The 57,671-nt window shown below is 39.7% G+C and carries 54 protein-coding genes, 4 pseudogenes and 2 riboswitches (2 of these 60 running past the window's edge); of the genes and pseudogenes, 37 read left to right on the forward strand and 21 right to left on the reverse strand.

What is annotated here, in order from left to right; genetic code table 11:
- Positions 1-113, forward strand: partial view of an STAS domain-containing protein gene (locus BQ5796_RS07340; protein ID WP_071459639.1) — the 3' end only. Its footprint begins 709 nt before the window's first position; only the last 113 of its 822 coding nucleotides appear in the window; the start codon falls outside the window, past its left edge; its stop codon occupies positions 111-113.
- Between the two features lie 172 nt (positions 114-285).
- On the opposite strand, the gene BQ5796_RS07345 is transcribed toward BQ5796_RS07340, so the two are convergent.
- Entirely contained in the window at positions 286-732 is a 447-nt protein-coding gene (locus BQ5796_RS07345; RefSeq protein ID WP_071459640.1) for a hypothetical protein, read from the reverse strand.
- Between the two features lie 120 nt (positions 733-852).
- Positions 853-963, forward strand: a riboswitch (TPP riboswitch).
- A gap of 92 nt (positions 964-1,055) precedes the next feature.
- Here BQ5796_RS07345 and thiM point away from each other — a divergent pair.
- From thiM to thiE, 3 genes are read left to right on the forward strand one after another with little or no spacing between them, the layout of a single operon-like run.
- Complete coding sequence (gene thiM / locus BQ5796_RS07350; RefSeq protein ID WP_071459641.1) at positions 1,056-1,874, forward strand: hydroxyethylthiazole kinase; 819 nt, start codon at positions 1,056-1,058, stop codon at positions 1,872-1,874.
- On the forward strand, positions 1,871-2,692 hold the full coding sequence (thiD, locus tag BQ5796_RS07355) for a bifunctional hydroxymethylpyrimidine kinase/phosphomethylpyrimidine kinase (RefSeq protein WP_071459642.1): 822 nt from the start codon (positions 1,871-1,873) through the stop codon (positions 2,690-2,692). Before thiM ends, thiD begins: the two co-directional genes overlap by 4 nt.
- A complete protein-coding gene (gene thiE / locus BQ5796_RS07360) occupies positions 2,682-3,326 on the forward strand; it encodes a thiamine phosphate synthase (protein ID WP_071459643.1) in 645 nt (214 codons plus the stop codon). Before thiD ends, thiE begins: the two co-directional genes overlap by 11 nt.
- 162 nt (positions 3,327-3,488) lie before the next feature.
- Here thiE and BQ5796_RS07365 read toward each other — a convergent pair whose 3' ends face one another.
- Positions 3,489-4,706, reverse strand: coding sequence for an MFS transporter (locus BQ5796_RS07365; RefSeq protein ID WP_071459644.1), 1,218 nt, complete (start codon positions 4,704-4,706; stop codon positions 3,489-3,491).
- A 323-nt stretch (positions 4,707-5,029) separates the two neighbouring features.
- Here BQ5796_RS07365 and BQ5796_RS07370 point away from each other — a divergent pair, with 323 nt between their 5' ends.
- Both BQ5796_RS07370 and BQ5796_RS07375 read left to right on the forward strand, forming a co-directional pair.
- Complete coding sequence (locus tag BQ5796_RS07370; RefSeq protein ID WP_071459645.1) at positions 5,030-5,509, forward strand: hypothetical protein; 480 nt, start codon at positions 5,030-5,032, stop codon at positions 5,507-5,509.
- A gap of 128 nt (positions 5,510-5,637) precedes the next feature.
- The gene (locus BQ5796_RS07375) at positions 5,638-5,838 is read left to right on the forward strand and encodes a cold-shock protein (protein ID WP_071459646.1); all 201 of its coding nucleotides are present in this window, start codon (positions 5,638-5,640) and stop codon (positions 5,836-5,838) included.
- 71 nt (positions 5,839-5,909) lie between these two features.
- On the opposite strand, the gene BQ5796_RS07380 is transcribed toward BQ5796_RS07375, so the two are convergent.
- Entirely contained in the window at positions 5,910-6,104 is a 195-nt protein-coding gene (locus BQ5796_RS07380) for a YwbE family protein (protein WP_071459647.1), read from the reverse strand.
- A 177-nt stretch (positions 6,105-6,281) separates the two neighbouring features.
- On the opposite strand from BQ5796_RS07380, the gene ppc reads away from it, so the two are divergent.
- Complete coding sequence (ppc, locus tag BQ5796_RS07385) at positions 6,282-9,032, forward strand: phosphoenolpyruvate carboxylase (protein ID WP_071459648.1); 2,751 nt, start codon at positions 6,282-6,284, stop codon at positions 9,030-9,032.
- Between the two features lie 152 nt (positions 9,033-9,184).
- Here ppc and BQ5796_RS07390 read toward each other — a convergent pair whose 3' ends face one another.
- Positions 9,185-9,859 carry a DUF421 domain-containing protein gene (locus BQ5796_RS07390; RefSeq protein WP_071459649.1) on the reverse strand — a complete coding sequence of 225 codons (675 nt, stop codon included), beginning with the start codon at positions 9,857-9,859 and terminating at the stop codon, positions 9,185-9,187.
- Positions 9,860-10,030: 171 nt separating this feature from the next.
- On the opposite strand from BQ5796_RS07390, the gene BQ5796_RS07395 reads away from it, so the two are divergent.
- Together BQ5796_RS07395 and BQ5796_RS18670 are read left to right on the forward strand one after the other, a co-directional pair.
- The gene (locus BQ5796_RS07395; RefSeq protein ID WP_071459650.1) at positions 10,031-10,396 is read left to right on the forward strand and encodes a response regulator transcription factor; all 366 of its coding nucleotides are present in this window, start codon (positions 10,031-10,033) and stop codon (positions 10,394-10,396) included.
- 111 nt (positions 10,397-10,507) lie between these two features.
- Positions 10,508-10,633, forward strand: coding sequence for a hypothetical protein (locus BQ5796_RS18670; protein WP_282956854.1), 126 nt, complete (start codon positions 10,508-10,510; stop codon positions 10,631-10,633).
- Between the two features lie 470 nt (positions 10,634-11,103).
- Here the strand turns inward: BQ5796_RS18670 and BQ5796_RS07405 are convergent.
- The 5 genes and pseudogenes from BQ5796_RS07405 to BQ5796_RS07425 form a co-directional block, all read right to left on the reverse strand.
- A pseudogene (locus tag BQ5796_RS07405) lies at positions 11,104-11,310 on the reverse strand (undecaprenyl-diphosphate phosphatase); the annotation flags it as partial.
- Between the two features lie 86 nt (positions 11,311-11,396).
- Positions 11,397-13,340: an ABC transporter permease gene (locus BQ5796_RS07410; protein ID WP_071459653.1), complete on the reverse strand. Its 1,944-nt coding sequence runs from the start codon at positions 13,338-13,340 to the stop codon at positions 11,397-11,399.
- Positions 13,330-14,091: an ABC transporter ATP-binding protein gene (locus tag BQ5796_RS07415; RefSeq protein WP_071461196.1), complete on the reverse strand. Its 762-nt coding sequence runs from the start codon at positions 14,089-14,091 to the stop codon at positions 13,330-13,332. The genes BQ5796_RS07410 and BQ5796_RS07415 overlap by 11 nt, the downstream gene beginning before the upstream one ends.
- Before the next feature lie 101 nt (positions 14,092-14,192).
- On the reverse strand, positions 14,193-15,197 hold the full coding sequence (locus BQ5796_RS07420; protein ID WP_071459654.1) for a sensor histidine kinase: 1,005 nt from the start codon (positions 15,195-15,197) through the stop codon (positions 14,193-14,195).
- A complete protein-coding gene (locus BQ5796_RS07425; RefSeq protein ID WP_071459655.1) occupies positions 15,190-15,885 on the reverse strand; it encodes a response regulator transcription factor in 696 nt (231 codons plus the stop codon). Before BQ5796_RS07425 ends, BQ5796_RS07420 begins: the two co-directional genes overlap by 8 nt.
- A gap of 141 nt (positions 15,886-16,026) precedes the next feature.
- Here BQ5796_RS07425 and BQ5796_RS07430 point away from each other — a divergent pair, with 141 nt between their 5' ends.
- The 4 genes from BQ5796_RS07430 (at position 16,027) to BQ5796_RS07445 (ending at position 20,159) form a co-directional block, all read left to right on the forward strand.
- Complete coding sequence (locus tag BQ5796_RS07430) at positions 16,027-16,308, forward strand: hypothetical protein (RefSeq protein WP_071459656.1); 282 nt, start codon at positions 16,027-16,029, stop codon at positions 16,306-16,308.
- 189 nt (positions 16,309-16,497) lie between these two features.
- Complete coding sequence (gene zupT, locus BQ5796_RS07435; RefSeq protein ID WP_071459657.1) at positions 16,498-17,298, forward strand: zinc transporter ZupT; 801 nt, start codon at positions 16,498-16,500, stop codon at positions 17,296-17,298.
- A 409-nt stretch (positions 17,299-17,707) separates the two neighbouring features.
- Positions 17,708-18,658, forward strand: a complete 951-nt coding sequence (locus tag BQ5796_RS07440; RefSeq protein WP_071459658.1) for a M20/M25/M40 family metallo-hydrolase — start codon at positions 17,708-17,710, stop codon at positions 18,656-18,658.
- Positions 18,659-18,782: 124 nt separating this feature from the next.
- Entirely contained in the window at positions 18,783-20,159 is a 1,377-nt protein-coding gene (locus BQ5796_RS07445; protein WP_071459659.1) for an MATE family efflux transporter, read from the forward strand.
- A gap of 175 nt (positions 20,160-20,334) precedes the next feature.
- Here the strand turns inward: BQ5796_RS07445 and BQ5796_RS07450 are convergent, their stop codons facing one another.
- Both BQ5796_RS07450 and BQ5796_RS07455 read right to left on the reverse strand, forming a co-directional pair.
- On the reverse strand, positions 20,335-20,772 hold the full coding sequence (locus tag BQ5796_RS07450) for a hypothetical protein (RefSeq protein WP_071459660.1): 438 nt from the start codon (positions 20,770-20,772) through the stop codon (positions 20,335-20,337).
- 10 nt (positions 20,773-20,782) lie between these two features.
- The gene (locus BQ5796_RS07455) at positions 20,783-21,133 is read right to left on the reverse strand and encodes an ASCH domain-containing protein (protein WP_071459661.1); all 351 of its coding nucleotides are present in this window, start codon (positions 21,131-21,133) and stop codon (positions 20,783-20,785) included.
- Between the two features lie 211 nt (positions 21,134-21,344).
- On the opposite strand from BQ5796_RS07455, the gene BQ5796_RS07460 reads away from it, so the two are divergent.
- Positions 21,345-22,382 carry an STAS domain-containing protein gene (locus BQ5796_RS07460; RefSeq protein WP_071459662.1) on the forward strand — a complete coding sequence of 346 codons (1,038 nt, stop codon included), beginning with the start codon at positions 21,345-21,347 and terminating at the stop codon, positions 22,380-22,382.
- A 153-nt stretch (positions 22,383-22,535) separates the two neighbouring features.
- On the opposite strand, the gene BQ5796_RS07465 is transcribed toward BQ5796_RS07460, so the two are convergent.
- On the reverse strand, positions 22,536-23,822 hold the full coding sequence (locus tag BQ5796_RS07465; protein WP_071459663.1) for an MFS transporter: 1,287 nt from the start codon (positions 23,820-23,822) through the stop codon (positions 22,536-22,538).
- Positions 23,823-23,849: 27 nt separating this feature from the next.
- On the reverse strand, positions 23,850-25,151 hold the full coding sequence (locus BQ5796_RS07470) for an alkaline phosphatase family protein (RefSeq protein WP_071459664.1): 1,302 nt from the start codon (positions 25,149-25,151) through the stop codon (positions 23,850-23,852).
- 344 nt (positions 25,152-25,495) lie between these two features.
- Between BQ5796_RS07470 and BQ5796_RS07475 the strand changes: the two genes are divergently transcribed.
- Genes BQ5796_RS07475 through BQ5796_RS07490 form a run of 4 tightly spaced genes read left to right on the forward strand, consistent with a single transcriptional unit; the run spans position 25,496 to position 33,601 of the window.
- Positions 25,496-26,995, forward strand: coding sequence for a TIGR02677 family protein (locus BQ5796_RS07475; RefSeq protein WP_071459665.1), 1,500 nt, complete (start codon positions 25,496-25,498; stop codon positions 26,993-26,995).
- Positions 26,995-28,152 carry a TIGR02678 family protein gene (locus BQ5796_RS07480; protein ID WP_071459666.1) on the forward strand — a complete coding sequence of 386 codons (1,158 nt, stop codon included), beginning with the start codon at positions 26,995-26,997 and terminating at the stop codon, positions 28,150-28,152. Before BQ5796_RS07475 ends, BQ5796_RS07480 begins: the two co-directional genes overlap by 1 nt.
- The gene (locus tag BQ5796_RS07485; RefSeq protein ID WP_071459667.1) at positions 28,149-32,282 is read left to right on the forward strand and encodes a TIGR02680 family protein; all 4,134 of its coding nucleotides are present in this window, start codon (positions 28,149-28,151) and stop codon (positions 32,280-32,282) included. Before BQ5796_RS07480 ends, BQ5796_RS07485 begins: the two co-directional genes overlap by 4 nt.
- 11 nt (positions 32,283-32,293) lie before the next feature.
- Positions 32,294-33,601: a TIGR02679 family protein gene (locus BQ5796_RS07490; RefSeq protein WP_071459668.1), complete on the forward strand. Its 1,308-nt coding sequence runs from the start codon at positions 32,294-32,296 to the stop codon at positions 33,599-33,601.
- 42 nt (positions 33,602-33,643) lie between these two features.
- Here the strand turns inward: BQ5796_RS07490 and modA are convergent, their stop codons facing one another.
- Entirely contained in the window at positions 33,644-34,408 is a 765-nt protein-coding gene (modA, locus tag BQ5796_RS07495) for a molybdate ABC transporter substrate-binding protein (protein ID WP_071461197.1), read from the reverse strand.
- A 190-nt stretch (positions 34,409-34,598) separates the two neighbouring features.
- Positions 34,599-34,641, forward strand: a riboswitch (PreQ1 riboswitch).
- A 58-nt stretch (positions 34,642-34,699) separates the two neighbouring features.
- On the opposite strand from modA, the gene queC reads away from it, so the two are divergent.
- The 9 genes from queC to BQ5796_RS07540 all read left to right on the forward strand — a co-directional run bounded on the left by queC (position 34,700) and on the right by BQ5796_RS07540 (position 41,758).
- On the forward strand, positions 34,700-35,368 hold the full coding sequence (queC, locus tag BQ5796_RS07500) for a 7-cyano-7-deazaguanine synthase QueC (protein WP_071461198.1): 669 nt from the start codon (positions 34,700-34,702) through the stop codon (positions 35,366-35,368).
- The gene (queD, locus tag BQ5796_RS07505; RefSeq protein ID WP_071459669.1) at positions 35,361-35,843 is read left to right on the forward strand and encodes a 6-carboxytetrahydropterin synthase QueD; all 483 of its coding nucleotides are present in this window, start codon (positions 35,361-35,363) and stop codon (positions 35,841-35,843) included. Before queC ends, queD begins: the two co-directional genes overlap by 8 nt.
- Positions 35,836-36,555 carry a 7-carboxy-7-deazaguanine synthase QueE gene (queE, locus tag BQ5796_RS07510; protein ID WP_071459670.1) on the forward strand — a complete coding sequence of 240 codons (720 nt, stop codon included), beginning with the start codon at positions 35,836-35,838 and terminating at the stop codon, positions 36,553-36,555. Before queD ends, queE begins: the two co-directional genes overlap by 8 nt.
- Positions 36,556-36,654: 99 nt before the next feature.
- The gene (bioB, locus tag BQ5796_RS07515; RefSeq protein ID WP_071459671.1) at positions 36,655-37,650 is read left to right on the forward strand and encodes a biotin synthase BioB; all 996 of its coding nucleotides are present in this window, start codon (positions 36,655-36,657) and stop codon (positions 37,648-37,650) included.
- A 282-nt stretch (positions 37,651-37,932) separates the two neighbouring features.
- Positions 37,933-39,213 (forward strand): right-handed parallel beta-helix repeat-containing protein, encoded by a 1,281-nt coding sequence (locus BQ5796_RS07520; RefSeq protein ID WP_071459672.1) that lies wholly within the window; start codon positions 37,933-37,935, stop codon positions 39,211-39,213.
- A complete protein-coding gene (locus BQ5796_RS07525) occupies positions 39,210-39,797 on the forward strand; it encodes a nitrous oxide reductase accessory protein NosL (RefSeq protein WP_071459673.1) in 588 nt (195 codons plus the stop codon). The genes BQ5796_RS07520 and BQ5796_RS07525 overlap by 4 nt, the downstream gene beginning before the upstream one ends.
- Before the next feature lie 65 nt (positions 39,798-39,862).
- Positions 39,863-40,675, forward strand: a complete 813-nt coding sequence (locus tag BQ5796_RS07530) for an ABC transporter permease (protein WP_071459674.1) — start codon at positions 39,863-39,865, stop codon at positions 40,673-40,675.
- Positions 40,672-41,364, forward strand: a complete 693-nt coding sequence (locus BQ5796_RS07535) for an ABC transporter ATP-binding protein (RefSeq protein ID WP_428839292.1) — start codon at positions 40,672-40,674, stop codon at positions 41,362-41,364. Before BQ5796_RS07530 ends, BQ5796_RS07535 begins: the two co-directional genes overlap by 4 nt.
- Complete coding sequence (locus BQ5796_RS07540; RefSeq protein ID WP_071459676.1) at positions 41,357-41,758, forward strand: GNAT family N-acetyltransferase; 402 nt, start codon at positions 41,357-41,359, stop codon at positions 41,756-41,758. Before BQ5796_RS07535 ends, BQ5796_RS07540 begins: the two co-directional genes overlap by 8 nt.
- A 30-nt stretch (positions 41,759-41,788) precedes the next feature.
- Here BQ5796_RS07540 and BQ5796_RS07545 read toward each other — a convergent pair whose 3' ends face one another.
- Positions 41,789-42,427 (reverse strand): hypothetical protein, encoded by a 639-nt coding sequence (locus tag BQ5796_RS07545; protein WP_071459677.1) that lies wholly within the window; start codon positions 42,425-42,427, stop codon positions 41,789-41,791.
- A 434-nt stretch (positions 42,428-42,861) separates the two neighbouring features.
- Here BQ5796_RS07545 and BQ5796_RS07555 point away from each other — a divergent pair, with 434 nt between their 5' ends.
- From BQ5796_RS07555 to BQ5796_RS07565, 3 genes are all read left to right on the forward strand, one after another.
- A complete protein-coding gene (locus tag BQ5796_RS07555) occupies positions 42,862-43,125 on the forward strand; it encodes a hypothetical protein (RefSeq protein ID WP_071459679.1) in 264 nt (87 codons plus the stop codon).
- Positions 43,122-44,006 carry a diacylglycerol/lipid kinase family protein gene (locus BQ5796_RS07560; RefSeq protein WP_071459680.1) on the forward strand — a complete coding sequence of 295 codons (885 nt, stop codon included), beginning with the start codon at positions 43,122-43,124 and terminating at the stop codon, positions 44,004-44,006. Before BQ5796_RS07555 ends, BQ5796_RS07560 begins: the two co-directional genes overlap by 4 nt.
- 156 nt (positions 44,007-44,162) lie before the next feature.
- Positions 44,163-45,839 (forward strand): M4 family metallopeptidase, encoded by a 1,677-nt coding sequence (locus tag BQ5796_RS07565; protein WP_071459681.1) that lies wholly within the window; start codon positions 44,163-44,165, stop codon positions 45,837-45,839.
- Positions 45,840-46,126: 287 nt separating this feature from the next.
- Here BQ5796_RS07565 and BQ5796_RS07570 read toward each other — a convergent pair.
- Positions 46,127-46,725, reverse strand: a pseudogene (locus BQ5796_RS07570) (type 1 glutamine amidotransferase family protein).
- Positions 46,726-48,042: an IS21 family transposase gene (istA, locus tag BQ5796_RS07575; RefSeq protein WP_428839293.1), complete on the reverse strand. Its 1,317-nt coding sequence runs from the start codon at positions 48,040-48,042 to the stop codon at positions 46,726-46,728.
- A gap of 756 nt (positions 48,043-48,798) precedes the next feature.
- Between istA (BQ5796_RS07575) and BQ5796_RS17950 the strand changes: the two are divergent.
- Positions 48,799-49,065 (forward strand): annotated as a pseudogene (locus BQ5796_RS17950) (transposase); the annotation flags it as partial.
- Here the strand turns inward: BQ5796_RS17950 and istA (BQ5796_RS07585) are convergent.
- From istA (BQ5796_RS07585) to BQ5796_RS17810, 3 genes and pseudogenes are all read right to left on the reverse strand, one after another.
- Positions 48,992-49,792 carry an IS21 family transposase gene (gene istA / locus BQ5796_RS07585; RefSeq protein WP_234969319.1) on the reverse strand — a complete coding sequence of 267 codons (801 nt, stop codon included), beginning with the start codon at positions 49,790-49,792 and terminating at the stop codon, positions 48,992-48,994. The pseudogene BQ5796_RS17950 and the gene istA (BQ5796_RS07585) overlap by 74 nt on opposite strands.
- 4 nt (positions 49,793-49,796) lie before the next feature.
- Positions 49,797-50,917, reverse strand: a protein-coding gene (locus tag BQ5796_RS07590) for an IS3 family transposase (protein WP_141769930.1) whose coding sequence is annotated in 2 segments (ribosomal slippage) — positions 49,797-50,668 and positions 50,668-50,917 — 1,122 coding nt in all. Because the reading frame shifts where the segments join, the coding sequence is not laid out codon by codon here.
- 167 nt (positions 50,918-51,084) lie between these two features.
- Positions 51,085-51,402: pseudogene (locus BQ5796_RS17810) on the reverse strand (IS1595 family transposase); the annotation flags it as partial.
- Positions 51,403-51,531: 129 nt separating this feature from the next.
- Between BQ5796_RS17810 and fni the strand changes: the two are divergent.
- From fni to BQ5796_RS18410, 3 genes are all read left to right on the forward strand, one after another.
- On the forward strand, positions 51,532-52,566 hold the full coding sequence (gene fni / locus BQ5796_RS07600; RefSeq protein ID WP_071459684.1) for a type 2 isopentenyl-diphosphate Delta-isomerase: 1,035 nt from the start codon (positions 51,532-51,534) through the stop codon (positions 52,564-52,566).
- A 191-nt stretch (positions 52,567-52,757) separates the two neighbouring features.
- Complete coding sequence (locus tag BQ5796_RS07605; RefSeq protein ID WP_071459685.1) at positions 52,758-53,438, forward strand: lysozyme family protein; 681 nt, start codon at positions 52,758-52,760, stop codon at positions 53,436-53,438.
- Between the two features lie 173 nt (positions 53,439-53,611).
- A complete protein-coding gene (locus BQ5796_RS18410) occupies positions 53,612-53,890 on the forward strand; it encodes a Sir2 family NAD-dependent protein deacetylase (RefSeq protein ID WP_282956874.1) in 279 nt (92 codons plus the stop codon).
- A 416-nt stretch (positions 53,891-54,306) separates the two neighbouring features.
- Here BQ5796_RS18410 and BQ5796_RS07615 read toward each other — a convergent pair whose 3' ends face one another.
- Entirely contained in the window at positions 54,307-55,269 is a 963-nt protein-coding gene (locus tag BQ5796_RS07615) for a S8 family peptidase (protein ID WP_071459687.1), read from the reverse strand.
- 312 nt (positions 55,270-55,581) lie between these two features.
- Between BQ5796_RS07615 and BQ5796_RS07620 the strand changes: the two genes are divergently transcribed.
- From BQ5796_RS07620 to BQ5796_RS07625, 3 genes are all read left to right on the forward strand, one after another.
- Entirely contained in the window at positions 55,582-56,427 is an 846-nt protein-coding gene (locus BQ5796_RS07620; RefSeq protein WP_071459688.1) for an STAS domain-containing protein, read from the forward strand.
- Between the two features lie 109 nt (positions 56,428-56,536).
- Positions 56,537-56,683, forward strand: coding sequence for a hypothetical protein (locus BQ5796_RS18095; protein WP_159430987.1), 147 nt, complete (start codon positions 56,537-56,539; stop codon positions 56,681-56,683).
- A gap of 278 nt (positions 56,684-56,961) precedes the next feature.
- Positions 56,962-57,671: the 5' portion of a sodium-dependent transporter gene (locus tag BQ5796_RS07625; protein WP_071459689.1), read on the forward strand. The gene runs 634 nt beyond the window's last position; the window shows 710 of its 1,344 coding nt (coding positions 1-710); the start codon lies at positions 56,962-56,964; the stop codon falls past the right edge of the window.

The following is a 57,671-nucleotide window of genomic DNA, read 5'->3' on the forward strand; positions in this document are numbered from 1 at the left end:
CAGGCATCCGTCCTGAGATGGCAATCTCCGCTATCGATGCAGGAATCAAGTTTTCCGGAATGAAAACATTTGCGAATGTAAGACAAGCAGTAGATAGTTATTCACAACGGTAACGAGCCCTCTTTTTGAGTGCCTTCTCTTTTAAGCATTTCTCATCAAAGAGATGAACTAAAGAAAGTCCAAAATAGCAATTACTTAGAACCATAAGGACTGTAGACATACCCGATGAAAACTGGTTATGGCTGCAGTCTTTATTATTTGCTTCCCGAGAGCAGGGGGTACTTTCTAGCCAATATGATGGTGGCTCTCCGCTGAAATGATAGTCGTTTTTTTGTAGCCTGATGCCAGAATGCCGTGAAGGCGGGAAGGAGTGGTATCTGCTTTTACAACATATTTACCTTCCAGTGCAATTGCTTTTACGTCGGATATGTGAACCATTTTTACGTCTTTGCCAATCCGGGTGGCAGATGGGGAGGAGTGCGTGACATTGATATTTTTAGGCGTGATAAAATCAGCATGATGATTACCGCCAAATACTTTAATATCATTTCCAGCATGCTTGAAGGCTCTAATGGAAATATTTTTAAGTAGTACATTTCTTGCTTTATACTGAAGTGCAATAATTGGATTCCCCTTATAATCATATTCAGGATCACCAATGAGAAGAAATTTCTCCTCTGTATAGCGTATGATTAGTTCTTTGTTTTTTTTGTGGATTATGTTTGAAATCAAGTTTTGACATTCCTTTGTCCCTCCCTAATATTATCAATTCCCTCTATAAATCTTGAATAATCCAGCTGGTACATTATACTTTACAGAATGCTGTTTGCGGGATATGATGGAAAAAAACTTTACCACTACTAGGGGTGCCTCCGATCGAGGCTGAGAGGAAAACAAAAGGTTTTCTAACCCTTTGGACCTGATCTGGATCATACCAGCGTAGGAAAGTAGCTGCATTTTCGCTATTATGCCGGGTCCAGTATGGATTCCGGCTTTATTATTTTATCAAAAACGCTATGATCTGTCGGTGGGAAAGTGGAATGGAGAGGAAAAGGATGGATAAGGAAAAATGGCCATTAGTTATTGGGAAAATTAGAACAATGAAACCGCTTGTGTACAATATCACCAATAACGTTGTATCTAATTTCACTGCTAATGGTTTACTCGCGATAGGTGCTTCTCCTGTAATGGCAATAGCGCCACAAGAAGCTGCATGTATGGCTTCAAAAGCAAATGCTTTGGTATTAAACATTGGTACATTGGATGAAAGGCTAATTGAAGCAATGCTCCTTGCTGGGAAATCCGCCAATGAACATGGAATCCCGGTTGTGCTTGATCCTGTCGGTATTGGTGCTACTTCCTACAGAACAGAAACTGTCCGAATGCTCTTAAGAGAATTGAAAGTTGATATTATTAGAGGAAATGCTGCAGAAATAGGTACGATTGCAGGAAATATTTATAAAATGAAAGGAGTAGACTCAACCATTGATACTGAAGGGTTCCTTGAAGTCGCAACGGAGGTAGCTTCTAAGTATGAATCAGTAGTTGTTGTGACGGGAAAGAGGGATATTATTGCTGATTCTGTTGGAGATAAAATCTTCATTAGCAATGGACACGCCATGATGACAAAGGTAACTGGCACCGGCTGCCTTTTATCGGCCGTTATTGGTGCAGCTGCTTCAGTGGAGAAAGACTATGCTAGTGCCGCAACCGCTGCGCTTACGTACTACAATATCGCTGGGGAAAAAGCTGCACGGAAAGCAGGGAAGCATGGAACAGGAAGTTTCCAAGTTGAGTTTATTAATGAACTTTCGAACTTATCTCATATACATTGGATTCATGAAGCGATGGCAGAGGAAGTGATTCAGTCGTGAAGGTTGCTAAAGCATTGACTATTGCTGGTTCTGACAGTGGCGGAGGTGCAGGGATTCAGGCAGATCTCAAAACTTTTCAAGAAATGAAAGTATTTGGGACCTCTGTTTTAACAGCAGTAACTGCCCAAAATACTTTAGGAGTGAAAGATATCCAGCCAATTACCCCAGAAATGGTTATATCACAGATAGATTGTGTTGGGGAAGACATCGGAACAGACAGTGTCAAAACGGGGATGCTCTTTAGCGCAGAAATCATTGAAGCAGTCTCCAACAGAATGAATCATTATGGCTGGCGTCCAGTAGTGGATCCGGTCATGATAGCAAAGGGAGGTGCGCCATTACTGCAAAAGGAGGCAATTAGGGCGCTAAAGGAATATTTACTTCCGCTCGCACTTGTCATCACACCAAATGTTCCGGAAGCAGAAGCTCTTACGGGTATTCGAATTTCTGCAGAAAAGGATAAACGAAAAGCTGCTATGCTGCTTCATTCTCTTGGGTCAGAAATTGTTGTAATCAAAGGTGGCCATGATCCTGTTGCAAGTCATTACGCAGAGGATTTATTTTTTGATGGAAACGAATTTCATTCTTTTAAAAGCAAAAGGATGTTTACAAAAAATACACATGGCACCGGATGTACATTTTCGGCTGCAATTACAGCTGGAATTGCAAATGGCTTAACTCCATACGAAGCGGTGAAAACTGCTAAGATGTTTATCCAGTGTGCAATTGAAAATCAACTGGAAATAGGAAATGGACACGGCCCTACGAATCACTTTGCCTACAACAGGACAGGGGGAAGTTTAAGGGATGAAACTTAATTTGCGTGAACACCTTCGTCTCTACTTCATTATGGGAAGTAACAATACGGAAATGGAACCAGAGAAGGTTTTAAAGCAAGCAATCGATGGCGGAATTACTATGTTCCAGTTCCGGGAAAAAGGGGATGGAAGCCTTGTTGGGAACGAGAAAAAAAAATTGGCTAAGCTGCTGATGCATATTTGCCGTGAGAATAGGATTCCGTTCATTGTTAATGATGATATCGAACTTGCTTTGGAATTGGATGCTGATGGGATCCATATTGGCCAAGATGACTTCCCAGCAAATGAAGCAAGGAGAATGCTTGGCAATAAAATACTAGGAGTATCGGTTCACACATTAGACGAAGCAAATCAGGCTATTGAAGCAGGCACAGATTATTTTGGTGTTGGACCGATATATGGTACGTCTACCAAAACGGATGCTTTGCCGCCTGCTGGAGTAGGATTCATAAAGGAGTTAAGATCACAAGGGATTGATCTTCCAATCGTAGGGATTGGAGGGATTGATTCGAACAATGCTGCGGCAGTAATCGAGGCGGGAGCCGATGGCGTCTCTATTATTTCAGCCATATCAACGAAAAAAAATCCGGAGGAAGCAGCCCAACGGATTTTAAATGAAATGAACTCTAATTAAAGATAACACTATAAGGGACTCTTCATACGGAAGTGTCCCTTATAGTGTTTGATACATACAGATAAATGTGTCATGTAATGAATCAATGCGAGTTTGCTCTTATTAAGAAATGATGGTGAGCCAATCAAGGACCCCATTATTATTTAATAACGCTCCATGTAATCAAAATGGAGAGCTTTGGACGTCTCTCGTTTTTTTCTCTTCCAGTGAATTTGTGAATCGAAAAAGAAGAAAACTTAAGATAAACATTACTATTACGGGCAACTGTACAGCCATACTAACGGTTTTTTCTCCAAACAGTCCTAACAAGAATGTTATGCTGATAAGCATGATACTAATAATGACAGCGAAAAAGTTTGAAAAACGCGCCATTAAAGTCGCTGGAATTGATTCTTGGTATAATGTCATGATCCCAGAATTGGCAACCGCTTGAGCAACTCCGAGAACGGTAAAGGACGTTAGTGCCGTTTGAAAATTAGGGCTGTAAGCATACCCTGCAAAACCAATAGTGGAAAAAAGCATTCCAACTCCAACCATTGTTTTGGCCGAGATCCATTTAGAGAGGATGGAAGCGAGTAGAGAACCAGCGAAGTAGCCGATTCCGCAAAAACTTACGAGCAAACTGTACTGTGTTGCGTTTAGCCCTAAGACTTCTTTTGAATAAACCCATTCAAGGGAATCTAACGCCATCCCCATTACAATCAATGTTTGGAAGGTTATATATACTTTTACAAAATCATTTTTTTCTTTTGTCAACCCTACGACTGACTTTCGGTCTGCATTCCAAGTTTTCCAAAAAGGGATTCTCGATGTTGCAACAGAATTTTCCTCTTTAAACGGGAGGAAAATGAGCAGAATCGCAGAAAGGATGAAGGAAGCTCCATTGATTAAGACAACGCCCGTTGGAGAGAAGATGGGCAGCAATAATCCTGCAACGGCTGGCCCAATTACCAATCCCCCTGATTGCGCAGCTTGAAAGATGCCGTTAAACGCACCCCTCTGCTGTGCAGGAAGGAATTTCGCGATATAAGCCTGTGAGGCAGGAGTAAAAAAGGAGCTGCAAACATGCACAAAAAAGATGATGAGAAGTATAAAGCCGATGTTTTGCTGGAAAGCTAGGACGAACATCAATAGTCCACGGATAATATCCGTTACAATCATAATGGTTTTCTTAGGAAACCGATCAATGAAGCCACCAGTCCAGGGTTTAATGACAATACCAGCGATTGGACCAAGAATCCAAAGGGTTGCCACGCTGATCGCTGAACCTGTCAGTTTATAAATAAATACATTGATGGCAATGAGATACATGAAATCTCCTGCAGATGAAATGCCGACGCCAAGCAGCAATGGTATGAATCGCTTTTCTATAAATTTCAATCAAAGATTCCTCCCCAGGGATCATGTATGTACAGGACATAATTATTGTTTTTTAAATGAAATAGTTCATCCAATTTTTAGTATAGTCTAAAAATTTAATTTTTCAATATTATTTTAAAAAAGGTTGCAAACCCGTGCATTAGTCTTATTTTTCAGGTTGCAGAAATAGTCAGGAAGCATCATAATTAAGGATGCTGAGATGGAATAACCTGTTTTTTCTTCTGTTTGGTGATTTTTTTCGACATATTTCTTCAATATACCCCCAAAAAAAGAAGGATAGGACGAATCTTATTTTGTAGCAGTAATATATACGGAGGCAACATATGAGTTATGATCATGTAGGGCAAAAAGAAAAAGGGTATAGCGCTGGTTTTTTTGGTGCATTGAAAGGAAAGGGAATCAAGCAGTCAATTAAAGATTCCTTTCAGCAAAAAAGAGAGAATTATTTGGAGAAAAAGGCTGATTTCACAGATTTCATACTTAAAAAAATGCATACATACAAAAAGGTGGATGGCCTTTTCTTGTGGGAAGTTGACCGAAAACTCAACAGCCTTGCGAAAAAAGGATTCAAGCAAAAAGACTTAGTAAATGGAATTATTACAATCGTGCTTTCACGGAAAGAGACAAACCAGCTTGCAACTGATGAGGAAAAAGCAAGGATAGAAACTACTATCCAAGAGCTGGAAGGTTTGGAAAATTTAAAGCTTCTGCAGTTTTATCGTTATCAACTAGCGTATTGTGAAAAGAAGTTTTATGATGGTCAAGTTACACGGTGGATTGAATTGAAAGTTACGAACTTATAGAGAACACGCCGATTATATGCGTGTTTTTTTGTTTGAATTATTTCATTCTGAATATTGCATTGGATATATGGGTATAATACTTCTGCAAGACAAATTGCAATTTTAATTAATGCTAGGAGGCAACAAAATTGGAACGTGGTAGAGTTAAATGGTTTAACAGCGAAAAAGGATTTGGATTTATTGAGCGTGAAGGCGGGGAAGACGTATTTGTTCATTTCTCAGCCATTCAAGGAGAGGGTTACAAGAGCTTAGATGAGGGCCAAGAAGTAACCTTTGATGTTGAGCAAGGTGACCGCGGCCCACAGGCTGTTAATGTGAATAAAGCATAATTACATTCGCAAAAAAGCAGTAGCAGACCCATATTGATTGGGTCTGTTCTTTTAGTTTGATTCCATTCTTCCTACCCCTTAATATGCTTTACTCTGCCAACCCTTCCATCTGAAAGTCTAACTTTTATTCCATGCGGATGCGATGCAGAATTGGTGAGAATATCCTTGACAATACCGGCAGTTAATTTGCCTGTCTTTTGGTCTTCTTTAAGGACAATATCCACTTGCGTACCAGTATGAATGTTACTGCGAATCCTTCCATCCATCATTTTACCTTCTTTCTCAATTGTTTATTTTACCAATGATATCACTTTTCTGATTAATAAAGCGCTTTATTGAAAAAATAATTCCCACTGTTCGGTTAATCCTATGTATGACAGGGAAGTTGTGTTATATTATTATTTAAATTTCTTGTAGCTCTTATGAGTAAGGAAGGTGTAATCATGGCAACAGAAATGCAGTCTTATGACAGCAGGCTTCCATTGCGTCGCGATGTGAAGATGCTTGGACAAATACTAGGCGATATTCTCGTCTATCATGGGGGAAAAGAACTCCTTGAAAAAGTAGAACATATCAGGGGAATGTGTAAGAATATTAGAACCGAGTTTGACCGGGAAACATTCGAAGAATTAAAACAGGAGATATGCAGCCTTGACCCAGAAATGAGGAAACAAGTTATCAGAGCGTTTTCTGTTTATTTCCATCTTATTAACGCGGCAGAGCAAAATCATAGGATAAGGCGGCGAAGGGAGTATTTACTGGAATCTGACTCGAAAGTGCAGCCTTTTTCTATTGAAAGTGCCATTCTTTCCTTGAAAGAAAATGAGGTAACTCCAGAGGGGATTAGAAGAGTCCTGGATAGCTTAAGTTTGGAACTCGTCATTACGGCCCATCCGACAGAAGCGACGAAGCGCTCCATTCTGGAAATACAGAAGCGGATATCCAACATATTGAAGGGGAAGGATAACCCTCTGCTTTCTAAAAAGGAAAAGGATAAACTTGATGAAAGTTTGTTTAATGAAGTGATGGTACTTTGGCAGACAAATGAATTAAGAGATCGCAAGCCAACAGTTATTGACGAAGTAAGAAACGGACTTTACTATTTCGATCAAACGTTGTTTAACGTGCTGCCAGATATCCATGAGGAAGTTGCTGATAGTCTTAGTAAGCATTTTCCTGAAGAAGATTGGGAAGTACCGAATTTCCTTTACTTTGGTTCATGGATTGGCGGAGACCGTGATGGCAATCCAAACGTAACCCCTGAAATCACTTGGGAAACGCTTGAAAAGCAGCGCCGCCTTGTGGTGAAAAAATATAAGGCAGCTCTGATTGACCTTATGAAACGTTTTAGCCATTCCAGCGCGAGAGTTAAAGTGAGTGAAGAATTGCTTAGCACCCTTGAAAGTGAAGAAAGAGCATACCTCGCAGAAGGCAAAACATGGCCAATTGCAGAGGAAGCTTATCGCCGGAAAATCGCAATTATTTTGGCAAGGGTGAAAGAAGTTGGGAAATCCCCTCTTGGTTACAGAACAGCCGAGGAATTGCTACAAGATCTCCTAGTCATTCAAAGAAGTGCTGTTAACCATCACCCGGCAAACCATGAGCTAAAGACATTAAAAAAATTAATACGTCAGGTTGAACTTTTTGGATTCCATTTAGCAACACTTGATATTAGAAACCATAGTGGGGAACATGAAGCTGCCGTTGCTGAAATTTTCAAAAAAGTGCGCATATCTGATGATTATGCAGCACTTAAAGAAGAAGAAAAGTTAAAAATCCTTCAAGACGTATTAGCAGATCCAAGACCCCTTTTAGTATCACACGAGGAGTATACACAAGAAACCAGACAGATGATCGATGTTTTCCATCTCATCAAGAATGCGCACGGAGAGTTCGGCAAGCGATCTATCGCAGTTTACCTCGTTAGTATGACCCAATCTCCAAGCGATCTCTTAGAGGTTCTTCTGTTGGCAAAAGAAGCAGGAATTTATCGTGTTCACGGTGACGGAAGCATCGATTCTGATCTCCATGTGGCACCGCTTTTGGAAACGATCGATGACCTTACCGCAGGCCCTGCCATCATGGAGACTTTATTTGTAATGCCGGTGTACCGGAGACATCTAGAAAAGCGGGGAATGCAGCAGGAAATCATGCTCGGATATTCGGACGGAAGCAAGGATGGCGGTACGATGACCGCTAACTGGAAGCTGTATAAAGCACAGCTGGAAATCCACCAAATGGCAAAAACTCATGGAGTCGCTCTGAAGTTTTTCCATGGACGAGGTGGTTCACTTGGCCGTGGAGGGGGTCCGCTTAATCGAAGCCTTCTTTCTCAGCCTGCTGAAACACTTGGAGATGGAGTGAAAATAACAGAGCAAGGGGAAGTTCTATCAGCGCGCTACCTTGTTGAAGAGATTGCCTATCGAAGCCTTGAACAGGCAACTTCTACACTTATCACTTCAGCCGCGAAAATGACTAAAGGAAAAATTCGCGAAGAGCGTTGGGTAAGTGCCATCGAGAATATTTCAGCAGCATCCTTGAAAAAATACCAGTCACTTGTTTTTGAAGATCCCGATTTCCTGACATATTTCCATGAAGCGACACCGCTAGGAGAAGTGGCAGAACTGAAAATCGGTTCCCGCCCTGCCAGTAGGAAAAACAGCAGATCATTTGAAAATCTTCGGGCCATCCCTTGGGTATTTGCTTGGACACAAAGCCGTCAACTGCTTCCTGCTTGGTATGCTGCTGGGACGGGGCTGCAACACTATGTTGAACAAAGCAGCGAAGGATTGTCGTTGCTGCAAGAGATGTATGAAAACTGGACGTTCTTCCGTTCTACCATCGATAACCTGCAAATGGCCTTGATGAAAGCAGACATCACTACTGCTAAGGAATATACCACCCTTGTAGAAAACAAAGAAATGGCAAATAGAATTTTTGGTAATATCCACGAAGAATATAAGCGGACAAAGGAGATTGTTTTGAAAATTAGCGGCGATATAGAACTGCTTGATCATTCTCCAAATATCCAGGACTCCGTACACTTACGTAATCCTTATGTTGATCCGCTTAATTTCATCCAAATAGCACTGCTTAAAGAATTGCGAAAGACGGAGGATCCAGACGAAGAAATGTTCACACAAGTATTGCTTACCATCAGCGGTGTTGCAGCGGGTCTGCGGAATACCGGCTGAGAAAAGATAACGCTTGACTGGCCTGCCGTCCTAGCCGGCAGGTTTTATTTGTCCAAAAAAATTCTTTGGGGAAAATATTAACGAGGAGATCTACTCGCTGTTAGGGTGTGCAAGGATACGAGATTGGGAACTACTTCGTATCCCTGCCTTTTTTATTGATAGCATTTCACATAAAAACCATTCTGCAAGGACCATTCTGCATAATAGATCTCATGGATGTTTTCATAGCCCATTTCTGCGAGTGAAGCTTCTAGCCAATCTACATTCTTCCCCATTGATTTGAGCGCTTTTTCTAATACTTTTCCTTCGTCTACCAACATATAAGAAGGGCTTATTTTTGGAGTGTCTATGCCCAGTTGGTTAGGGGTGACAGGAGAGGAGGCCGGCGAAGCCATTACGCTTAAGTGTCCGCTCGGCTCTAAAAAGGCATATTTGACTTCTTGGACGGAAAAAACGCCATTTTGCCGTAGCATGGACCGTAGCTGTTCCATCTCCATTTTTTCTTTTTTCAGTACATCAAGATTAATTTCCCCATCAGCAATAAGGGTTTCAGGTTCTCCTTTTATGAGAGGTCGTGTCTTGTCAAATCTCTGAACAGTATATTCGACGATGAAAATTAGAAAAGCCCACAACGCAAAGGTATATAAGAGGTGACCAATTGTCACTTTGTGGTCAAAAATCGCTTCCTCTAAGATTCCACCAAGAATGATTGCGTAAACGAAATCAAACGGGGTAACTTGTGCCAGTTCTTTTTTACCCATAAGACGAATGACAAAAAGCAAGGAAACTAAGCCAAGAACAAGTTTAAGTGCAATTGATAAGTACATGTCATATCCTCCACCATACATACTAGACTATTAAGCTATTAAACCTTTCCCTAAAAAAGATTAAGATAACCTGCCTGTCAGAAAACACTATCGCGATAGGAGAAAACAGTTGAGAAATTAATGCTTTCTCGGTAACATGGAAGCAGTGCGAATGTAAAACGGGGGATTAGTGTGCAAAAGAGAATACTGATTGCGGAAGATGAATCTGTGATGAGAAGATTGTTGAAAATGTATTTAACGAGGGAAGGGTACCTTGTCGACGAGGCGGTGAATGGAACAGAGACTCTCCGTAAGGCTCTCTCGCTGGACTATGATCTTATTCTGCTTGATATATTTATGCCGGAGAAGAACGGGTTAAGCGTCCTAGAGGAATTGAGGGTTGAAAGGCGTACACCTGTCTTTTTGTTGTCTGCTATTGGAGGAGAAGAAGAGCAGCGTGAAGGAATCAAAATGGGAGCGGATGATTATATAATCAAACCTTTTAGTCCAGCTGAATTGATGACAAGGGTGAAATCCTACTTCGACAAACAGAACTGAAGTAACCGCTTTCACAAGAACCCAAAAAGCTGGTGGAGATGCTCCGCCAGCTTTTGTTTCGTTTTATAAATTGAATTTTTTTAATGAAATGGAAAACCATTGGAGTAAAGGATGTCTGTTTTTATCAACGACTTTAAGGTCTTTCATGGAAAGTTTATCCGCGTTGTCCGCGATCCATTTTTTCAGTTCCTCTTTATCTCTGCAATGGGTATGGTAGGTCTCACCGCGTTTGCCTAATGCATTGATGATATACCTACAAGAATAATTCTTCATAATGCCCACCTTTTTATCATAATCACTTACATAGACAACATTATAACAAGGTAAAACTTAAAGTCTAGCCCTTTTATGGAAATATTATTCGACGAAAACTGCAACATGTTGAATTTTCTGGAACCTGTCCTGGTTTTCATGTATATTTGATTTATCTTTACAGGAGAGTTACTATAATAGAAAAATAATCAGCGGAGGACAAAAGGGCAATGAAGGCGGCAGAAGAAAAGGGCATAGAGGTAGTGAGTGTTTCTTTGTTCTATTATTTCCCTTAGATCGGGCAGGTGATTCCTGTTCAAAAAGAGGATTCGATTATACAGAACTTATGATGAGCTCTCACGTATTTCGCCAAGCGGATTCTCACCTGTTCCGCTGAAATTTTCGCCCAAACATCCCTCATCAAAAGGACAAATCTGCTGGATGGGGAACATTCAGAAGATCATGACGACGGCCAAAATTGATCCAAGCTGAATGACGATTTTAAAAGTGTTTGCAATATATTTGCTTCCAAGGAATTCTTGCGATTTTAGCCACACGTCATCCACCATGATCATATGTCCTGTTGATGATACGGGGGCAAATTCTGTCAGTCCTTCTACCATGCCAAGAAGGAGGGCCTTTAAAATAATTAGGAAATCCATTAAGCTAACTTCCTCTTTTTTCTTCTTACTATGTAAATACTTGTTATTAATTACAAGATTGAATCCGGCCATTTGGCCGGATTTTTTTAAAGTGATTCCTTAATTAGTTTTTTATAGTAAAGGACAGAAAGCGCCCCAAATATTGAGTATAGTACCGTATAAACTGCCATAACGATCAGCATCGGTGCCCATAGTTCTGAACCGAAGAAGAACCAGCCGGACTGCACGGCAAAATATCCGTGCATTAATCCAAGAAGAAGGGGGATGCCAAAGCTGAAAGCTTGTTTAAGTCTAATCCCTTTTAATAGGTCACTTTGCGTATACCCAAGCTTACGAAGAATCGTATACGTTGGTTTTTCCTCTTCTCCTTCGTCCATTTGTTTGAAGTAAAGGATGCAGCCGGAAGTTATCAGGAATGTCAATCCTAAGAAGCCAACGATAAACATGCCAAGTCCCATGGTCTTTTTCTGGTCTTTTACCATCTCGACACGAGAAATATTCATACCATGTTTATCAAGTTTCAACTTTTTATAAATAGCTCCTGCCTTTTCCAACTCATCTTCATTATTAATCGTATATCCGATATGCAGACTCGATGCTTTTTGAATGGACGGTTCTAGGTCGGCCTGCAATTTTTTAAATACCTTATCGTCTACAATAGCGATTGGTTGACCGCCACCTGTAAAGAGGAAGGAGACAATATACTCCTTTTCCTGGTCAATCATATCTAGATTCAAGTCTTGTTTGTTCCCCATCAACCTTACTTTCCCGGAATCCTTTAAAGGCATGAATTTTTGAAGCGCATCGGTATAGCCTGTAAAAATAGTTTCATTTTCTTTTACATTCAAGCCTTTTACGGATGCTTCACTGACAACTGGTATTGGAGTTTTGTCAGGATTCATATTCATCTCCAGCCTTTTCTGCATCAAATCAGAAATGTCTGCATTCACCTGAATGACTGGTATCTCTTCTTTCTTATACGAGATTATGTTTGCTTTTAACTCTTGTTCAAAACGCTTTCCATCCTGCTTCGTTGTGAGGGCAAAATCGCCAACGACGAATTGTTTAGACTGCATTTCCGCAGAGTAGTAGGAAATGTAGCTTAAGGAGAGTAGACCGATGGCCAGTGCTGAAACAGTAGTTATGACTGTGAGAAGCAATGCATTCGATTTCATTCTGAACATAATGGAGGTCAACGACAAGACCTCTTTAACGTTAAGGTAGCCTCCCTTATTTTTTCTGATCATGTTGAAGATAACACTGACAGCACCCTTAAAAAACAAGTATGTGCCGACGATGACAGATGAGAGGATGAATGTCATCGCTGCAAAAAGTTCTGGTATTGAAGTGAAATCCCCGCTGAAAAGCTTTGATGAAACATAATATCCTGTTGCAATCAAAGCCATGCCCAGCACACCAAGAAAAATGATGAGAAAAGATATTTTCCTAACCTTCGATTCAGTGGAAGATCGAACACGGAATAGATTGATAATGCTCTGTCTTTTGATGAAAAAATAATTAGTTACCAAAATCAATAGGTAGATAGCGGTGAAAACAAGAACAGTCTGCAGCAGAGCTTCAGAAGAAAAGCGAAGCACGGTTGCTGTTTGCACATTGGTAATCTTGAAAAGGACCATCATGATTAGTTTCGAAACTGAAAATCCTAGAAAAATGCCAATAGTCATTGAGCTGTAATATAGAATGCCATTCTCTGCTGCCAAGATGCGAAAAATTTGGTCCTTAGTCATTCCAATCAATTGAAACAGTCCAATTTCCTTGCTGCGCCGTTTGATGAAAATACTATTGGCAAACAATAAGAATACGCCGACAATAGCTATGAGGAGGATGGATCCAGTTTTGATTGCAGCAGCACCTTTAATGCTTCCTTTTACCTTGTCCATCGATGGGTCAAATTGCAACGTGACAAATGCGAAGTATAGACTGACACTAAATACAAGCGCAAATACATAAAGATAATAGTTCTTTAGGTTTTTCTTTAGATTGCGGTAAATAATCGTATTAATGTTCATTTTGCACACCGCCCAAAACACCTTGAGTTTTCATGATATCTTTAAAGAATTCCTGGCGGCTTTCTCCACCTTTATTTAGTTGCGTGTAGATCTGACCGTCCTTAATAAAGATAACCCTGTTGCAATAGCTTGCAGCCACCGGATCATGTGTAACCATCAGAATGGTTGCTTTTCGTTTTACATTCATGTCGCTAAGTTTGTTCAACAGGTCTGAAGCTGACTTTGAATCAAGTGCTCCTGTTGGTTCATCTGCAAAGATGATGCTTGGTTCATGAATGAAAGCCCGAGCAGCAGAAGTTCGTTGTTTTTGTCCCCCGGAAATTTCGTTTGGGTATTTATCCTTTATTTCCTCAATTCCAAGTTCTCTGGCAACATCACTAAAAATATCATCAGCAGCCTTTTTGGGAGTACGTTTTATAGATAGTGGAAGCAATATATTCTCCTTTACCGTGAGGGTATCCAATAGATTGTATTCTTGGAAAATAAAACCAAGGTGATTTTTACGAAACTCTGCAAGCTGTTTTTCCTTTAATGCGGTCATTTCTTTTCCCTCGATTCTAATTGTACCGCCGGATGGTTTGTCGATAGAGGAGAGGACATTGAGTAGAGTAGTTTTTCCAGATCCCGACGCCCCCATAATACTTACAAATTCACCCTCTATAATTGATACGTCAATTCCTTTTAAAACCTCTTGCCGGTTAAACTTGTTTCCGTATGATTTAGAAAGATTATTTGCTTCAAGAATGTTCATTTTGCTCGCTCCTTTTATTCTGATGTTTTTATTATAAATAGAGCTGTTAATTGTCTCCTTCGATTCACCGAACAAAAAGTAAATAGCATGTGACATTTTTGTCACATGCTTGTTATCCTAGCGAATTCATTTCTTCGGGGAAAATGGAGGGTGAATTTGGAACCTTCACCTACTTTGGAGGCAACCCTAATCCTAATCAATAGGGGTTGTGCGGCTTGCATTGCAAGATAAAGTCCCATTCCTGTTGCCGCACTATCCTTCCTGCTGGCAGTAGAGGTGAAGCCTTTATCAAAAATGCGTGAAAGATCTTTCCCCTCTATTCCTCTTCCAAAATCAGTTATTGATAATATAACTGCTTCATCGTTTACACTACTCTCAATGAGAATATCGTCTGATTCACTATATTTCACCGCATTCGCCATTAATTGGCGAACGATAAATGCCAACCATTTTGCATCCGTCACAACTTGCTTAGCCTCTAGCTGAATGTGGAAGCCAATCCCTTTTTGCATGCACCATGATTGAAGCGTTTTTATTTCTTTAAAAAGGAGTTCCTTTAGATTTACCTTTTCAATATAAAGGTCATTCTCCATAAAAGGAATTCGTTTTTGATGAAGTTGCTGATCCAATAACAAATGGATACGAAGCCATTCATATGTGAGTCCCGACTTTAATTCTTGGTCTTCTAACCTATCTATCATTAAGCGCATTGCAGTAAGGGGAGTTTTAATTTCATGTATCCATGAAAGTAAGTCATCCTTTTCCTGTTGTAATGCAAACTTATTCTTCGATATAGTATTGACGAGATAATAAGTTTGCTGATCAATGCTTTCGCTGACAATTTGTTCAAAAGGGCTGTGACCTTTCGGAAGGTTTGTAAGATCTAGCTCGTTTTCCCATTCTTTTAAGGAACGATAGAACGCGGACTCTTTTCCATACCTAAAAGCGAGAAAGCAAGTAAAGATGATCAAGGATAAAAATATAACATATAATATGGGCTTCAGCGGGATTTCGTTATCTAACCATGAAACGAGAATAAGCAAAGTGTGCAAGATAAGGATAAGAATAATCCAGCTAGCACGTTCCCGCAAAAATACTTTAATCATGGTAAGCTTCCTCTTCAACAGCGATATAGCCTTGGCCAACCTTCGTTTCAATGAACTTGCCAAGATGAATGTCTTCAAGCTTTTTTCTCAACCGGTTCACGTTAACTGTAAGGGTGTTATCACTAACGAAGTGTTCGTCTTGCCAAAGGCTTTCAATCAGGGATTGCCTGCTGACAATCTTGTTTTTCTGTGAGATTAACTGCTTTAGTATGTACATTTCATTTTTCGTTAGTTCCACAGTACCCTGTTCATTTGTTATTGTGTTATTATCATCGTTGACTGTTGCTCCACACCACGTTTTTAATTTGGCAGGCTCACTGCTGTAATCGTACACTCTGCGAAGAACAGCATGGATTTTTGCAATTAGCACATCGAAGTGGAATGGCTTCTGGATAAAATCATCTCCGCCTAGCTGCATACTCATTACCATGTCGGTTGGATGGTCTCGCGAGGATAGAAAAAGAATAGGTACACTTGATTGTGCTCGAATCATTCTGCACCAATGAAAGCCATCGTATCGGGGAAGCTGGATATCAATAATAACAAGGTCTGGAGAGATATCTGCAAACTCTGCTAGTACATTGCTGAAGTCATGTATTCCGTATACACTATATGACCATTGAGTTAGTCTTTCTTTTATTTCTGCAAATAGGGTAGCATCGTCTTCTATCAATAAAATTTTAAACAATTATCTCACCGCTTTTTTTCTGTTCTGTTCTTATTGTATACCAATTGCCCCTTTCGTCGCGAGGAAAAGAAGAGCATTTGCGGGACATAACATTTTTCGATAGCTTACAAAATACCCTTTAAGAGGGAAAGGGGGAAATATATGCTCATTTCACAGCAATATATTATTATTGAAAGATTTATAAAAGACAATTGCCAAAGGACAGTTGAGTTAAGGTCAGAACTAAAGCTTTACCATGACAGGATTGTCAGCAAAAGCGAGCATTTCCTTTTGGCAGATATTCTGGATATGAGCTACAAACCTTTTTCTAGTGAGCAATGCTTGTTGTATTTCCATACTGTTCGAGGAGTCTACTCCTTTCACTTAACTTCAAAGCCAATCCATTTTATAAAAATTTTTCGTGAATTGAAGACGGGAGAATAAAAGGATAGAAGTCAGTAAAATCATTATGTAAACTGTAGTTAGTTTTAATTGGTGATGTATAGGGAATTAAAAACCGCACAATCAACTTTCTTCCCTTATATGCATAACATGTTGCATGATTATTAGAGCTTGGTGTGTATTTTTGCAGCTTTAAAGGTAAATGGTGTTTTGATGAAGGAGATGAAAGGGATGGACCAGACGATATTGCTGGCCTTCGGTTTAACTTTGATGGCTGGCTTGGCAACCGGGATTGGAAGCATGCTCGCTTTTTTTACATCGACAACGAACAAGAAATTTTTATCGCTAGCCTTAGGGTTTTCAGCAGGAGTCATGATATATGTTTCGATGGTTGAAATTTTTTCAAAAGCGAAAAGCGCACTTGTCGATGCTATGGGAAACCATCTTGGCAATTGGATGACAGTCGCTGGGTTTTTTGCTGGAATGGTCTTAATTGCACTAATAGATAAATTCATTCCAAAAAGCAGCAATCCCCATGAAATTAAGACAGTGGAAGAAATGAACAGCCCTGCACATGATATGGAACTGCTTAAAATGGGGACATTTACAGCGCTAGCAATCGGAATTCACAATTTTCCTGAGGGTATTGCAACGTTCACTTCTGCGCTGCAGGATCCAAAGCTCGGTATCGCGATTGCTGTTGCCATTGCTATCCATAATATACCGGAAGGAATCGCAGTTTCCGTGCCGGTTTATTTTGCGACAGGAGACAAGAAACGTGCGTTTAAACTTTCGTTTCTCTCAGGTCTTGCTGAACCAATTGGCGCATTAGTGGCATACTTCCTCTTAATGCCTTTTCTGAACGATATAATGTTTGGTTTTATTTTTGCGGCTGTTGCCGGAATTATGGTATTCATATCACTTGATGAATTGCTCCCAGCTGCAAAAAAATATGATGAAAGCCACATGTCAATTTACGGTGTGGTTAGTGGTATGGTAGTAATGGCAATTAGTTTATTGCTGTTTATATAACGAGAGTCTTTAGGAACGTTAGTGTTTAAAGGAGAAACTCCAAGCGGTATAAAATGGAGGTTGAGGACATAGACAACAAAAAAAGCTGGTCTAATTCCGAACATAGAACTAGACCAGCTTTTTAATTTTGGTTCATAAGAAAATGAAAAAAAGCAGCTATTTATTTTCCTTGATAGGCAGGCGAGGGTACTTTTATTATGCCTTCCATGTCACTAAGCCTAGAGGCTGCCCTTTAAGCACGCATCTATTAAGAATGTTAAATAAAGAGCAAATAAAATGATAAATCCAGAGAAATTTGTGAACATTCAGGTAAATATTCTTTTATGAAGCTAGCTATTTATTGGAGTTACTGACTAATGATGATAAAATGAAAGCGTAAGGCATCTACAATGATAGGAGGATGAAGTCAATGAAAAAGTGGAAAGCATTATTGCTGGCTGGTGCTCTCATAATGTCTGGCGGCTTTGCTACCGGCGCAAAAGCAGCACCTCAGAATCATCCTGGTGAATTGGCCTACAAGCATGTGGAGGTATTGACGGAGGGAATCGGTCCACGGGTGGCAGGATCGGAAAACGAGGCGAAAGCTCGTGCGTACATAGCTGCTGAACTGAACAAGCTAGGGATGAACTCTAAAGTCCAGCCCTTCCAGTATACTCGGAAAAGCGTTGTGAAGTCTTCCGCCAATATTTTTGCATTAAAAGATTCAAAGAAAACGAACAAGCAGATTATTGTCGGTACACACTATGATTCTGTTAAAACAGGTAAAGGGGCTGACGATAATGCTTCGAGCGTTGGAGTCATTCTTGAGACAGCAAAGAAGCTGCAACACCGTACCCTTCCTTATGATGTGAAATTTATCTTTTTTGGAGCAGAGGAAGAAGGACTGCAAGGCTCTTCCTTTTATGTATCCCAAATGAACCATAACGAACGGAAGAACACTGTTGCCATGATTAATCTTGATAGTCTCCTTGCCGGAGATAATATCTATGTATATGGAGGAGAGCAAGATAGTTGGATTCGCGATTTAGCCTTAAGTATTGCTGGCAAAAAGAAAATACCACTGGAGACTAACCCTGGGTTGAACCCTGAATATCCTGCAGGTACGACTGGTGACTGGAGTGATCATGCACCTTTCAAGAAGGCCGGAATTCCCGTTGCTTATCTAGAAGCGACGAACTGGGAAATTGGAGACCTTGACGGCTATACTCAAACCGTGAACCATGGAGCAATTTGGCATACAGATAACGATAATCTTTCATTCCTGAACAAAGCTTTCCCTGGAAGGCCAAAGGAAAGGCTTTACCAATTTACTACCATCATGACCGAGCTTCTGACAGATATGAAGCATGAACTAAGATAATATAAGGCATAAAAGGGATTCCATTCGTTGGGTTCCTTTTTTTTAAGCAGAAAGGGAGGTAAAAGGCAATTAGAAGGAGTATAATGTTTAGTTAATTAACTATCGTCACAGGGGAGTACATAATATGTATCAAACTTTTACGCTAAAAGAAAAAATAAAACTGATTCTTGTCATGCTTGTTCCTATTTTAATCACACAGCTTGGCATGTTTGCTATGGTGTTTTTCAACACAATTATGTCAGGAAAGTACGGACCTTCTGATCTAGCGGGTGTAGCAATTGGCACTTCTGTTTGGAATCCAATATTTACAGGGTTGAGCGGTATTTTGCTTGCCGTTTCACCGATTTGCGCTCAAAAGTATGGAGAAAAAAAGGATAAGGAAGCAGCTTCCGTACTGGCCCATGGGATTTTGCTTGCTTTAGCCCTTGCTGCTGTTGTTATCATACTAGGGACTTTTTTGCTTGACCCTATTCTGAATGCCATGGAGCTTCCTGCAAGTGTACACAGCACAGCACGAGGATACTTAATTGGGCTAAGTATTGGAGTAGTGCCGCTATTTATTTTCAATGTGCTAAGGTCGTTCATTTACGCACTAGGAAAAACAAGAGTGGTTATGATTATTCTGCTTTCATCATTACCAATCAATTTCTTCTTTAATTATTGCCTGATTTTTGGCAAGCTGGGACTGCCCGAGATGGGTGGTGCGGGGGCCGGCTATGCCACGTCGGTTACATACTGGGTAATTGCAGGGTTTACCGCCTTTATCGTCAAAACGCAAAACCCGTTTTCGAGATATGCTTCACAGCGATATTTTAAGAAGATTTCTGTAACAAGAGTGAAAGAAATTCTCCATATTGGCATTCCAATGGGGTTATCTGTCTTTTTCGAAACGAGTATGTTTGCGGTTGTTACTATTCTATTAAGTAAATTCAGCGTCACAACAATTGCGGCATACCAATCCGCACTAAACATCGTTTCTTTCCTTTATATGGTACCAATGAGTATTTCGATGGCCCAAACTGTACTAGTTGGCTATGAAGTGGGGGCGAAAAGGTATAGAGATGCGAAAAACTACAGCTGGCTTGGGATTTACCTTGCTATTATCATTGCTGTATTCGCAGGCATTTTGATTGTAATTTTCCGTTTTGATATTGCAGGATTTTATTCAAACAAAGAGGCAGTCATTAGCTTGACAGGAGAGTTTTTGATATATGCACTGTTTTTTATGATTGCGGATGCGATTCAGGCAACCGCCCTAGCTGCTTTAAGAGGATATAAGGATGTCAATCTGGCATTTATCATGACGCTAATTGCCTACTGGCTCATTTGTCTCCCAGCAGGACACGTTTTAGCTCATTACACCCAGCTTGGAGCCAAAGGCTATTGGATTGGCTTGACTTTGGGCTTGTTTGCAGCAGCAATCGCCCTCTCCATTAGACTACTTTATATTCAAAAGAGAAAGTTTATACCAATAGAGAAAGAGGAAGGCAGCATTGCCTAGCTGTCTTCCTTTTTCTTTAAGTTTCATTAAACATGCAAAAGTTCAAGAATCCAAAAAAACTTGCAATTGTCTTAGATCCATTTTTTATCATCCTCAATATGTAGTATAGATAAACAAAAAAAACACCGTCGTATTATTATGACATCGGTGTTTGATTGCTACAAGAATGTATGCTTCAAAAAGTTGGCTTTATAACCATAAACCAGAGCATGAGAGATAACAGCATAATATATATCCAGGTGGATCGTATGAGCGAAGTAATAAGGAGGTTTTTGTCTACGGCGGGATCATGAAACTTTTTCAGCTTTGGTGTAAATGCTCTTGCCAAAAAGAAAATGGAAGAGAACATGACAAGAAGCGTCATCACAATCCAAGGTGTACTCCATTTCCATGGGCCTAAATAGATGAGGAGTACACCTGTTCCTACAAGGACATGTCCGGCATGTTTTGTCAGCCGGACTGAAAAATGGAAAATTTTTAGAAGGAAGGTTGTTTCCTTACCTTCAGCATGACGAAGGTTTCCGCCGATATAAAGCAGGACAAAGAACGGTCCAATGGAAACGATCACACTTAGTACATGCAAGTACACGAGGCTAGCATACAGATGATCCATTGCTTTTCCATCAATCTTCTACAGGGCTGAATTCATGTACCCAAACTCTCATTTGCGGAAGCCATGGCATACCAGGATGATAGGAGAGAATAGTTTGTTTATAGTCCTCAATCGATTCAAAGCCTTCCATTCTCGCGTGTTCGTCAGTCAATTCCCCAAGTGACTGGGAATATACCTGATCCACACGGAATTTTTTGTCTTTCAATACCATTATTTCTCCAATATCTGCATAGCGACCATTTCTTCTAGCAGCTGTTTTTTTCCCTGACAATACTTTTTCAACATCTTCCGGCACGGTCACAAGTTTTTCAATCGTACATGTTTTTGGTGGTAAACTGCTATGCTCTTGTTTATCTGCCATTTTTACATCCCCTTTCATCTTTTACACTCTACAAATGTAACATAATTAGAAACAGGAATAAACAAAAGTGCTGTACATGATTCATTTCAATTGCTATTCGTAAAGTTTTGTTAAGTATCGAATTCTGTGAGAATCTGTTAAAATAGAACTGGTTTTCATATATTGCAGAGTATGTCATACGATTCTTATTACAAAAAGAGGGTGAACTCCAATGGATGATAGAATCAGTAAAAGTATTCCCGGGACGCAATTCAGCTGGGATATAAAAAGTGGCGAATTAATTTATGAAGGAGCAGGGGCAACCCTCTTTTGGATAGAAACAACATTAAAAAGTATTTTTGAAACTCTTGAAGAGCTAACAGGTAGTGAGGAAATTAAAGTTGTCATGCAAACTGCCGGCTTCAGAACAGGAAAAATCGTCGGAGAAGGAGTCTATTCGAACGATAACATTGAAGAAGTGGTCAATGAACTGCCGCATACATACGAGGTGGCAGGCTGGGGGAAAATCGCAATTGAGGAACTTTGTTTAGAAAACAAGCGTATTCGTTTAAAACTTGAAAACACATGGGAGACAAGGCTTATTCTTGCACAAGTAAAAGAAAAACCGTCAAGGAATAGACCGAGTTATTTTATCCCTGGCCATATGGCTGGTGTCTTCACTATTCTTTTCAACGAAAATATGTGGTATAAAAATTTGAAATGCCAAAGTCAAGGTGACGATTTTTGTTTGCTAGAGATTGCTCCAACTAGGGAGAATCCTGACCAAAATATTGTTCAGTTATTGCATAGCCGTCAGCAGATGGAAATATTAAAGCTCGAAGCAATGGTAGAAGACAGAACGAGGGAACTCGTGGGACTAATTAAGGATTTATCTTCTCCTATCATACCAATTTTTAATAATACGGTTGTTATTCCGCTCATCGGAAAGTTTGATGAACGGCGAGCAGGTGAATTGACGGAAAAAATACTTGATGGGATTATGAAATATAAGGCATCGTACCTTTTGTTAGATGTCACTGCCATAAATGAAATCGATGAATTTACCGTTTCAGTCCTGCAAAATGTAACTTGTGCTGTGCGTCTTTTAGGTGCATCAACCTTCCTCGTAGGCGTATCTCCAGAGCTTAGCATGCAAATGGTAAATAACTCTTTTTCGTTTACAGAAATCAAAAGCTTTACAACATTGCAGCACGGATTGATGTATACGTTAGCCATCGAGGGTCTAGCCATCAAGTCTGATGCTGAATAAAAGAGAAAAAAACAAAAAAGCTCGTGATATTACGAGCTTTTTTTGTTTGTCTTTTCGTTCATTCTCCGTTGTAATTATTTCACTAGGCTTTTTTCTGCTATAAATCTAATAAGAGGAAGAGATTGGCTTAAAATGATCTCATCTTCTTATTATTTAAAGTGCGGTATGATTTGTTGTGGGAACAGCAGGTATTACATCTGGGTCAGGGACTTTCATAAGTATAGCTAGCCCGATAATAAACAGGATGATTAAGCTGAATACACCGCTGCTGGAATGACCCGTAAACTGCGCAGTTAGCCCGACGAGAAGGGGGCCCATGATGGATGCGAACTTTCCGAAAATATTATAAAAGCCAAAGAACTCATTAGAATTCTTTTTTGGAACAAGTTTTGCAAAATAAGACCGGCTTAGCGCTTGAATGCCACCTTGTGAAGAAGCGACAAGCATTGCAAGAATCCAAAAGTCGAGCGTTGTCTTCATAAAATATGCATATAAGCAGACAAACATATATACGATGATGCCGACATAAAGCATTTTTTTGCAGCTAAAACGTTCGGCGAGCTTACCATATAGTATTGCAAACGGAGCAGCAACCACTTGGGTAGCGAACAAAATGATAAGAAGACTTGTAGCGCTGATGCCTAGGTCGGTTCCGTAGGCGGTAGACATTGTAATAATCGTGCCGACACCATCGATATAAAAGAAATAAGCTAGGAGGAATAGAAACAATGACCGGTATTTTCTAATCTCCTTCAATGTATTGCCAAGGCGCTTAAAACTTTGCTGAACAGGACGCGGCTCTGGCTTGATATAATATTTTTGTTTTACATTTCTCAACATTGGAAGCGTAAAGATGCCCCACCATGCTGCTGTGATTAAAAACGCAATTTTGCTGGCTCCAGCTGTGTCAATTGGCAGTTTCCCTGTCTGGGCAAGGATAATGATGCCGATGCTGATTAGAAAAGGGATGGTGCTGCCAATATATCCAAGTGAGAAGCCTTTGGACGATACCATGTCCATTCTCCGGTCAGTGGTCACATCGACGAGGAAAGCATCATAAAATACATTTGAGCCTGACGAACCAAGGACAGTAAATGTATAGATTACTAGCAATATAACCCACTGTTCCACTGGAAGCAATGCTAGCATTGCAGTACTAGAAACGCCTAGCAATACAAAGAATCTGAAAAAGCGCATTTTTTTATGCTCATAATCCGCGATGGTGCCGAGAACTGGACCAAGCATTGCAAGGATAAAGGTAGCGATTGCGATTGTATAACCAAGATAGGCTGTAGAATCAGCTGCTCTTACTCCGGCTTCAGTTGCAGATGATTTGTAGAATAGCGGAAATATAGCAGTTGAAATGATGATAGAGTAGGCTGAATTCCCCCAATCATAGAACATCCAGCTTTTTTCTTCCTTTGTTAATCGTTGTTTCATTTCGACTCTCCCCAATCCCCTAATGAGTTAAATAAAAAATCCTTCCTGTACGGTTCCGTCTGTTTCCCCAAGGTTAAGTCCCAGCAATCTTGCAAATGTAGGCCCTTCATCCACAAGGCGCATGGAGGGAAGGATTTTATTCTTGGCTATTCCGCTTCCTGACAGTATTAGAACCGTTTGGTAATCAGGTTTATCTGGAGAATAGCCGTGGGAAGCCCATGTATATTTTTTTGAATCTACATCCTTTTGAGTGATGGTATCGATATAATCACCTTCATAAGACTCAGAGAAATAAAAACCAAGACTCGCTTCCAGCATAAGTGATGCATTTGGGTCTGCTCCTTTTTCAGAAGCTTCTTCTCTAGTTAGAACTCGTTCAATGCCATTGCTTCCATCCTGAGATAAGACCTTAAAATGTTCTAACAACCTGGAATCTAGCCTGCTATCATCATTCTTTGCATAAATATATGCTGATCCATCACAGCTTTTGCAATAAGCAGCCCAATTACTAACGTTTCCCTTTGCATTCACTTCAAGAAGGCCCATTTCTTTTAAAATGGTATTTGGCTTCACAGCCTTACACTCATCAAGCGCACTATGGTCGCCGAGAGCTGCGATGGTAGTTTGTTCCTTCAAACCGCTGACCTCTACCGCTTCAAGAATTTTGCCAAGTCTTTCGTCATGCCTGCGGAGAGCAGCTTTTGCTTCATTGGATGAGACTCCATGATAATGCCTTTGCGTATCAAGGTCTGTGAAGTGGACTAGCATAAGGTTTGGCTTTTTAGCTTTTATGGTATACGCGGCTGATTCAAGAACAAAATCATCAAGATGCGGCTGTTGCAACCCCTTCCGAAGCTTTCCGAATCTTCGGTTCATTTCAAGCTGATAAAAGAAGCTCCCGTTAAATAACGATACTGGAATTTGATGGTGATAGCTCCTGTTCGCAAAGATTTCTGGCATATGATAGTCGATATCTCCTTTTGCGGTAACAGGCCAAAGAAATGCAGCGGTTTTTAGTCCGGCTTTTTTTGCCTCGTCGTAAAGCGTAGTTCCCTCTATATGATGCCGGTGCCAGTACCAATCAGGTGAACTCTTGCCAGGCTGGAGCAAGGTGTTGCTTGTAATTCCATGCCGCTTAGGATAATTCCCTGTTACAATGCTTGTATGGCAAGGATATGTAAGAGAAGGGTAGATGGTTTCGACATTTTTGCAGGTTGTCCCGGTTTGCATAAGCCTGCGAAAATTTGGAAGTTCCTCTAATATTGGTATATCATGGGAAGAAAGGCAGTCGAACGATAGTAGAATTAAATATTGAGTAGTTGCTTTCATATATTGCCTCCCGCGTTTTTTCTCTTTTTAATAAATATATCAGTTGTTTTCATCCTAAAGAGGATTATAAGGGAATTTTAAAGAAATTTAACAGTTGAATGCTCAGGCACATGGGGAAGCACTGTTTTCATTCCAGATAATTTAAAATTTATAGAGAGGGGGAGGAGAATGAAAAAAGGAGGAATCGCCGGATTCCTTGCTGGAATTTGATTTATGGTTTGTATTATTTTCCTGACTTTTTAGAATGCTAGATATGATATAATGTAGTTACCTCTAACTATCTTCCTATTATATTAATACCTTTCCCTTCATCTGTAATCAAAACTAATTAGAAGTGGTGTTATATGGACCATACTATATTTAAGCCCATCGTTGAAGCAAGCTATCTTACGGTTGAAAATGCCTGGCGATACCGGGCGCTTTTGCGTTTTTTTTATGAGCAGCATGAAAAAATGCGGCAATACCTTTTTCCTGAAGAAGTTTTAGCACATGTAAAAAAGCATGATGCTTTTCGTATGTACACACAGGAAATGCTTCAGCAAGATTTAGATCAACTCGTGAAATGGAAAAACTTGATTGCCCGTCAAGAAACCGGTAAGGTACGGACAATAGAAGAATTTAAGAAAAAGAGATTTCGTTATCAGTGCAGCCCTTATACCGTTGAGATTGAGCGGATGGTTCAATCGCTGGAACGCATGGGTGATTCATTTGGCGGATCGCTAGAGAAGACGTTGTTCGATCGATTATATGAAACCTTAAACAAAGTATACTTGTCGATGGAAAATGGACAGGTTTCTTCCATGAGCGATGAGGATTGCTATCGATTATGGGATGATGTCTTTGTTTATTTTAAAAAACTAATTCAAAACTCCGCTGATTACATTGCTTATATCAATAGTGAAAACATTGAGGAAAAGATGATGACCGAATCGTTTCTTACATATAAGGATGCATTTACAGAGTATCTTCGAGATTTTATTATATCTCTCCAACAGACATCTTTGCACATCGAACAACTATTGAAGGAAATGAATGAATCCCGTTTAAGCTTCGTCATGGATAAGACTGCCAACTATCTTTTCAATGTCCCGCGATTGGACGAGATAGATTCTTCTTTAGAAGAAGTGAAAGCTGATTTACGTGAAAACTGGAGTAGCCTGCGTCTCTGGTTCCTAGGTCAAGGAAGTGAAGAAAGTGAATTATTAAGACTTCAATCCAAAACCAATGAAACGATTAGAAGGATGACTAGATTTGCCCAGCGTCTTGGCGAGAGACATCATCATTTACGGAGCAGGAGAAAGGATTACTTACATCTTGCATCATGGTTTTCGAATATGGAAACAATGGAAGAAGCTCACAAATTATCATCCGCAGTTTTTGGAGTTTTTCACACAAAACATCTATTTACAGAAGAAAAAACAACAGAAGATATTTATAGAGATATTTGGGACGAATCTCCGACCGAAATTATCATTAAACCAAGAATCAGACAATACAAAGAAAAAACAAGAAGTAGTGTGATAGAGGATTTTTCTCTTGAGAAAGAAATAGCTCTCAGTGAGCATATGAACCAAAAAGATAAGGAAATGGAAGAGGTCATGAAATATGTTATGGACGGGAAAATTGTATTTAAGGATTTGCCAGTAATCGAACCAAGTGTCCGAAAAACGCTCCTTCTTTGGATTGGTAAAGCGATGGCTAACAAAACAAGAATGATAAAAACAGAGATCGGTCAGGTCATCAAAGTTATCGAGCGAAGCGGATCCTTTATTGAACTAAGGGCAACAGACGGTTATCTTCAAATGCCTGATTATGAAATTGTCTTTGTGGACGGTGATGTGTGATGGAAGAGAAGGAATTCGACGAGAAAGCAAAAGAAGCACTGGAATTGCTTTTTGATAACTTCTGGATTCTCCGTGAAAAGGACGCAGAAAACTATCAGCTTATTCGAGAAAGGGAAGGAATGCTTCGGCGCTATATTTCCGAAAAGTTTGGTTTTAGGTTCATTATTCATCAGCACTTTATTAAGATGGAAAAAATCCCTGTTGAGCCAGAGAGTTGGATGGGGGTACAGGAATTTACTTTACCAATGGACTATGCTTTATTTTGTTGTCTTTTGGCTTTCCTGGAAAACAAAATGGTTGATGAACAATTCCTTCTTTCAGAATTATGCGAGGAAATAATTTCTGTTTACCCTGGAGTCGTTCCCCTCGACTGGACTAATTACAATCATAGAAAATCATTAATTCGAGTACTTCAAACAGCAAAGGATTATGGCGTGATAAAAGTAATTGATGGAGATATCCATCAGTTCAGTCAAAATGATGAGCAGGAAGTATTGTATGAAGTACCACTGATATCCCGTTATTTTATGCGTTCTTATCCGAAGGATTTGTTTCAATTTGGAAGCTTAGAACAGCTGTTGGAGGAGGAATGGAAATCACCTCGCAGTGAATCGCGACGCCATCGTGTATACCGCAAGCTTTTTCTTTCTCCGTCACTCCTGCGCGATTCCACTGATGATGCCGATTTTAATTATTTAAGAAATTTTCGAAACAGAATAAGGGAAGATATTGAAAAGCATACGGGATACAAGTTTGAGCTATACAAAAATACTGCCCTATTAACTGTAAATGAACGGAGAGGAAAGTTAACGCTTTTCCCTGATCAAAGAGCAGTGATGGATGTTATCCTTCAGGTTGCAGGGATTATGAGAGAACGGCATGTTGAGTTTCCTCGAGATGAATTAGGTCGGGTTTATATGACTGCTGCTGATTTTGATAGAATACTTGAAGAAGCGAGAGAAGCATACAGCATAGGATGGGGAAAAGCATTACGGGAAAGCTCACAAACATCGCTTTTCCATGAAATATATTCAACAATGGTGGAATGGAGATTAGCAGCAAAGGAAAAAGACACAGGGAGACTTATTCTCTTCCCATTATTGGCTCGTACGGTTGGAATCTATCCTAAAGACTTTCAGGGAGGAACACACTCATGAAGGTAAACAAATGGAAAATGAATAGGGCAGGGCTTGTGAACTTTTGGTACTATGATGAAGAAACTTTTTCTTTTTCCAATGGCAAATTACTCTTAAGGGGAAGCAATGGATCCGGTAAATCAGTAACAATGCAAAGTTTCCTTCCTGTTTTGCTGGACGGAAAGAAGAGCCCTGAACGACTTGACCCATTTGGTTCAAGGGCGAGAAGGATGGAAGATTACTTGCTTGGCGAGGCCGATGTTACTGGGAGAGATGAAAGAACAGGATATTTATTTATAGAATACAAGCGAGAAGATACAAATCAGTATGTGACTACTGGAATAGGGTTAAAGGCAAAGAGGCATAAATCTATCGATTTTTGGGGTTTTATCATCACAGATCAAAGGCGAATCGGGCATGACATAAGCTTGACCAAAGAAACACGAAATGCCGGGATGACTCAACGTATACCTCTTTCAAAGAAAGAACTAGAGGACCGGATTGGTGATGGTGGAAGGATTGTTTCTTCCCAAAAAGAATACATGGATCTTGTTAACAAACATGTTTTCGGTTTTGAGTCACTTGAAGCTTATGATGATTTAATCAAGTTACTGATACAGCTCCGTAGTCCAAAGCTTTCCAAAGACTTTAAACCAACCGTTATTTACGGAATTCTCGAAGGATCATTGCCCGAAATAGGCGATGAAGAGCTCAGACCATTATCTGAGACGATAGAAAATATGGATCAAACACGTGATCAATTGGACCAACTTCAGCGTGATAAAGAGAGCATTAATTTACTTTGTCGTTTTTATAAGCAATACAATGATTATTTCTTGGCAGAGAAAGCACTTGAGTTCCAAAATTCCGTACAGGATTTTCAAAATAAAGTAGTGGAACAAGCTGCCTTATCGGGAAAAATAGAAGATATGAAAGTGGAATATCAGAAAGTTGTAAAACTAACACAAGAATTGGAAAACGAGAAGGAAGTTCTTGAAGAGTCAAAACACCAGCTTCAGCAACATGAGGTATTTAATGCAGAGCAAGAGAAACACTCTACAGAACAACGTATTGTTGAATGGCAAAAGGAATATAGGCAAAAAAGGGAGAATGCAGATTTAAAGCTAAAAAAAGAAAGAGAATTAAAATCAGAACTGCAAACTTATAAGGATACATTGCTTCAAGAGGAACAAAAAATTGCTGAAATTCTTGATGAACTTTCCGAGGAAAGTGAAGCTTCTTTTTTTACAGCACATGATCAAAATGCAACTGATTTCAAACGGGGACAAAGCCAAAAGTTTGAGTTTGCAGTTTGGAGGAAAGAAGCGGATTATCATCGCGCAACTCTTAGAAAAATTCTCGATCAATGGCAGGATTATAATAGAGAACAGCTACGATTTGAAGATACAAGCAGGTATTTTGCAGATTCTCAGAAGCGTTTGGATGAATCTAGACGCAACCGTGATAAGTGGCGTGCTTTATTTGAAGAAGAGCGAGAAGTCCTTCTTGAGTCCTTTCATTCATGGAATGAAAAGTACCGGCCCTTTTTTTCATCCAACAAAGAAGAACTACAACAATTATCTCAATATATCACCAACCTTTATCAACCGTTCACATACCAGGATATTCACACGGTAATTTCTTCAAAATACCACGAGAAACAAAAGCAATTTTCGGAGGAAGAAATACATGTAAAGAATAGTATTTTGAAGGCAACTGAAGAAATCGATCATTTAATGAACGAACTTCATGAGTGGAGAGAAAGAAAAGACCCTGAGCCAACCAGGCACCCACTTACGATGGAAGCTAGAAGATTGATGGTGCAAAATGGAATTGATTTTTTGCCGCTTTATAAAGCGGTCGATTTTAAGGAAGATGTGACCGACGAAACGAGGGAGCGGATTGAGTCAGCGCTGTTGGATGCAGGGTTATTGGATGCTTTAATTACACATCAGGAAAGTAATGTATTTCATGATAAAATACTCAAGCCTGCAAAGCAAGAGGCAAAACGATCATTACTTCGTTTTTTAACTCCTGATGTTCCCGATTCTTCGAACATTTCGGAGAAAAGAATAAGAGCAATACTGACATCTATCGAGTATAGCGAAAAAGTAAGTGAACAGACGGAAAGCCATACAGTGATTCGTTCGAATGGACGTTACCAAATTGGTCCAATTGAGGGTCACGCACCGAATAGAGAACACGCTGTTTTTATAGGTAGTAGGGCAAGAGAAAGGTTTAGAGAAAATCGAATCAATGAGTTAACCGAGAATGTTGCCCAATTAGATGCATACCTTGATACATTAAGACATTCCCTGAAAACAATCAAAACACAAACAGAAAAATTGAAGGATGGTTTTACAAGCTTCCCTAGTGATGAACATGTCCTTGAAGCCTTCCAAGTATGGCAAAATACTATAAGGGTTGTTCAAGAAGATGAAAAAGAAGTCGAACTCCGTAATGAAGCAATGAAGAAAGCATTGATTTCCTGGGAGGTAGCTCGGAAGCAACTTTTGAACTTGACAAAGGGAATGGCAGTTGAGTTTACTGAATCAGCTTACAAGAAGGCATACAGTGCTTTTGATGAATATCAATCGTTTTTAACAAAGCTTCAGTTTAGCTATACAGCAAGCAAGGAAGTCCAGCGACATATTCAATCATGCCAGGATAGAATAATTGAAATGCAAGAGGACCTGGATCTCCTTGATGGAGATATGAATGTATTAGAAAGCCGAATTGAACGAGAATACTTAAGGCTGAAAAAACTTGAAGATCAACTAATAGAATTAGGTGCTGAAGAGATTAGGCGTAAGATTAATGAGACAGTCGGAAGGCTTAAGGAAATTGAATTAAGATTGCCGAAAGTCATTAGGGAAGGTGCTAAATTACAAGCAGAAATGGAGAGTTGTGAGAATCATTATAGGAAGCAAGCAAGATTGCTCGTTTATTATGAATCGTTAGTCTCCTTGTGGAGAGAAGCATTCCTAGAAGAATGGAAATTCGACAAAGATCAGGAGTTAACGGATACGTGCCCAGAAGAACTTGCTGAGAAGTTAGTGAAAGAGTTCAGTGGATTACTTAAGAAAGAAACAAGAGAATCTGTAGGAGCAAAACTTACCCAAGCTTTTTATAGCCAACAGCAAGTGCTTGTGGAGTACAGGTTGTCGGAAGAAACAAGAAGGGTTGAAACCCTTTCTTTCCCTGATATGCGGGATATTCCGGAAGATATTGCATTTAAGTTTCAGTCTTTTGGTGAAAGAAGGAATCGAACTGTTTTATTAATGGAGTTTAAAGGTCAAAGGGTAAGTCCGTTTTACGTAATGGGAGAAATTGAGAAAGACATATTACTGCAAAAAGATGTTCTTAATGAAACAGATAAAGAACTTTATGAGGAAATTATTTTAAATAGTGTTGGAAGAATCATCAGGGGAAAAATCCAACGTGCGGAACGATGGGTGAAAAAAATCAATGCACTGATGGAGAAACGTGATAGCTCCTCTGGGCTAACGTTCTCTATCAAATGGAGACCAAGAACCGCAGATGCTGAAGAAGAAATGGATACAAAGGATCTTGTCGATTTATTACGCACAGACCCACGCCTTTTAAAAGAGGAGGATATGAATCGGGTGACTGGCCACTTCCGCTCGAAAATCAGCAGGGCAAGGGAATTATCTGCATCCTCAGGATTTGGGACAACACTTCATCAAGTAATTAAGGAAATCTTGGATTATCGTAAGTGGTTCGGTTTCACACTTTATTACAAGCGGGAAAGGGAGAATAAACGAGAGCTTACCAACCATGTCTTTTTCACATTTAGTGGTGGGGAAAAGGCAATGGCAATGTATATACCGCTTTTTTCAGCAGTCTATTCGCGCTATCAGGAAGCAAGCAATGATGCACCGTTTATTATCACATTAGATGAAGCGTTTGCTGGAGTGGACGAGAATAATATTCGGGATATGTTTGGGCTTGTAGAAGAGCTCCAGTTTAATTATATTATGAACTCGCAAGCGCTTTGGGGAGACTATGAAACCGTATCATCACTATCGATTTGCGAACTGATTCGCCCTAAGAATGCACCATATGTGTCTGTCGTTCGCTATATATGGAATGGTGTTGTTCGTATGCTTCATACAGAGGAATTATCATAGGAGCGTTGTCAATGGAAGTATTATCGCTCGTTGCTTATATTAAATCAGAAAAAGGATTGAACCGATTGTTCTCCAAGTTGACGAAACGCTATAAACAGCTAGGGAGAATTGGAGGAAGCGTCAAGCTAGACCATTTGGATGATGAGGAAAGGGAATCACTTGCGGGTTTTTTCGGTAAAGATTTTTCCAACAAAACTAGTGCGACTATTTCATTTGTTTCCGTTGAAAAAGCCTTGAGTAAAACACGATATTCACTCATACCAGTAGAGACCATCCTGAATGTATTCGAAGGGAAAGCATTGGTACCTAACAGAGTGATGAAAGAGAAAGAAGCAGAAAAGAAAGCTAAGTTCTTTTTGGAATTAAGTGAACAGGACGCTGCTTCGCAGCAATGGATTAAGTTTATTGCGCAAAAAGGGCAAGGTGCGAGAGTTTTCCATAATCTGTATGATAGAGATCCTCAACAGCTAAAGAATATTATCCTTACAGTAGGAAAAGCAGTTTCTGCTTTGCCAAAAGGACATCATTACGTAAGACTTCCTGTTTTTGCGCAGCGCTTAACGAAAGATCCACATGCTTTTGATTTGGATACAGAACAAGGCAAGGCTTTGTTGCACCGTCTCCAGTTTATCCAAAAAGAGCAAGGGACTATCCAAAATATTAGGACCAATTTGAATGCGGAAGAAGCGAATGTTGTCCTTCATTCCTTTCGGATTTTTCGAGATGACATGTTGAACTATGTTACTGTATCAGGTCTTATAGGATATACAGAAAAAGGACCGCATCCTGTTTGGGAGGCAGCTGCTGAAAGTGATTGTGCGTTGAATTTCCCCTTGCGTGAAATTGCAAAACTATATCGTTGCAAACCAGTAGTGGGTCGAAATATTTTTATTGTGGAGAACTCGGGAGTATTTTCTTCCCTTTTGGATCATTGGTCGATGCCTTTTCCGCCACCGCTTATTTGTACGAATGGGCAGTTGAAGCTTGCGGCACTATGGCTTATCGATATAGTATCGAAAGAAAATAATGTCATACATTATTCAGGAGATCATGATCCTGAAGGACTCCTCATTGCGCAGAAACTGAAGAAGCGGGCGCCCGATAGAGTCAGGCTATGGCGTTATTCCATTGAAGATTACCTACGTTGCCGCTCCAATAAAGAAATTCCTCTGGAGAGAATTGCAGGTCTTAATGCAATTGATTTGGAAGGATTATTTCAGGTGAAAGAGGCTTTAGAGAAGTATCAATACGCAGGTTATCAGGAAGAATTGATCGATACGCTGCTCGATGATATGGAGCGAAGTTTCCTTGAAAACTAGTGAGAATATAAAAGCCCCGGAACATGTCCCGGGGCTTATTCTCTATTTGCTTCTTACAAAGCCGTATTTCCCAAATATTTTCATGGAGTTTTCCGATTGCAAAAATTCGTAAAAGCTATTTGCTTCTTTTTGGTGTTTGCTGGATTTAATGATACCAACAGGATAAACGATTGGACTATGAGTTCTTTCTTCAGCCACTGCAGCAATCTTTACTTTATTGGATACAAGAGCATCTGTCTTATAAACAACTCCCGCATCCACGCTGTTTGTTTCTACATACGTAAGTACTTGGCGAACGTCTTTCCCTTGAACTAATTTATCATGGTCATTAAGCTGCTTCCAAATCTTCATTGTTTCCAACGTTTCTTTTGCATACTGTCCTGCCGGTACACTTTCAGGGAATCCGATGGCAACTCTTTTAACTGCAGGCAGTTCTTCAAAACTAATAGCAGATTGTTTATCATCAATAGGTACAACTAATACTAGATTGTTATGAAGTAAATCAATTTCTTTGGATATCATTCCATCCTGTTTCAACTTTTCAAACTTATCTTTAGCCGCGGAGAAAAACAAATCAACTGGCGCTCCTTGAGATATTTGCTGTTGTAGACCTCCAGAAGCACCATAGTTAAAGGTAATCTTTACGTCTGGATGTTTTCGTTCGTATTTGTCCGCAATTTCATTTAGTGAATCCTGTAGGCTTGCTGCAGCAGACACCGTCAGTTCCACTTTATTTTTTTCTTGTTTTGCCTCGTTCTTCACATTACCATCATTACATGCTGATAGTATGATCAAGAGAATGATCATGATTAGGGGAAGTGGGGGTTTTAGTATTTTCACTATGTCACTGCCTTTCTTTTTAGCTAATCCAATTATAGCAAATTCCGATAAGGCAGCATGGATTAAACTGCTTTCATAAATTTGTCAAGGTGCTTCCTTTATATTTTCCTAAGTACCTTTCATCGGTTTGTGCTATAATGCTATTTGTTATGAGTGCTATATAGAGGTTCTAGCTACCCTCTCTAAAAAACTAAGAAAAAACAGTACCGCTGTTCTTAGTGGTGCTGTTTTTTCATTATTAAAGGAGAAATGAAGATGTTGAAAAAGGAAAAAGCAGTGGTCGTATTTAGCGGAGGACAGGATAGTACGACGTGTCTGTTCTGGGCGCTTGAGAAGTTCGGGGAAGTAGAAGCAGTAACGTTTGATTATAATCAACGTCATCGATTGGAAATCGAATGTGCAAAGGAGATTGCAGAAACATTTGGAATTGTTCATCATGTCCTTGATATGTCTCTTTTGAACCAGCTTGCACCAAATGCGCTGACGCGGACCGATATAATGGTTGAAGACGGTACAAATGGTGAGCTTCCGTCTACTTTCGTACCTGGAAGGAATCTTGTTTTCTTAAGTTTCGCAGGCATCCTTGCCCGTCAAGTGCGTGCGCGACACATCGTAACGGGAGTTTGTGAAACAGATTTCAGCGGATATCCGGACTGCAGGGATGTTTTTGTGAAATCTCTGAATGTGGCTTTGAATTTATCAATGGATGATCAATTTGTTATACATACACCACTTATGTGGCTAGATAAAGCGGAAACATGGCAGCTTGCAGATGACCTCGGGTGGCTTTCCTTCGTGAGAGAAAAAACATTAACATGCTATAACGGAATTATTTCAGATGGATGCGGTCAATGTCCAGCTTGCAGGCTTAGACAAAATGGCTTGAAAGAGTATTTGAGTTTCAAAGGAGGAAAGCGGCATGTATGACTTCCAAATAGTTGAGCGTCTGCAGAAATTCGGCGAGGACATCAAGAAAGAAGAGTTAAAATATCACCAGAAACGAGTTCTGGTCAGCAAGGAGTTTACTTTTGATGCTGCTCATCATTTGCACCATTACGAAGGAAAGTGTAAAAACCTGCATGGACATACTTATAAAGTCATTTTCGGCATTAGCGGCTATGTTGATGAAAGAGGTATTCTAATTGATTTTGGTGAGATAAAGGAAATTTGGAAGTCCGAAATTGAGGTATTTCTCGATCATCGTTATTTAAATGAAACGTTACCTCTAATGAACACGACGGCCGAAAACATGGTTGTCTGGATTTTTGAAAAGATGGAATCATGTCTCTCAGCAGAGGTTATTAGAAGAAAGCAATCAGGAGCCAGACTCGAATTTGTCCGGCTTTACGAAACCCCGACAAGCTATGCCGAGGCAAGAAGGGATTGGATGTACAATGAGTAAAATCCCGGTTATAGAAATATTTGGGCCTACAATCCAAGGAGAAGGCATGGTGATTGGTCAGAAAACGATGTTCGTCCGGACTGCTGGATGCGATTATTCGTGTTCGTGGTGTGATTCTCGTTTTACATGGGACGGTTCAAGCAGCGAACAGATAAAGATGATGAGTGCTGAAGAGATTTGGAATGAGTTGAAGAGTCAAGGTGGCAATAGCTTCTCGTATGTCACTATTTCTGGCGGAAACCCGGCATTGTTGCAGCATCTCGGCAGTCTTGTAGACCTCCTAAAGGAAAAGGGAGTGGCAGCAAGCTTGGAAACTCAAGGAAGCAAGTGGCAAGATTGGTTCCATGAAATAGACGCGTTAACGATTTCCCCAAAACCGCCTAGCTCTGGTATGTTAACTAATTTTAAAATTCTTGATGAAATAATTTATAGGTTGAAAGAGCATTCCTCTTATAGCCTTAAAGTCGTAGTTTTCGATTCGAATGATTACGAGTATGCAAAGGCTATTCATAAAAGATACCCGGGTGTCCCTTTTTTTCTGCAGGTCGGAAATTCTCAAACTATATTGGAAGATGAAAATGAGCTTGCAAAAGTGTTGTTAGAGCAATATATAATTTTGATAGAAAAAGTGATGAGTGATCCTTCGTTAAATGATGTTAAAGTATTGCCCCAGCTCCATACTTTACTATGGGGAAATAGGAGAGGTGTTTAGACTTATCTTTTTTGAACATTTCGAATCCTTTTTATGTTAATATGGAATATATGTTAACTGATAAAAATAAAAGTTAACTCAGTGAAGGAGGAGATTTCAATGAGTACTGTTGTTCAAAAAGATTGGAGCGATTTAGCTGTAGCAGTAACGAATGGTTATAGTGTTACAAAAGAGGAAGCGGTAGCTATTTTACGGACCGAGGACAGTGATTTGCTTTCATTACTGCAGGCTTCGTATAAGATAAGAAGCCATTATTTCGGTAATAAAGTAAAATTGAATATGATCATTAATACAAAGTCCGGGCTTTGCCCAGAAGACTGCGGTTATTGTTCTCAATCGATTGTTTCCGAAGCACCTATTGATAAGTATGCTTGGCTGACTAAGGAAAAAATAGTGGAAGGCGCGAAGGAGTCGATCAGAAGGAAAGCAGGTACATACTGCATTGTCGCATCGGGGCGGAGGCCTACAACGAAAGAAATTGACCATGTGGTTGAAGCTGTGAAGGAAATTCGGGAAACGACAGATTTGAAAATATGCTGTTGCCTTGGCTTTCTAAATGAGGAACATGCTGCAAAGCTAGCAGATGCAGGGGTACATCGCTATAATCATAACTTGAATACAAGTAAAGATAATTATGAGAACATCGCTTCCACGCATACATATGAAGACCGGGTAGAAACATTGGAAGAGGTAAAAGGAGCTGGAATGTCGCCTTGTTCAGGTGCTATATTTGGCATGGGTGAGAGTGAGGAAGAAGCTGTTGAAATAGCGATGGCATTAAGGGAACTTGATGCAGACTCTATTCCCTGCAACTTCTTGAACAGTATAGACGGGACACCTCTAGAAGGACGGAAGGAACTTACTCCAAGAAAATGCCTAAAATTGCTTGCTATGATGCGTTTTGTCAATCCCTCTAAGGAAATTAGGATTGCTGGAGGAAGAGAAGTCAACTTAAGATCCTTGCAGCCATTGGGCTTATACGCAGCAAACTCCATTTTTATCGGTGATTATTTAACAACAGCGGGTCAGGATCAAAATTCTGATTGGGAAATGATTAAAGATTTAGGGTTTGAAATAGAAGAGTGCGCATTGTAGGGCTAATAGAGAATATCACTTCGACCTTGTGGGTCAAACAAAGAAATAAGTTATACCTGTACGGTATCCGGAAAAGAAAGGAAACTGTAAAGCATTTTATTACGGCTTTAACATATTAGTGGCGCTATCTGGCGTCTTTTTTTTATGGTTTTTAAAAACTAGGTGTATCGACGGCGCTCAACAATAAAAGTCACATTACAGTATATTTATTTTTGTGTTTTCAAACATTTATCACATTTTTTGGTTAGACTTGGTTTGTAACGAAGAAGGAGCGAGGATGCTATGCTGAAATTAGTTTTTAAATACATTTTTACAATCCTCGTTTTACTTTTTCTATCACCACTTTCTATGAAAGCCGAAACAACACTACAGTCAAAGGTCGATGGAGCAGCAAATGGGGAAAAAATAGAAATAGAAGCAGGGGTGTACGAAGGAGCTATTAAGATTGCGAAATCTGTCACTTTATCAGGGAACGGTAATGTCGTTCTACGGTCTTGCGAGCAAACGCCCATTGTAGCGATCAGCGGACAAGCGGTACAACTTAGAGGAGTAACAATAGAGTATTGCGGGGATGAAAGCGAGGGTGCAGGGATATATATAAGCGGTTCCAACCATGTTTTGGAAGATATTCTGGTGAAAACCAATCATTTCGGAATACGCTTGGAGGATGCCAGTGGGATAGCAATAGAAAACAGCAGTGTCATTGGAAACAAAAACGGAAATGGAATCGATTTCTGGCAATCATCTCATAACGTAGTGAAGAATGTTATGATCAAAAATGTTGCCGATGGATTGTACCTTGAAAGAAGCGATGACAACAGCATTATCAGCAATAGAATTGATGGATCACGATACGGGATACATATTATGTATTCCAATGATAATTTGATAGAAAAAAACACTTCCAAACATAATATTACTGGCGGCATGGTGATGGAGGCTTTTGGAACACAGATTAGGGACAATGTTTTTTCATTTAATGACAGCAATGTGAATGCACAAGGCTTGCTTCTTTACAGAGCTTTCAACTCATTTGTTGAGGGTAATACGTTGGAATCTAACAGGCTGGGAATCTTTGTGGAAGAGTCAGAGGAGAATATTATTAAAAATAATAAGGTTGCCCGAAATTTTATTGGATTCCAGTTCAAACAAGCGAAAAAGAATGCAGCTGAAACAAATGATTTTTCAGAAAACGTCCACGATGCCCAAGCAATCGATAGTGAGGATAATGAAGTTAGAGGGAATTACTGGGATAGTGCTGCAATGGTTGATTCAAATAATGATGGAAGAAGTGATATCCCTCATAAATCGGATCCTTACTTCCTAAGCTTGACTGAAAATATACCCGGGTACCGGTTGTTTTTCCAGTCGCCAGGGCTCATCTTCCTTCAAACAATGCTAAAAAGCCCACCTGAAAAGCTCTTGACTGACGTAGCGCCTTTAATCAATCGTGATGTTCAAGAAATCAATAAGGAAAGTGGACAAGTGGATATGGTGTTTATGGCGTTTGCCATGGTTACCGTAAGTTCTATTATATTTATTTTTGGGAGGAAGAGAGAATGAACAAAAAGTTTCTCAGTATAATGATGGTTGGTATTGCAATGCTGATCATAGCTGCTTGCGGAAAAGATGAGGTCAAACCTGCAGCAATTAAGGAAGATAGCGATAAATGTGAAGTATGCAATATGGCGGTTGTAGATGGCCCGCATGCCACTCAAATTGTACTTGAAGATGGGAAATCTATGGTGTTTGATGATATTGGCTGCATGTATGGTTACCTGGACAAAAACAAGGACAAAAAGTTTGCTGCAGAGTTTGTCCGTGATTACCATGACAAAGAATGGATAAAAGCGGATAAAGCATTTTATGTTTACAATAAATCTGTTAAGACTCCAATGGCCTATAATGTTGTGTCTTTCAAAGATGAAGCAAGGGCGAAAAAATTCGCAGATAAAAATGATGGAAGCACAATCCTTTCCGCAGAGAAGCTTGAGGATCATAGCTGGGAGCGAAACCGTGACATGATGATGAAAAATAAAATGAAGCATCATTCCCATTCAGAAGGAAATAAAATGGAAGACGCTTCTCATGAGAAGATAAGTGAACATGATATGAAGGAAGAGCACAAGAAAGAAGACATGCATTAATTAGCAGGGCCGCTGTGAATTGGCGGCCCTTTCACCATGGGGTAACATAGAAAGGAGGGAGCGAGATGTGGACTATTTGGCAATATGAACTTCGGATGACATTGCGCCAACGATCATTTTATTCGCTATTATTATTATGGGTAACAGTATTGTCGCTCTTGTTCCTGCTCCAGAGCAGCACACCTTCTATTGAAGGCTACACGAGCATAACCGCGACAATTGCCAATGTTGCACTTTATATCATTCCGCTTTTCATGCTAATTAATGGCTCTTTTACCGTTGCTAATGAATTGGAAAATGGACAATTTAGATTGATTAGTACTTACCCGTTATCTTCCCTTCTCTATATTTCAGGGAAGCTTGGGGGACAGTTAGTTGCTCAAGCAGCAGCCTTTACAATGGGATTCGGAATTAGCCTTGCAATTGGTTTGTTCTTCGGGAAAGGATTCAGCCTAGAATGGATGTGGGCAATCTATCTATTTTGTATCGGTTTGATTTTCTTTTTCCTTTTAACGGGTGTGACGGTGGGTAGCTTTGTTCGTTCAAGGTGGCAAGCGCTCACTATTTCTGTGACAATTTGGTTCTTTCTTGTAATGATCTGGCCAACAGTATTAATCGGTGTACTTGGACATGCGCCATATACATGGGTCTCTCCGCTAATGAAAGCAGCGTTGTTCGTAAACCCAGCTGAATTCCTTCGCATCATTCTTGTCATTAAGCTAGGTGCAGGTGCTGTTTTTGGGCAATCTTACGATGCGCTTGTGAATATGATGGAGGCACCTTCATCATGGGGAGTAATTGCGGTTTATTGCGGAGGATTCCTTACAGCTGCACTACTGCTATCCTCCATAAGGCTGAATAGGAGGAAATGCCAGTGAGGCTTACCATAGATCAAGTGTCAAAAAAATATAAAGAAAAAGCGGCATTACACCCTTGTAATTTTGAAGCTGAATCAGGTAGTTGCACTGTTCTATGCGGCGGGAATGGAGCGGGGAAGAGTACGCTTTTAAGCATAATTGCGGGAGTTCTTGCTCCTTCAACGGGAAGCGTGATGATTGAAGGAATTACTGTTAAAGGTAATCGGAAAAAATATTTAGATTGTTTAGGTTATATGCCTGATGACTTTCATGCCCAAGAGGCCATTACTGCCAAAGAATTTCTCTCCTTTTACGCATCCTTAAGAAAACAGGGGAGCGAGAATGTTGAAGAAGTTCTCGAGATGATTGGTCTTAAAGAAAAGGCTTCTATTCCTGTCAAGATGCTTTCAAAAGGAATGAGGCAAAGACTATTGTTTGGCCAGGCTATTTTAGCTAAACCCCCTGTCCTTCTCCTAGATGAGCCAACTAACGGGCTTGATCCATACTGGGTGAGCAAATTCGTTGAGGTAATAGAGAAACTAAAAAAGGAAGGGATAACCATCGTTTTTTCTACACATATGATGGATGTCGCAGCGGAAACAGGAGATAGAATTTTGTTTATGAAACAAGGGAGGATTATGAGCGAAATTTTAAATGAAGTAAAATCAGAGAAAACAATCTTAACCTTATTGAAATTACACCGTGAATAAAAAAGCCGAAAGACCCGACCATTCGAACGTCTTTCGGCTTTTCTTTCGCTTAAATGCGGTTTTTTATCGTGATTCTGAGGAATACGTAGGTACCACTCAAGCTACAATCTATAAAGAAAGTCAAAAGGCTTCCATTGCGTACCTTTTTTCCCCGGCATATTGGGGGAGGGGTATTGCAAAAAAAGCAGTTAGCACCATGATTAACACTTTGATTCAACAATATGGCGTCAAAAGTCTGGAAGCTTATATTGACAGGAGAAATACAAGATCCATTCATTTGATAAAGGGCCTAGGTTTTGAATGGAAAGACTATATCACGAATACGGACTTTTTCAAGGGTGAGGCAAGTCATGAATTTGTATATGGTTTCAATGTTGATTTAGGGAAGAAATAGAGGATTCCCGCATAGGAATCCTCTTTTTATTTATCCATTTGCACTGGATGGATATGGATGCTCACTTTTCTGAACTCTTGGGATTCCCTGTAAACCTAACAATCGGGTAATCTTTTCTAACTCTTCGAAGTTCTTGATTACAACGTAATGACTTTGCTGCCATGATTTGTTCATCTTGAATGTAAGCTTGTAAGCATTATTGACCTGGGTATCAATTCCATACAGAGAATGCCATTTTACGATTTTTTCTGTTCGGTAATGCTTAATGGAAGTTGCAGGGATATAACGGCAATGAAGGACAATTCCTTTATCTGCTATGTACAGGTTCCCAGGATGCCTGGTGGATTCAATCATGAGAAAGAACAAATAGGCCATTGATAAAAAAGCACGATCTAAATAATTAGTGAAAACGAGTAGAATTACCAAAATAGTGATGGCAACTACCGTTCCCCATTTCACTTTTTTGTAGGAGGAAGTCTGCGCTGATAAAGGAATCATTTCTGACCATCCTTTAGCATCTGGAATAAGGACAGCTGAGAATTCATTTTGGTTGAGAGGAAATGTTGCATGTTTGCAGGCGTGCAGAGCTTTGGAGATATTAATGCGGTAATCAAGAATGAAATAGATGCCAGCCAAAAAAGTGAAACCAAAGAAGAAATCTAGATACATTTGGACACTCCTTTCCATTTACCTCTAAATTATACATCAATCACCAAGCAGGTGGGAAGAAAGATATTTTCCTGTTTTTTTAGAAATCGGGTATATCACCCATATTATATCCATCAAAAAATGGCTGCAATTTTATCATTTTCAAATTTTATGGTTGCCATTGTCCATAGGTATATGAAGGAAGAAGTCCAAAAAAAGGGGAGAGGAAAGGTTTAATTTTAATTTTATTTTTATAGGTGACCGAAAGGTGGGACTGCCTACCGGTATGGCGATATACCAATGGTCTCCCAATACTCCTTTTGCTAGATATATTGTTCCGCTAACCGGATTTTTATGCTAGAGATTATCATTTACGTTAATCGGGTAAACAAGCTGGTATATAAATAGTTTCTGATTTATTTAATGGAGATTATTACCTTGCGAAGGTGAATAAAATGAATCTTATAAGGTGGGCATACACCAGGCGTTATAACATTAAAGCTGAGTTTGATACTTTTCCTCATTCTAATGTGATTTTCCGCCAAATAGGCTCGTTTTATTTCGTTTATATTGTCAACTGGTCGAAAGAGGACCCATTTGTTACAAGAAGTGATTTAGAAGAAATGGAAGAATTGATGAACAATGATTTAGGTACGGGAATGGACTATAAATATAGAAGGTCACAATACAGGATAAACGGGAGTGAAAAAAAGAAATGAAAAGAGCATTAATAATAGTTAATCCATCTTCAGGAAAAGAAAAAGCAATTGGATATGCAGAAAAAGTACAAACCGTGTTAGAAGAAATGCAGAATGAAACGATGATTACTTATACAAAAGAGGAAGGTGATGCAGAGCGCTTTGCCAAAACAGCGTGTGATCAAAAGTACAACATTATCGTTTCCATGGGTGGAGACGGAACGCTGAATGAAATTATCAATGGAATAGCTCTTAAAAAGCATCGTCCAACACTAGGCATTATACCGATGGGCACTGTAAATGATTTTGCAAGGGCGTTGCATATCCCGCTTAATCCAGAGGAGGCAATCGGTTTACTAGAAATAGCTTCTATTGAACAAGTGGATATTGGGAAAATAGGGACCCGCTATTTCGCCAATACCTTAGCTGTTGGGCCCCTTGCCGAAATGACTGCAGAGGTTTCGGTGGAGAAAAAGACTGCATTAGGTTCCTTTGCTTATTTTATCGAGGGGTTAAAGTCCCTAGTCGAAAAGGAGACGTTTCACTTACTCGTTGAAGGAGATAATGAGAAGTGGGAGGGAGAAGCTATATTGTTTCTTGCGACTCTATCCAATTCTGGCGGCGGCTTCGAAAAGCTCTCCCCACAGGCAATGCCAGATGATGGGTTTTGTCATTGCTATATGATTAAAAATGTACCAATGCCTAAATTAATTAGAATCGTTACTTCTTTACTAAGGGGACAGTTAAAGGAAGATCCGGATGTCGTCTATTTGAAAACGCGAGAGGCTAGGTTAACTGCTGATAAACCGCTTTATGCCAATATGGATGGCGAACTTGGAGACGAATTGCCTCTTAAGGTATCTGTCTTGCCAAAGCACATTGGTGTGTATGTGAAAAAGTAAATAAAATAGAATGAGAGTAAAAAGTCTTATTTTTCTAAATATTATTAAAATTAGCTTATCTTTCCCATTTTTTCCTGTTAATATAAGGTTAAGGGTTCCATATTCTCATAGATACTCTTCTACCAAGCCGGAATCCTCAGGTGAAGGAGGGATAGGATGAAGACGAAGTTTATTATTCCAATGGTATTGTCTGCCTCATTTTTGACTAGCCTTGCTGGTGCAGAAAGCGTAGGTGCAGTAAATGTGCATGACAGTAAGAATCAGCATGTTAACAATGAACCGATTCAGCAGTCCCACTCCATTTTCATAAAGATGGAGAAGAGTGGCGCTAAAGGAAAGGTTGATGCGGCAAATTTCATTGCACAACATGAAAAGGAATTGAAATTGAAAGAAGCAGCAGAAAACCTGAGCGTGAAGAAAAAGGAGACAGATGAACTAGGCATGACTCATGTTAGGCTTCAACAGACAAAGAGTGGAGTTCCTGTAGAAGGAGCGGAAATGATAGTCCATTACGATAAAGACGGCACAGTTGAAACAGTAAATGGTTATTATCATAATGAGCTAGCTGATAAGGAGTTCTCTGTTAATGCCAAGGTCTCTGCTTCATCAGCACTTGAGGCAGCGAAAAAAGCAATTTCAGCCCCAAAAGAATTGGATTACGAGCCAAAGATGGAATTGGTTGTTCTTCCTTACGATGGGGACTATTACCTAACGTATAAAGTAAATCTCAACTTTCTCGGAGAGACTCCTGGTAACTGGTTTGTTTTTGTCGATGCGAAAACAGGCAATATTATCGATCAGTATAACAGTCTAATGCATGCTGACGAAATGCAGCCTGTAACTGGTTCGGGGATCGGTGTAAAAGGGAAGAAAAGAACAATTCATATTTCCCAACAGAACACTCCGGGAACCCATGAAGGCAGCAAATTCTATCTTCATGACAAGACCCATGAAAACCTTGAGAGCATTTCCACCTATGATTTCAAAAACCAATGGCGTTCTCCATCTACCCAACTTCCTGGGGAGCTATTCACAGGAAATAGTGCCTCGTGGAAAAGCGCTTACGAGCGAGCGGGTGTTGATGCCCATTATAATTCAGAGGAAGTTTATCATTACTATAAAGAGCAGCATGGAAGAAACTCAATTGATGGTAAAGGGATGGCTATCGTTTCAACGGTTCACTACGGCGATAAGTATAACAATGCCTTCTGGAATGGATACCAAATGACGTATGGTGACGGAGATAATGAATTCTTCATCCCACTCTCAGCGAGCCTTGATGTTGCAGCACATGAAATGACACATGGAGTGACAACGCATTCTGCTGGTTTGAAATACCGATTCGAATCAGGCGCCTTGAATGAAGCATTCTCGGACATCTTCGGTGCCTTGGTGGATAAGGATGATTGGGAGGTAGGAGAAGACGCGATGGCGCCTGCGGCTATTGAGTCGGGAAGATCTTCACTAAGAAGCCTTAGCAACCCTGACAAATATCCTGTAGGTGCTGCATATGTTCATTATGGCGATGGCCGGGGGATGTATCCAAAGCATATGGATGAGTTTTATGACCTTCCGATATTCCTTGATAACGGTGGGGTCCATATTAATTCTTCTATAATCAATCATGCAGCCTACTTAACAGGAAGCGAAATTGGAAAAGAGAAGCTTGGCAAGATTTATTATCGTGCATTAACTGTTTATCTCACGCCAGATTCTGATTTCAGTCATGCCCGCGAAGCGCTTATAACTTCTGCTGTTGATCTTTATGGAGCAGATAGCGCTGAAGTTAAAGCTACAGAAGCAGGCTTGAACGGGGTAGGGATAACAGAATAATTCGGAAAATACACCAAAAAGGACTAAAAGCCAGTTTGATTCTGGCTGTTAGTCCTTTTTGTTTTTTATCTTTTGACCTTTTTGATGTAATGAACCCTTCTGCGAACTACCTCCACGGAAAATACCATTTTACATGGCTAGTTTTAGTAAGTTATTACTTGTTTTTACGTCTCTGTAGTGATGGCTATTGCACTCTGGACAATGCAATTCAGGGGTAGCGTCAGGAAAATGTAGATTTACAAAGATAAAGAATTTCTAAATTAAAAAGCGCGAATTTTTCAGCTACTTCATCTATTTATTGAATTCATTAACTGAAAGAAGTGTTCAGGTTTATAAGTCTTATTTAGGTTATACCAGGAATGTAATGTATCTGGTGCAAATACATCTAATTTTTTCAATACTTCTACCGCAAATTCCAGAGGAGCTATTCCTGATGCAGTAACTAAATTCGCATCAGATACTGCAGATCCCACCTCATAGAATTTTTCTCCTTTATAGTTAGGACATACCATTTTAGTGTATTCTAAATTATTACTTGTATGCTTTCTCGTATCTAAGTATCCCATATTCGCGAGGCCCTCATTTACACCACAAATTGCAGCAACAATAGTGCCAAGCTTTAAAGCTTGGCCAATTCTTTCCAAGATAGGTTGATGAATTTCTTCACTCCAAGTAGTCCCTCCAGGTAAGATTAAAAGATCTTTACTCTCAAGAGTACATTCATCAAGGGAAATATCTGGTTTTATGCTCAGCCCTCCCATAGTAGTAATCATTTCTTTATTAGTTCCTACTGTAATTACTTTTAAAGGTGCTAAATCTTTTTGAAATATCTTCCTGAGTTTAATTCAGCAATTAAATATCCATTATAATAAAACTTCCCTGACAGTTAACACTCAGGGGAAGTTATTATTCTTGATGGATTTTTTTTTAATCCCGACAAAACTTCAATAAGTCTTTTCTTTAGACTTAATGGCTCAATAACTTTAATAGTTTTATTGTACGGTAAAAGTAAATAAGGAACATATTTATGACATAGAATTGCTAANTAATGATCCACTTCAAATACTTCTTGGAGTCTTTCATATGACCGTTCATGTTTGGCAACACAACTTCCGTCCAGCCATACCTCTACATAATCTACATATGCATATATGAGTGCTTCTTTTCTTCCGGCATATCTTGTTGGTACAGAATAGCTATTTGTTTCAAAATTCACAAGGGACAAGCTGTTAACACCAGCTTTTACCTTTCTTGCGCAGGGATGTGTACCGATAATTGGCAAAAGATATTCTTTCTCCTGCAGGAATCGATCCCCGACTCTTTCTTTCGTTTTTGGTACAAAGGTGTCCTCATAGGCATCGCATTGTTCCATTAAGTATTGATTTAGTTCCTGAATCTCACTTACCCGTGGAACAGGAACTAAAAATTGAGCTCGGGCTGTTTGAACCAGTTTCTCCACTTGTCCCTTTTCATTTCCTTTTGCCGGCGCACAAAATTGAGCATCAAAGAGGTAGTGTGATCGAAACTGAATGAAGGCTTCTTGTTCTTCGCGCTTGGTGCCTTCTAACACTTTCTTTACCGCTGTTTTCATATTGTCATAGACAATCGTTTTCGGCACACCACCGAAATAATCAAAGGCATCTGCGTGCCCCTGAAATAAAGCCTCCTGGCGCTGATGCGGAAACACTTTTACAAATATCTTTCGGCTATACAGAAGCCTCATACAGAAAAGCATTACTTTTCTTTCAATACCATTCAGAATGATGATGACTTCTCCCCAATCAAATTGGGCGAATTCACCAGGATCAAATTCCAACGGAATAGAGGAATTAGGGGCTTCCTTGAGCTGCTTGTATTGGCGTACGAAACGGCGGACAGTGGATTCTCCACCTTTAAAACCGTATTCTTTCTCCAAGCGTCTGAAGATTTGAGCAGCTGTATGACGCTGTTTTACTGGGGCTGTTTCGTCATCCATTAACCATTGGATAATGGTTGATTTAACGGGATCGATGACCGGATTGGCAGCTGGCTTTGAGCGTTGATAGGTTGGAATTTCATTCTGTTGTAATGCCTTGCGAATGGTTTGCCTTGATAGTTTGAGATCTTTTGATAATTGCCGAATAGATCGACCTTCTTTAAAGTGCAATTTTCTGATAAGCTCTATATTAGCCATCTTTAACATCCTTTTTTCCTCCCAAATCATGAAGTTCTCGACAAACTCTATGATAAGGGATTTGGTGTTAAGGGTGGTCAACTTTTTGATTAGCGAATTGTACTTTAGTGGTCAACTTTTATTTTAGCGTTTACAGCTAACATATTGTCGATTTTAGGCATATAATTCCACCTCTTTATAAAATTTATTTTCTAATTTCACCGTTATTATCTCTTTATTTAAGGCTGTTCTCTCAAAGATTGTTGTTATTTGCAAATCTAATAAAATTAAATTTTCTGTTATAATGTATATGAATGAAATTGCATTAGTAATATGAAACGTGTTGTCGTTTCAAACGTATTTTTATATTAAGAAACTCAATGAAAGTAGTGAATAACTTTGGAAATTATACTGGATTTGTTAAACCTCGCCGTTTATATACCTTTTCTAAGGGTTGACGAAGAAGATATTGGAAGAAACATACAACAACTTAAAAGACACCAATGGTTTCAAGACTATCTTAATGATGAACAGTATAGGAAACTAATCATTTACAACAAAGATGTCCGTCAAACTATCGGAAAGTTTAAAACCAGTAAACTTAGCAGAGATGCCTACAATATTAAGTGCCAAAAAAGATTAAGCAAAGTGTTACTCAAAGTTGCGTAACAGGAAAAAAGACCTCACTTTGAGGTCTCAGGCTGTCGAGAAACTCTCGACAGCCTAATTTTTATCCGATTTCTTTAATCATTCACCGCGTTAATTTGATATAATATTATTAATATGACACTTAGGATGGTGGATGCGATGTTCAAACCGAAAAGGGAATTACAAGGAGAAGCAGAATTTGTTTTAATTGAGGATTTGGTTCCCCAGGATCACTTTTTAAGAAAGGTGGACCAGTACATAGACTTTTCTTTTATCGGGGAGAAATTGCGTCCTTATTATTCCGAGAGTACCGGGCGTCCTTCGGATCCACTAGTTCTATTTAAAATGATGTTTATTGGTTATTTTTATGGCATCCGTTCGGAACGCCGATTAGAACGGGAAGTGCAAACAAATGTAGCCTATCGATGNATTGAGCTCGGGCTGTTTGAACCAGTTTCTCCACTTGTCCCTTTTCATTTCCTTTTGCCGGCGCACAAAATTGAGCATCAAAGAGGTAGTGTGATCGAAACTGAATGAAGGCTTCTTGTTCTTCGCGCTTGGTGCCTTCTAACACTTTCTTTACCGCTGTTTTCATATTGTCATAGACAATCGTTTTCGGCACACCACCGAAATAATCAAAGGCATCTGCGTGCCCCTGAAATAAAGCCTCCTGGCGCTGATGCGGAAACACTTTTACAAATATCTTTCGGCTATACAGAAGCCTCATACAGAAAAGCATTACTTTTCTTTCAATACCATTCAGAATGATGATGACTTCTCCCCAATCAAATTGGGCGAATTCACCAGGATCAAATTCCAACGGAATAGAGGAATTAGGGGCTTCCTTGAGCTGCTTGTATTGGCGTACGAAACGGCGGACAGTGGATTCTCCACCTTTAAAACCGTATTCTTTCTCCAAGCGTCTGAAGATTTGAGCAGCTGTATGACGCTGTTTTACTGGGGCTGTTTCGTCATCCATTAACCATTGGATAATGGTTGATTTAACGGGATCGATGACCGGATTAGCAGCTGGCTTTGAGCGTTGATAGGTTGGAATTTCATTCTGTTGTAATGCCTTGCGAATGGTTTGCCTTGATAGTTTGAGATCTTTTGATAATTGCCGAATAGATCGACCTTCNTGGTATGTCAACACTAATCTAGACAATTTTTTTAAGGTGTTTTTGCTTGTACTCAATTGGGCTTATGTAGCCTAATGTTCCGTGGATTCGAATGTGATTAAACCAGTGAACATAATCTTGTAATTCTCTTGTTAAATCTTCTAAACTAGCAAAATGCTTACCTTTAACAAACTCTGTTTTAATAATCTTGAAGGTTGCCTCAGCTACTGCGTTATCATACGGACAGCCCTTCATGCTTAATGATCGCTTAATGTCAAATGTCTCCAGAGCTTCGTCCATCAGCTTGTTTTTAAACTCACTTCCCCGGTCTGTATGGAAATATTCAATCTTGCGCAAATCCTTTTGAATGGACGCGAAGGCACGATAAACCAAGGCTGCATCTTTATTTGGACCTGTGCTAAATCCTATCATTTCTCGATTAAAAAGGTCGACAAAGAGACATATATAATGCCATTTTTGATTGACTCTTACATACGTTAAATCGCTTACGACAACCGCTAACTCTTCTTCTTGATCAAATTCACGGTTTAATTCGTTCTTTTGATTAGACTCGTTGCACTTTGAAGAATGAGGCTTGAATTGGGCTACTGTGTACGATGAAACCAACCCCTGATCCTTCATGATCCGTCCAATCCGACGTCTGGATACCTGATGCCCAAGCTTCTTTAGCTCGACCTTAATCTTGCGTGTCCCATAGTTTTGACGGCTGTTTTGAAAGATCTCCACGATTGCAGATGTAACATCGTCTTCTGATTTCCTCTCTTTTGCCTCGTAATAAAACGTGCTTCTTGGAATCTGTAGGACTTTACACAATGCTGATATCGAGTATTTGTGCTGGTTGTTCTTAATCACATTTACTTTCGTCCTAGTATCAGCGCTGCTTGCTTTAAAATGTCATTCTCCATGAGCAGTTGTTTGTTTTCTTTTCGTAGCCTAATTAATTCTTGTGCCTCTGGTGACAAGTTATCTTTTTCTTTAAAGGATCCCGAAGTTTGACTCTGCTTCACCCACTTATCAAGAGCAGAAGGGGTGAGATCATATTCACGAATGATATCCTTCCTCGGTTTGCCGTTCGAATAAAGTTGGACCATTTGTTCTTTAAATTCTGCGGTAAATGTTCGACGATCTTTTTTGGTCATGGTAGGTTCTCCCCTAATGTATTAGTAATAGTCTACTTGACCTTAAAATATCTGTCCAACTAAGTGTAACCTATCCAAAAAAGCTAAATGGAATTAAAATAAAAAAGCTTGTGGAAGAAATAAAGGTGCCTTTCTCCACAAGCTGAGACCTCACTTTGAGGTCTTTTTTATGCACTCCTTAACATTTCAACAGTCATGTGATTCGATTTTTGACACGCTGTAATAAGCATTTGCTCAACTCGATTCTCAAATGCAAAGTTTTTGCTAAGTTCAAGCCATGAAACCAATAGAGGTAGTTATCAAGATATTTTGTAGCAACTCCTTGAAAACGCTCCATCCAAGTCTTTAAGTGCAACTACAACAGCAATTTTGAGGTTGGTAATTCCTCTATTCTCGTCTTTTTCTCCACGCTTCTTGGCTTTCCTATGGGTGATTCCTCTACCTTTCATAGACTCACGAAAAAAGGTTACGTCACTCTCAACGATACGAACGTCTCTTTAAAGGAAGGGGGAATTCTGTCGGGAATGGTTAAAAAGAGAAAAAAGCCTGTATAATGGTTGATAAGAGAAAATCTAATAAGAAAGCTTTTACCATATAAAAGAAAGGACATGAGAATGGCTGAACAGGAAGGGATCAAAAAGCGAAAGAACGATCATCTGGAGATAACACTGAAAAAGAATGTCAGTGGAAAAGGGATAACATCAGGTTTCGAGCGCTTCGCTTTTATTCACGAAGCATTGCCAGATATAAATTTTTCTGATATTGATATTTCCACAAACCTTTTTGGCAAGCAGATAAAAACTCCATTTTTACTCAGCTCCATGACAGGTGGTTCAGAGAGAACGTTTGAAATTAACGGTAATTTGGCAATGGCAGCAGAGTCAAGAGGATGGGCGTTGGCGCTAGGCTCCGGCCGTGCTGCTATAGAAAACCCCGAATTAGAATATACCTTTTCAGTACGGAAATACGCACCTAGCATACCAATCATCGCCAACCTAGGCGCCGTTCAGCTAAATTATGGATATGGAATTGAAGAATGTAAGCGAATCGTGGAAATGGCTGAAGCAGATGCATTAGTCCTTCATTTGAACAGTCTTCAGGAGGTTATACAGCCTGAAGGAGACACCAACTTTGCTGGACTGACCAAGAAGATTGAGTCATTGTGCAAAACTTTCCCTTTCCCGGTCGGAGTAAAAGAAGTAGGCTGGGGGATCCATGGTAGATTAGCAAAAACCTTGTTCGATGCAGGTGTAAGTTTTGTCGATGTGGCTGGGGCAGGTGGGACAAGTTGGAGCGAGGTGGAAAAACATCGTTCAAATAATCCGAATACAATTGCAGCTGCGGAAGCCTTAGAATCTTGGGGAATCCCAACAGTGCAATGCTTGTTAAGCGCTAAGGAACATAGCGCTAATGGTTTCTTGATTGCAAGCGGCGGGCTGGAAAATGGAATGGAGGCAGCAAAAGCCTTTGTACTCGGTGCCGGCCTTGCTGGATATGGACGTACTATCCTTGGAGAAGCTGTTAACTCACCGGATGTTTTATCGCAAAGACTTGCAGGCATTGAATTACAGCTTAAAGTTACCATGTTTGGTATCGGGGCGCGTTCTTTTGCAGATTTAAAGAACAGCACTAATTTGGTCGAGAGATAGATGTTGGAAGCATTATACTATTCTTTGAATGAAAAGCTTTCAGGGGTACAGTTTCGGCTGCTATTGCTCTATAACTTGGACTGACAACCAACATTTTTCTTTTCTTTTATATTACAACGAGAAAAAGCATCACCACTCTCCTTAAATTTTCTTTATAATGTAAAACAGATAGAGTTTTGGGAGAGAGCTATATGAAAAAGAAAAAGAACAAAAAGAGCGTTAAGCGTAATTTTAAATTGTTACTATTGTTATTCTTTACTATAATTGCAGCGTTTGTCATCGATGAAATTTCCGAAAAGCGACTTCGGGATCAGGCAATAACGCTTATTAAGTCATATCCTTCAGAAGAAGTAGAAGCGTATGCCCCGGTAATCCAGAAGAAGTTGGACGAAGTAGAGCTTGGGAAATATACAGCAGTCGTAGCAGCTATCATGCAACAGGAGAGCAGGGGAAAAGGCGGTGATCCAATGCAAGCCTCCGAATCCATTGGACTTCCTCCAAACTCTATTACCAATCCTGAAGAAAGCATCGATGCAGGGATAAAGCACTTCGCACGGACAGTTAAATATGGGGAAGAAAAAAATGTCGATTTTCCAACCGTCATCCAAGCATATAATATGGGGACCGGCTATATTGATTACGTCGCGAGCAGAGGAGGTAAACATAGCGAGAATATTGCCAAGGAATTCTCCGCCCTTCAAGTTCAAAAGAATCCAGATAAATACAATTGCGGGGGAGACAAGAACAATTTCCGCTCTCCATATTGCTATGGGGACTTTACTTATGCGACAAAGGTTCAAAAAAATATTCAAGTCTTCACAGCAAAGAATCATGATATAGAGTTTGAAAATCCTGAAAAGGCGGGAAGTTAGTTACTTTAATTAAGGTGGAGAAGAAACCCATATGAACGATGCGGTCAGAAGTGCGACAGAAATTATAAGAAATAGCGAGGATATGGTTGTAGTGACTGGAGCCGGCATTAGTACGGAATCAGGTATATAGGATTTTCGCTCTCGAAGCGGTATTTACAGCGAAGCGCCCGAATATTCTTTCGCTTGAATTTTTTTATAATAATCCTAAAGGTTTTTATCACTTGGCGATGGAAAATCTCTACCACTCGGATGGAATCCCAAATGATGGACATCATATTTTGGCAATAGGGGAAAGGCAAGGCAGGATGAAGAAGATCATCACCCAAAACATTGATAACCTCCATGAAAAAGCTGGGAGCAGAGAAGTAATCGAGTTTCACAGAACAATGAATTCCTTAACTTGCGTTAACTGTGAAGCCAAGTATTCTGCAGAAGAAATGAAAAAAGGATGATGATTAAAGAAGATTACTACGTTTGTGAAAAATGTATAACTAGTTACCCTGAAGCGAGATATATCAACCCGGATGTTGTACTGTTTAGAGATGTGGGGGAATGGTTTACCGAAAAAGGCTTTGAATCATCATAAATACAATATCAGAAAGTGACTGCATTTTTTATACTTGGAACAAGCTTGATGGTTACTCCTTCTTCGCTGTTTCCTCAAGCTAGGAAGCCAGGTATACCCATAGTAATTATCAATATCGGAGACACACCTTACGATAATGAACCACACTCTATTGTACTCCAAGAGCCAATTGGAGCTACATTAAAAGCAATTGATAATCTTCTCTGTCAAAATATAGATTGGAAAAACTAAAAAACAAAAGAGGCAGGGGGGCGCCTCTTTTGAGTTTGCGGGCGTTTCCCGCTATATTTCCATAAGTGTCCGGAAAGACTCTCCGTCAAACACTTTTTTCACATGTTCTTGAATCGTCAGATATAGTAACCCATTTCCTTCTAGTTTAGGTGAATTTCCTAGTGGAACGGTTCTCTTGATTAGGTGCGCATACAGTTCTGTTTCTGTAAGATCTCTTTCGTATTCTGATTTGGCTATTTGTTTGATTAGAGCGAGTGCACCAGCGACGTGTGGTGTTGCCATCGAGGTACCACTTAACGTCGCATACGTACCATTCAAATAGCAGGAAAGGATTTTTTCTCCTGGTGCTACAAGATCTACTTGGTTATTTGAATTCGTAAAAGGAGAAGAGTTGCGTTCTAAGTCAACAGCGCCTACCGAAATAACTTCATTATAGCAACCTGGATATCCAAATTCATCGGTGCCATCATTCCCATCGCCTTCATTTCCTGCAGCGCAGACAACAAGAATATTGTTTGCGACAGCGAGTTTGATCACGTCATGCAGTTCTTTGACATCATTCGGACCACCAAGAGACATGGAAATAATATCAACCTTCTGTTCAATTGCATACTGTATACCTTTGATAATCCACTCATATTGTCCAGAACCGCGCTTGTTCAATACCTTAATGACAATTAAACCAGCTTCGGGCGCAATACCTGTAACCCCTGTTTCATTCAAGCTTGCAGCAATCGTCCCTGCCACATGCGTCCCATGTCCATTGTAATCTTCAAAAATGTCAGGGTTGCCTTTATCGTCGTCGGTAAAGTTCCTGCCACTAATGATTCGGTCTCGCAGATCCGGGTGTTTTGTATCAATTCCTGTGTCAAGGACAGCAATTTTCACGTCTTTCCCTTTTGACTGATCCCAAAGCTCAGGAGCCTGAATTAATTCGACACCTTTTGGAATCTCATTAGCCAAACTTAGCTGCTCTACTAATTTGTACGGAATTAACTGAACGCATCCTTCCATGCTTTCTCCTCCTCCAATTTAGTTTCTAAGCAGTCACTATGGTGTTTAACTTATCTTAACAGCATGAGTGAGTTGTTTACCATAGCAAATCGGTTGGGAAAAAAGTAAAAAGTACTTGAATTTACCAATTACACTAAGGAATGATAGTACTTCGGGTACTTATTAAAAAAGTAGTTCAGTCATTAGATGATCCATCTTTTGTTAACATAATAAAATTATTATGAAGTGGATTATCTTTGCTTCATTCACGATTAGTTAGTAAAATGAAATTCCGGGAAAAGGTAATCTTACCAACGTACTTGGAGGGACAACATGAAAGAGGAATTAAAAATTCTTGGGCTCAGACTTGTTCAGGAAAAATCATATATAGCAAATAAAGTACAGGAAATTAGCCTTGAGGAGGCGGGCAAGGGAAATGCAAGCCTTGTAAGTAAGTTACAGGATTCAAACATGATAGAAGTTAGGGAAAACTTCATCGGAATGTTCGGAAAAGCGTTAATCCACGGAATGGATCAGAAAAAAGCATATGTAATGATTGAGGATTGGGCTAAGGAATCTGGAGAGTATGCGCACAGGCTTGGCATCCTTCTTGATGAGGCTTTAAAGGATACGACGTATTACCGGAAATTTATTTGTGAGACAATTGAGGACGAAATTGTAAAAAGGAATATGTCAGTAAAAACCGCTTTTGCGGCATCACGGGTTATTGATCCACTGATTGATCATGCTATCTACTGCTTTAGCTTAACATATATACATTATTATCAAAAAAGCCTGGAAGATGCAAAAACAAAATTTTTGGAGCTTTCCGTTCCAGTTGTTCCAATTGCTCAATCCATTGCGATTCTCCCGTTAATTGGAAATATCGACGAAGAAAGAGCTTATCTTCTTATGGAGAAAACCCTTTCTGAAGCAAGCCGTTTGAAGCTTTCCAAGTTAATTCTTGACCTATCTGGAGTGGCAACAGTTGATACGATGGTTGCAGACCAGATATTTAAAGTTGTCTCTGCACTTCGTCTTCTCGGTGTCCAGACCATTGTAACTGGGATCCGCCCAGAAATTGCTCAAACTGCTGTCAGTCTCGGCCTTGACTTTAGTGGCCAATTAACGAGGGCGAACCTTCAACAAGCACTATCCGATTTAAATGTCATCCAATAGAAGAGCTTATGTAGTCTTCAAGTGCCATATATTCATATCCCTTATATAAAAGGTTTTTTCTCCGGAAGTTCGGGAATAATGGAAATAACTGAATGAAGGAGGGATAAATATGGCAGCTAAAAGGAAAGATAAAGAATACAATGAGTATGAGAGAAAAGTGCTTGGAAGAACAAATTACAATGATGAGTATAAAAACAATAAAGTTATTCCTGATCAGCAAAACAGACTAAAGGATCAAGAGAATAGAAGAGTTTAAAAGGAAAAAGACTGCCAATAGGCCAGTCTTTTTCTTATGGACAGTAAAATATTAGTATTCAGATGCATGAGGTTTTTATACTGAGCAGAAGATAAGTGAATATATTATTCAACAGATAATAAATAAGCGTAAGTTTTGGAGTAAAAAAGTATTATTGTAAATTGCTGTGTGAAATTTAATGTCAAATGAAGAAATATTTTGTTATTTTAATAAAATACTATAAATTATAACGGAAACATAGTAACATGTATAAATAGCGACTTAACAGAGGTGAAACAATGAAAAATCATGAACAATGGACATCCAAGCTTGGCTTTATTTTGGCAGCAGCAGGGTCGGCTATCGGCTTGGGGGCTATATGGAAATTCCCTTATATGACAGGAACAAATGGAGGAGCAGTATTTTTTCTGCTATTTGTAATCCTGACATTGTTAATAGGGGCTCCAATTCTGATTGCTGAATTTATCGTTGGGAGGCGGGGGCAAAAGGATGCAATAAGGGCGTTCAAAGAAATTGCTCCAAATTCTCGCTGGCATTGGGTGGGATTCGCAGGAGTATTGATATCCTCCATCATTCTTTCTTTTTATAGTGTAGTAGGAGGCTGGATTCTTTCCTATCTTGGCAGGACCATGACAGGTGCAATGGCTTTCTCTGCTGGCACTGATTACGGAAAATTATTTGAAAATATTATTTCTAATCCAACTGAAGTGATTATAGCGCAAGGAATATTCATGTTGATGACTATTCTTGTCGTCCAGGGTGGTATTCAAAAAGGAATTGAACGTGCTAGTAAATATATGATGCCAGCATTGTTTATCATTTTTATCATACTGGTCATCAGGTCATTAACCCTAGATGGTTCCTTTGAAGGTATTAAATTCTTATTGGCGCCGGATTTTTCTGCTGTAAACGGTCAAACTATCCTTCTTGCGCTTGGGCAATCTTTCTTTGCTCTCAGTGTGGGTATTTCCGTTATGGTAACGTATGC

The organism is Bacillus massilinigeriensis (assembly GCF_900111815.1).
Lineage (GTDB): Bacteria > Bacillota > Bacilli > Bacillales > Cytobacillaceae > Mesobacillus_C > Mesobacillus_C mediterraneensis.

Coding starts and splice junctions, on each gene's coding strand:
- BQ5796_RS18095 (WP_159430987.1), top strand. CDS start 56,537: ATGGCAGCTAAAAGGAAAGATAAAGAATACAATGAGTATGAGAGAAAA.
- BQ5796_RS07620 (WP_071459688.1), top strand. CDS start 55,582: ATGAAAGAGGAATTAAAAATTCTTGGGCTCAGACTTGTTCAGGAAAAA.
- BQ5796_RS07440 (WP_071459658.1), top strand. CDS start 17,708: ATGAAAAAGTGGAAAGCATTATTGCTGGCTGGTGCTCTCATAATGTCT.
- BQ5796_RS07565 (WP_071459681.1), top strand. CDS start 44,163: ATGAAGACGAAGTTTATTATTCCAATGGTATTGTCTGCCTCATTTTTG.
- BQ5796_RS07555 (WP_071459679.1), top strand. CDS start 42,862: ATGAATCTTATAAGGTGGGCATACACCAGGCGTTATAACATTAAAGCT.
- BQ5796_RS07430 (WP_071459656.1), top strand. CDS start 16,027: ATGCTCATTTCACAGCAATATATTATTATTGAAAGATTTATAAAAGAC.
- BQ5796_RS07605 (WP_071459685.1), top strand. CDS start 52,758: ATGAAAAAGAAAAAGAACAAAAAGAGCGTTAAGCGTAATTTTAAATTG.
- BQ5796_RS07450 (WP_071459660.1), bottom strand. CDS start 20,772: ATGGATCATCTGTATGCTAGCCTCGTGTACTTGCATGTACTAAGTGTG.
- BQ5796_RS07560 (WP_071459680.1), top strand. CDS start 43,122: ATGAAAAGAGCATTAATAATAGTTAATCCATCTTCAGGAAAAGAAAAA.
- BQ5796_RS07410 (WP_071459653.1), bottom strand. CDS start 13,340: ATGAACATTAATACGATTATTTACCGCAATCTAAAGAAAAACCTAAAG.
- ppc (WP_071459648.1), top strand. CDS start 6,282: ATGGCAACAGAAATGCAGTCTTATGACAGCAGGCTTCCATTGCGTCGC.
- BQ5796_RS07455 (WP_071459661.1), bottom strand. CDS start 21,133: ATGGCAGATAAACAAGAGCATAGCAGTTTACCACCAAAAACATGTACG.
- BQ5796_RS07615 (WP_071459687.1), bottom strand. CDS start 55,269: ATGGAAGGATGCGTTCAGTTAATTCCGTACAAATTAGTAGAGCAGCTA.
- BQ5796_RS07480 (WP_071459666.1), top strand. CDS start 26,995: ATGGAAGAGAAGGAATTCGACGAGAAAGCAAAAGAAGCACTGGAATTG.
- BQ5796_RS07370 (WP_071459645.1), top strand. CDS start 5,030: ATGAGTTATGATCATGTAGGGCAAAAAGAAAAAGGGTATAGCGCTGGT.
- BQ5796_RS07415 (WP_071461196.1), bottom strand. CDS start 14,091: ATGAACATTCTTGAAGCAAATAATCTTTCTAAATCATACGGAAACAAG.
- queE (WP_071459670.1), top strand. CDS start 35,836: ATGAGTAAAATCCCGGTTATAGAAATATTTGGGCCTACAATCCAAGGA.
- BQ5796_RS07465 (WP_071459663.1), bottom strand. CDS start 23,822: ATGAAACAACGATTAACAAAGGAAGAAAAAAGCTGGATGTTCTATGAT.
- bioB (WP_071459671.1), top strand. CDS start 36,655: ATGAGTACTGTTGTTCAAAAAGATTGGAGCGATTTAGCTGTAGCAGTA.
- BQ5796_RS07530 (WP_071459674.1), top strand. CDS start 39,863: ATGTGGACTATTTGGCAATATGAACTTCGGATGACATTGCGCCAACGA.
- BQ5796_RS07470 (WP_071459664.1), bottom strand. CDS start 25,151: ATGAAAGCAACTACTCAATATTTAATTCTACTATCGTTCGACTGCCTT.
- BQ5796_RS07390 (WP_071459649.1), bottom strand. CDS start 9,859: ATGTACTTATCAATTGCACTTAAACTTGTTCTTGGCTTAGTTTCCTTG.
- zupT (WP_071459657.1), top strand. CDS start 16,498: ATGGACCAGACGATATTGCTGGCCTTCGGTTTAACTTTGATGGCTGGC.
- thiM (WP_071459641.1), top strand. CDS start 1,056: ATGGATAAGGAAAAATGGCCATTAGTTATTGGGAAAATTAGAACAATG.
- fni (WP_071459684.1), top strand. CDS start 51,532: ATGGCTGAACAGGAAGGGATCAAAAAGCGAAAGAACGATCATCTGGAG.
- BQ5796_RS07490 (WP_071459668.1), top strand. CDS start 32,294: ATGGAAGTATTATCGCTCGTTGCTTATATTAAATCAGAAAAAGGATTG.
- BQ5796_RS07520 (WP_071459672.1), top strand. CDS start 37,933: ATGCTGAAATTAGTTTTTAAATACATTTTTACAATCCTCGTTTTACTT.
- BQ5796_RS07525 (WP_071459673.1), top strand. CDS start 39,210: ATGAACAAAAAGTTTCTCAGTATAATGATGGTTGGTATTGCAATGCTG.
- BQ5796_RS07445 (WP_071459659.1), top strand. CDS start 18,783: ATGTATCAAACTTTTACGCTAAAAGAAAAAATAAAACTGATTCTTGTC.
- BQ5796_RS07485 (WP_071459667.1), top strand. CDS start 28,149: ATGAAGGTAAACAAATGGAAAATGAATAGGGCAGGGCTTGTGAACTTT.
- BQ5796_RS18670 (WP_282956854.1), top strand. CDS start 10,508: ATGTCTGTTTTTATCAACGACTTTAAGGTCTTTCATGGAAAGTTTATC.
- BQ5796_RS07475 (WP_071459665.1), top strand. CDS start 25,496: ATGGACCATACTATATTTAAGCCCATCGTTGAAGCAAGCTATCTTACG.
- BQ5796_RS07460 (WP_071459662.1), top strand. CDS start 21,345: ATGGATGATAGAATCAGTAAAAGTATTCCCGGGACGCAATTCAGCTGG.
- thiE (WP_071459643.1), top strand. CDS start 2,682: ATGAAACTTAATTTGCGTGAACACCTTCGTCTCTACTTCATTATGGGA.
- BQ5796_RS07545 (WP_071459677.1), bottom strand. CDS start 42,427: ATGTATCTAGATTTCTTCTTTGGTTTCACTTTTTTGGCTGGCATCTAT.
- modA (WP_071461197.1), bottom strand. CDS start 34,408: ATGATCATTCTCTTGATCATACTATCAGCATGTAATGATGGTAATGTG.
- BQ5796_RS07420 (WP_071459654.1), bottom strand. CDS start 15,197: ATGATTAAAGTATTTTTGCGGGAACGTGCTAGCTGGATTATTCTTATC.
- BQ5796_RS07380 (WP_071459647.1), bottom strand. CDS start 6,104: ATGGATGGAAGGATTCGCAGTAACATTCATACTGGTACGCAAGTGGAT.
- queD (WP_071459669.1), top strand. CDS start 35,361: ATGTATGACTTCCAAATAGTTGAGCGTCTGCAGAAATTCGGCGAGGAC.